General features: G+C 44.1%; 56 protein-coding genes, 1 pseudogene and 1 riboswitch (1 of these 58 running past the window's edge). Of the genes and pseudogenes, 45 read left to right on the top strand and 12 right to left on the bottom strand.

Going from position 1 to position 57671, the window contains the following annotated elements:
- Positions 1-497, top strand: the 3' portion of a protein-coding gene (locus ISALK_RS02120) for a YeeE/YedE thiosulfate transporter family protein (protein ID WP_160718600.1). 61 nt of this gene lie to the left of the window's left edge; the window shows 497 of its 558 coding nt (coding positions 62-558); its start codon lies beyond the left edge, outside the window; the stop codon is at positions 495-497.
- Positions 498-641: 144 nt separating this feature from the next.
- Here ISALK_RS02120 and ISALK_RS02115 read toward each other — a convergent pair whose 3' ends face one another.
- Positions 642-1661 (bottom strand): YihY/virulence factor BrkB family protein, encoded by a 1020-nt coding sequence (locus ISALK_RS02115; RefSeq protein WP_160718599.1) that lies wholly within the window; start codon positions 1659-1661, stop codon positions 642-644.
- A gap of 101 nt (positions 1662-1762) precedes the next feature.
- Positions 1763-2674: a helix-turn-helix domain-containing protein gene (locus ISALK_RS02110; RefSeq protein ID WP_160718598.1), complete on the bottom strand. Its 912-nt coding sequence runs from the start codon at positions 2672-2674 to the stop codon at positions 1763-1765.
- A 228-nt stretch (positions 2675-2902) separates the two neighbouring features.
- Here ISALK_RS02110 and ISALK_RS02105 point away from each other — a divergent pair, with 228 nt between their 5' ends.
- The 5 genes from ISALK_RS02105 (at position 2903) to ISALK_RS02085 (ending at position 5954) form a co-directional block, all read left to right on the top strand.
- Entirely contained in the window at positions 2903-3103 is a 201-nt protein-coding gene (locus ISALK_RS02105) for a hypothetical protein (RefSeq protein WP_160718597.1), read from the top strand.
- 48 nt (positions 3104-3151) lie between these two features.
- Positions 3152-3943, top strand: a complete 792-nt coding sequence (locus ISALK_RS02100; protein WP_160718596.1) for an HD-GYP domain-containing protein — start codon at positions 3152-3154, stop codon at positions 3941-3943.
- 229 nt (positions 3944-4172) lie between these two features.
- Complete coding sequence (locus ISALK_RS02095) at positions 4173-4805, top strand: GNAT family N-acetyltransferase (RefSeq protein ID WP_160718595.1); 633 nt, start codon at positions 4173-4175, stop codon at positions 4803-4805.
- A gap of 82 nt (positions 4806-4887) precedes the next feature.
- Positions 4888-5238, top strand: a complete 351-nt coding sequence (locus tag ISALK_RS02090) for a C-GCAxxG-C-C family protein (protein ID WP_160718594.1) — start codon at positions 4888-4890, stop codon at positions 5236-5238.
- A 68-nt stretch (positions 5239-5306) separates the two neighbouring features.
- On the top strand, positions 5307-5954 hold the full coding sequence (locus tag ISALK_RS02085) for a Pr6Pr family membrane protein (protein WP_160718593.1): 648 nt from the start codon (positions 5307-5309) through the stop codon (positions 5952-5954).
- A gap of 39 nt (positions 5955-5993) precedes the next feature.
- On the opposite strand, the gene ISALK_RS02080 is transcribed toward ISALK_RS02085, so the two are convergent.
- Both ISALK_RS02080 and ISALK_RS02075 read right to left on the bottom strand, forming a co-directional pair.
- On the bottom strand, positions 5994-7310 hold the full coding sequence (locus ISALK_RS02080) for a TldD/PmbA family protein (protein WP_160718592.1): 1317 nt from the start codon (positions 7308-7310) through the stop codon (positions 5994-5996).
- 1 nt (position 7311) lies between these two features.
- A complete protein-coding gene (locus ISALK_RS02075; protein WP_160718591.1) occupies positions 7312-8664 on the bottom strand; it encodes a TldD/PmbA family protein in 1353 nt (450 codons plus the stop codon).
- Positions 8665-8985: 321 nt separating this feature from the next.
- On the opposite strand from ISALK_RS02075, the gene hflX reads away from it, so the two are divergent.
- The 4 genes from hflX (at position 8986) to ISALK_RS02055 (ending at position 14000) form a co-directional block, all read left to right on the top strand.
- Positions 8986-10257 (top strand): GTPase HflX, encoded by a 1272-nt coding sequence (gene hflX, locus ISALK_RS02070; RefSeq protein WP_160718590.1) that lies wholly within the window; start codon positions 8986-8988, stop codon positions 10255-10257.
- Positions 10258-10296: 39 nt separating this feature from the next.
- Positions 10297-10740, top strand: a complete 444-nt coding sequence (locus ISALK_RS15290) for a PadR family transcriptional regulator (RefSeq protein ID WP_160718589.1) — start codon at positions 10297-10299, stop codon at positions 10738-10740.
- Between the two features lie 68 nt (positions 10741-10808).
- Positions 10809-12905, top strand: coding sequence for an LTA synthase family protein (locus ISALK_RS02060; protein WP_160718588.1), 2097 nt, complete (start codon positions 10809-10811; stop codon positions 12903-12905).
- Between the two features lie 96 nt (positions 12906-13001).
- On the top strand, positions 13002-14000 hold the full coding sequence (locus tag ISALK_RS02055) for a YhdH/YhfP family quinone oxidoreductase (RefSeq protein ID WP_160718587.1): 999 nt from the start codon (positions 13002-13004) through the stop codon (positions 13998-14000).
- Between the two features lie 108 nt (positions 14001-14108).
- Here the strand turns inward: ISALK_RS02055 and ISALK_RS02050 are convergent, their stop codons facing one another.
- A complete protein-coding gene (locus ISALK_RS02050) occupies positions 14109-14630 on the bottom strand; it encodes a peptidylprolyl isomerase (RefSeq protein ID WP_160718586.1) in 522 nt (173 codons plus the stop codon).
- A 192-nt stretch (positions 14631-14822) separates the two neighbouring features.
- Here ISALK_RS02050 and ISALK_RS02045 point away from each other — a divergent pair, with 192 nt between their 5' ends.
- The 7 genes from ISALK_RS02045 (at position 14823) to phnE (ending at position 22893) form a co-directional block, all read left to right on the top strand.
- Positions 14823-15773: a DegV family protein gene (locus ISALK_RS02045; protein WP_160718585.1), complete on the top strand. Its 951-nt coding sequence runs from the start codon at positions 14823-14825 to the stop codon at positions 15771-15773.
- A 22-nt stretch (positions 15774-15795) separates the two neighbouring features.
- Positions 15796-16482, top strand: a complete 687-nt coding sequence (locus ISALK_RS02040) for a phosphoribosylaminoimidazolesuccinocarboxamide synthase (protein WP_160718584.1) — start codon at positions 15796-15798, stop codon at positions 16480-16482.
- A 44-nt stretch (positions 16483-16526) separates the two neighbouring features.
- Positions 16527-18719, top strand: a complete 2193-nt coding sequence (locus ISALK_RS02035) for a DNA topoisomerase III (RefSeq protein ID WP_160718583.1) — start codon at positions 16527-16529, stop codon at positions 18717-18719.
- A gap of 205 nt (positions 18720-18924) precedes the next feature.
- A complete protein-coding gene (gene rpsD, locus ISALK_RS02030) occupies positions 18925-19518 on the top strand; it encodes a 30S ribosomal protein S4 (protein ID WP_160718582.1) in 594 nt (197 codons plus the stop codon).
- A gap of 183 nt (positions 19519-19701) precedes the next feature.
- Positions 19702-20574, top strand: a complete 873-nt coding sequence (locus ISALK_RS02025; RefSeq protein WP_160718581.1) for a phosphate/phosphite/phosphonate ABC transporter substrate-binding protein — start codon at positions 19702-19704, stop codon at positions 20572-20574.
- Between the two features lie 38 nt (positions 20575-20612).
- The gene (gene phnC, locus ISALK_RS02020; RefSeq protein ID WP_160718580.1) at positions 20613-21344 is read left to right on the top strand and encodes a phosphonate ABC transporter ATP-binding protein; all 732 of its coding nucleotides are present in this window, start codon (positions 20613-20615) and stop codon (positions 21342-21344) included.
- Positions 21316-22893: a phosphonate ABC transporter, permease protein PhnE gene (gene phnE, locus ISALK_RS02015; RefSeq protein ID WP_160718579.1), complete on the top strand. Its 1578-nt coding sequence runs from the start codon at positions 21316-21318 to the stop codon at positions 22891-22893. The genes phnC and phnE overlap by 29 nt, the downstream gene beginning before the upstream one ends.
- 57 nt (positions 22894-22950) lie before the next feature.
- Here the strand turns inward: phnE and ISALK_RS02010 are convergent, their stop codons facing one another.
- Positions 22951-23637 (bottom strand): TIGR00266 family protein, encoded by a 687-nt coding sequence (locus ISALK_RS02010; protein WP_160718578.1) that lies wholly within the window; start codon positions 23635-23637, stop codon positions 22951-22953.
- Between the two features lie 343 nt (positions 23638-23980).
- Here ISALK_RS02010 and ISALK_RS15000 point away from each other — a divergent pair, with 343 nt between their 5' ends.
- Together ISALK_RS15000 and ISALK_RS02000 are read left to right on the top strand one after the other, a co-directional pair.
- Positions 23981-24391, top strand: a complete 411-nt coding sequence (locus ISALK_RS15000) for a rhodanese-like domain-containing protein (protein WP_160718577.1) — start codon at positions 23981-23983, stop codon at positions 24389-24391.
- An 18-nt stretch (positions 24392-24409) separates the two neighbouring features.
- On the top strand, positions 24410-25342 hold the full coding sequence (locus ISALK_RS02000; RefSeq protein ID WP_160718576.1) for a tyrosine-type recombinase/integrase: 933 nt from the start codon (positions 24410-24412) through the stop codon (positions 25340-25342).
- On the opposite strand, the gene ISALK_RS01995 is transcribed toward ISALK_RS02000, so the two are convergent.
- Positions 25339-26541: a class I SAM-dependent rRNA methyltransferase gene (locus ISALK_RS01995; protein WP_160718575.1), complete on the bottom strand. Its 1203-nt coding sequence runs from the start codon at positions 26539-26541 to the stop codon at positions 25339-25341. The genes ISALK_RS02000 and ISALK_RS01995 overlap by 4 nt on opposite strands.
- Before the next feature lie 189 nt (positions 26542-26730).
- Between ISALK_RS01995 and ISALK_RS01990 the strand changes: the two genes are divergently transcribed.
- The 22 genes from ISALK_RS01990 (at position 26731) to ISALK_RS01885 (ending at position 49630) form a co-directional block, all read left to right on the top strand.
- Complete coding sequence (locus tag ISALK_RS01990) at positions 26731-27975, top strand: BaiN/RdsA family NAD(P)/FAD-dependent oxidoreductase (RefSeq protein WP_160718574.1); 1245 nt, start codon at positions 26731-26733, stop codon at positions 27973-27975.
- Positions 27972-29132: an A/G-specific adenine glycosylase gene (gene mutY, locus ISALK_RS01985; RefSeq protein WP_160718573.1), complete on the top strand. Its 1161-nt coding sequence runs from the start codon at positions 27972-27974 to the stop codon at positions 29130-29132. Before ISALK_RS01990 ends, mutY begins: the two co-directional genes overlap by 4 nt.
- Before the next feature lies 1 nt (position 29133).
- Entirely contained in the window at positions 29134-30120 is a 987-nt protein-coding gene (locus ISALK_RS01980) for an MBL fold metallo-hydrolase (RefSeq protein ID WP_160718572.1), read from the top strand.
- A 146-nt stretch (positions 30121-30266) separates the two neighbouring features.
- A complete protein-coding gene (locus ISALK_RS01975) occupies positions 30267-31448 on the top strand; it encodes a MalY/PatB family protein (protein ID WP_160718571.1) in 1182 nt (393 codons plus the stop codon).
- A 4-nt stretch (positions 31449-31452) separates the two neighbouring features.
- Entirely contained in the window at positions 31453-32253 is an 801-nt protein-coding gene (locus ISALK_RS01970) for an EFR1 family ferrodoxin (RefSeq protein ID WP_160718570.1), read from the top strand.
- Positions 32254-32326: 73 nt separating this feature from the next.
- A riboswitch (TPP riboswitch) is annotated at positions 32327-32430 on the top strand.
- Between the two features lie 106 nt (positions 32431-32536).
- Positions 32537-32728 (top strand): sulfur carrier protein ThiS, encoded by a 192-nt coding sequence (gene thiS / locus ISALK_RS01965; protein ID WP_160718569.1) that lies wholly within the window; start codon positions 32537-32539, stop codon positions 32726-32728.
- An 89-nt stretch (positions 32729-32817) separates the two neighbouring features.
- Positions 32818-33600, top strand: a complete 783-nt coding sequence (locus tag ISALK_RS01960; RefSeq protein ID WP_160718568.1) for a thiazole synthase — start codon at positions 32818-32820, stop codon at positions 33598-33600.
- A gap of 1 nt (position 33601) precedes the next feature.
- Complete coding sequence (thiH, locus tag ISALK_RS01955; protein ID WP_160718567.1) at positions 33602-34705, top strand: 2-iminoacetate synthase ThiH; 1104 nt, start codon at positions 33602-33604, stop codon at positions 34703-34705.
- 70 nt (positions 34706-34775) lie between these two features.
- The gene (locus tag ISALK_RS01950) at positions 34776-35381 is read left to right on the top strand and encodes a thiamine phosphate synthase (RefSeq protein WP_160718566.1); all 606 of its coding nucleotides are present in this window, start codon (positions 34776-34778) and stop codon (positions 35379-35381) included.
- 113 nt (positions 35382-35494) lie between these two features.
- A complete protein-coding gene (locus ISALK_RS01945; protein ID WP_160718565.1) occupies positions 35495-35956 on the top strand; it encodes an acyl-CoA thioesterase in 462 nt (153 codons plus the stop codon).
- A gap of 91 nt (positions 35957-36047) precedes the next feature.
- Positions 36048-36671, top strand: coding sequence for a metallophosphoesterase (locus tag ISALK_RS01940; RefSeq protein WP_160718564.1), 624 nt, complete (start codon positions 36048-36050; stop codon positions 36669-36671).
- A gap of 31 nt (positions 36672-36702) precedes the next feature.
- Entirely contained in the window at positions 36703-37698 is a 996-nt protein-coding gene (locus tag ISALK_RS01935) for a hypothetical protein (protein WP_160718563.1), read from the top strand.
- 11 nt (positions 37699-37709) lie between these two features.
- Positions 37710-38417: a M48 family metallopeptidase gene (locus ISALK_RS01930; RefSeq protein WP_160718562.1), complete on the top strand. Its 708-nt coding sequence runs from the start codon at positions 37710-37712 to the stop codon at positions 38415-38417.
- A 345-nt stretch (positions 38418-38762) separates the two neighbouring features.
- Positions 38763-40019: an argininosuccinate synthase gene (locus tag ISALK_RS01925; RefSeq protein ID WP_160719032.1), complete on the top strand. Its 1257-nt coding sequence runs from the start codon at positions 38763-38765 to the stop codon at positions 40017-40019.
- 111 nt (positions 40020-40130) lie between these two features.
- Entirely contained in the window at positions 40131-41525 is a 1395-nt protein-coding gene (argH, locus tag ISALK_RS01920; RefSeq protein ID WP_236660232.1) for an argininosuccinate lyase, read from the top strand.
- A gap of 261 nt (positions 41526-41786) precedes the next feature.
- Positions 41787-42869 carry a TMEM165/GDT1 family protein gene (locus ISALK_RS01915; protein WP_160718561.1) on the top strand — a complete coding sequence of 361 codons (1083 nt, stop codon included), beginning with the start codon at positions 41787-41789 and terminating at the stop codon, positions 42867-42869.
- A 97-nt stretch (positions 42870-42966) separates the two neighbouring features.
- A complete protein-coding gene (locus ISALK_RS01910; protein WP_160718560.1) occupies positions 42967-43707 on the top strand; it encodes a SagB/ThcOx family dehydrogenase in 741 nt (246 codons plus the stop codon).
- A 122-nt stretch (positions 43708-43829) separates the two neighbouring features.
- The gene (htpG, locus tag ISALK_RS01905; RefSeq protein ID WP_160718559.1) at positions 43830-45734 is read left to right on the top strand and encodes a molecular chaperone HtpG; all 1905 of its coding nucleotides are present in this window, start codon (positions 43830-43832) and stop codon (positions 45732-45734) included.
- A gap of 178 nt (positions 45735-45912) precedes the next feature.
- On the top strand, positions 45913-47289 hold the full coding sequence (locus tag ISALK_RS01900) for a Sapep family Mn(2+)-dependent dipeptidase (protein ID WP_160718558.1): 1377 nt from the start codon (positions 45913-45915) through the stop codon (positions 47287-47289).
- 2 nt (positions 47290-47291) lie between these two features.
- Positions 47292-47930: a tRNA (guanosine(46)-N7)-methyltransferase TrmB gene (gene trmB, locus ISALK_RS01895; RefSeq protein ID WP_160718557.1), complete on the top strand. Its 639-nt coding sequence runs from the start codon at positions 47292-47294 to the stop codon at positions 47928-47930.
- A 180-nt stretch (positions 47931-48110) separates the two neighbouring features.
- Positions 48111-48455, top strand: a complete 345-nt coding sequence (locus ISALK_RS01890; protein WP_160718556.1) for a hypothetical protein — start codon at positions 48111-48113, stop codon at positions 48453-48455.
- Positions 48452-49630, top strand: a complete 1179-nt coding sequence (locus tag ISALK_RS01885; RefSeq protein WP_160718555.1) for a cation:proton antiporter — start codon at positions 48452-48454, stop codon at positions 49628-49630. The genes ISALK_RS01890 and ISALK_RS01885 overlap by 4 nt, the downstream gene beginning before the upstream one ends.
- A gap of 158 nt (positions 49631-49788) precedes the next feature.
- On the opposite strand, the gene ISALK_RS01880 is transcribed toward ISALK_RS01885, so the two are convergent.
- From ISALK_RS01880 to tnpA, 3 genes are all read right to left on the bottom strand, one after another.
- A complete protein-coding gene (locus ISALK_RS01880; protein ID WP_160718554.1) occupies positions 49789-51153 on the bottom strand; it encodes an MFS transporter in 1365 nt (454 codons plus the stop codon).
- Between the two features lie 212 nt (positions 51154-51365).
- Positions 51366-52505 carry an IS200/IS605 family element RNA-guided endonuclease TnpB gene (gene tnpB, locus ISALK_RS01875; RefSeq protein ID WP_160718553.1) on the bottom strand — a complete coding sequence of 380 codons (1140 nt, stop codon included), beginning with the start codon at positions 52503-52505 and terminating at the stop codon, positions 51366-51368.
- Positions 52506-52515: 10 nt separating this feature from the next.
- Complete coding sequence (gene tnpA / locus ISALK_RS01870) at positions 52516-52917, bottom strand: IS200/IS605 family transposase (protein WP_160718552.1); 402 nt, start codon at positions 52915-52917, stop codon at positions 52516-52518.
- Positions 52918-53268: 351 nt separating this feature from the next.
- Here tnpA and ISALK_RS01865 point away from each other — a divergent pair, with 351 nt between their 5' ends.
- Together ISALK_RS01865 and ISALK_RS01860 are read left to right on the top strand one after the other, a co-directional pair.
- Positions 53269-55047, top strand: a complete 1779-nt coding sequence (locus ISALK_RS01865) for a M3 family oligoendopeptidase (protein ID WP_160718551.1) — start codon at positions 53269-53271, stop codon at positions 55045-55047.
- Positions 55048-55310: 263 nt separating this feature from the next.
- Positions 55311-55760, top strand: coding sequence for a ferritin-like domain-containing protein (locus ISALK_RS01860; protein WP_160718550.1), 450 nt, complete (start codon positions 55311-55313; stop codon positions 55758-55760).
- Between the two features lie 62 nt (positions 55761-55822).
- Here the strand turns inward: ISALK_RS01860 and ISALK_RS01855 are convergent, their stop codons facing one another.
- Entirely contained in the window at positions 55823-56362 is a 540-nt protein-coding gene (locus ISALK_RS01855) for a permease (RefSeq protein ID WP_160718549.1), read from the bottom strand.
- Complete coding sequence (locus ISALK_RS01850; protein ID WP_160718548.1) at positions 56359-56838, bottom strand: permease; 480 nt, start codon at positions 56836-56838, stop codon at positions 56359-56361. The genes ISALK_RS01855 and ISALK_RS01850 overlap by 4 nt, the downstream gene beginning before the upstream one ends.
- 269 nt (positions 56839-57107) lie before the next feature.
- Between ISALK_RS01850 and ISALK_RS01845 the strand changes: the two genes are divergently transcribed.
- Together ISALK_RS01845 and ISALK_RS01840 are read left to right on the top strand one after the other, a co-directional pair.
- Positions 57108-57293: a thioredoxin family protein gene (locus ISALK_RS01845; protein ID WP_371723383.1), complete on the top strand. Its 186-nt coding sequence runs from the start codon at positions 57108-57110 to the stop codon at positions 57291-57293.
- A gap of 148 nt (positions 57294-57441) precedes the next feature.
- Positions 57442-57671 (top strand): annotated as a pseudogene (locus tag ISALK_RS01840) (transposase); the annotation flags it as partial.

Below are 57671 nucleotides of genomic sequence, written 5' to 3'. Positions count from 1 at the left end.
TCTTCGGATTTTTATTGCAAAAAGGAGGCGTAACGAAATATGATGTGATTTTAGGTCAGCTGAGATTAATCGATTTTACGGTACTGAAGATTATGCTTTCCGCTGTGATTGTTACCATGTTGGGGATCAGCTATTGGTATCCTAAGGGGAAAATCCAGCTCCATCCGAAACCCGGTTCCATAAAAAACTCTGTGGTAGGAGGATTTATATTCGGTGTGGGATTTGCTATTCTCGGATATTGTCCCGGTACCATCGCGGGAGCTGTGGGAAATGGATATATAGACGGTCTTATTGGTGGGATGCTGGGTATCATTATAGGATCGGGAATCTTTGCCTCGATGTACAGTACCTTAAAGAAAAGAAAATTCATCGAAAATGATAATTTTAGTGAAGTTTCCTTATTTCATCGGATGAAAGGCAGCCCTTTTAAATACACCCTGCCCTTTGCTTTAGTGCTTGCAGGTTTTATGGCGATCTTAGAGGTGGCAGGTTTGTAAAAAAATAAGAATATTCCTATAACACAAGGGAACAAAATTAAAAAGGAAGAAAAGAGATGATTCATTCTCTTTTCTTCCTTTTTTTAGATAGAATAGTAGAGGCTCTTTATGAAATTTTGGATTGTAGCTATTGTAAAAGGAAGGTTACTCTCTTCGAAGTCTGGATAGAACCACATTAACTTCGCCGCCCACAATGATGATAATGCTACTGATATAAAGCCATAACAGAACCACCACGATAGTACCGAGACTTCCGTAAACTGCGGAGTAATTGGAAAAATTATTGACGTAAAAGGAGAAGCCTAAGGAGGCGATGATCCAAAATATCACGGTGAACAGAGCCCCCCAAAAAACATTTCGGAATTTAAGCTTTTGATTGGGAGCGAACTTATAAAATACCATGAAGAACAACACCATAATAAGCATAGGGATGGGAAAACGCATCCAGTTCCATAATTCGATAAAATAATCGGAAAGGCCGAAAAAGTCAAAAACATAGGTGCCCAGTACTTCGCCGAAGACAATGAAGAAAAAGGCTGAAAGAATTACGATGGGAACCCCGATGGTGGTTAAGAGGGCAACGGCCTTTACTTGGAAAAAGTTCCGGGTCTCCTCAACGTTGTAGGCAGTATTCACCCCTTTGATTAAGGCATTGGCTCCTTTAAGAGAACTCCAAAGAGCGGCAAGGGCACCGAAGGACAGAAGGGCCCCGCTGCTGGCGGTAAAAACCTCTTCAATGGTTCCGAAAATCAGTTCATGGGCATCCTCGGGCAGCAGGCCTTCTAAAGTACTGATAATGATTTCGTACTCTAAGGGTGTATACTGTAAAACGCTTAACAGAAAAATAAAGAAAGGGAACAGGGCCAAAACCAGATAATAAGTGGTTTGAGCCCCTAAATCCGGCACTTTATCATCTTTAATATTGTTCAGCAGGGATTTAAAGAAGGTTTTCGAGTCCTCCTTCAGATCCTGGGAAAGTTCTTCAACCTCTGAGGAAGGAGGCGTATCAACTTCAGAAAAGTTCTCGTGAGATGGCCTTGAAAATGTATCCGGCTTTTTCCGTGGAGTCTTTTGAGCGTCAGAGGCTCTTTCCATAGGACCGCGAAGATGTTCAAGGTTAGCTTTAAAGTCTGAAATTCTAAGAATTAATTGAATAAGAGCCACAATCAGTATAAAAACTCCTATCAAAAAGAAAAACCAAAGAATGGAGTCCGGAGAAATAGAAGCAAGCATAGTATCAGTCCTTTCTGTTCATTTCATTGTAATTAAATAGGCATTTCAAATATTTTTCGACAGTTATCCAGCATCTTCCCCGATAGCTTTGGATGGCCATAAGCCTCTGAAAGGGTTCTGGCAAGTTCAATTGATGATAAATAACCTTTATGGTCCAGGCGGAACTGGATGATGCCTTTATTATAATACAACAAGTTCAAACCCTGGTAATTCCGGTTGTTTTGGCAGGAGGCAATTCCTTTGTTGACAATTTCCAGAGCCTTAAGATTTTCTTTTGAACGAATGTAAACCGTGGAAAGATTAAGGCATATTTTCGGGTATAACACATCGTTTTCCTCCGAAGACTCATGACAGAACTCTAAAATTTCGATATAAGCCCGGGGGTTATCCAATTGATTTAAGACAAAGGCCATATTCATTAAAATCCGAATCTCAAGGGCGGAGTAAACAAAATCAGAAAAAGTTTCCACGGAAAAAGAAGGTATGGTTTGTTGAAGTCCCCTTACTAGTTCATCTAATGCCTTTGATGGATCCGCTTCTTTTTTATACAGGATCACCGCCTTGGAAAGATGAAGAAGCTGATGGATTTGTACCTTGAAATAGGATTGGGAGGAATTCTTTAATAAAACATCAAGTTCAAGAATTTCCTTTTCCAAAGAGTCAATTTCATCCTTATCAAACTTCAGCTCTAAGCGATTATACACTTCGTTAAACATTAACGTATGGTCAATTCGAAATTGGGAAAACAACAGCAGTAAATCTTCCCTGTAGAGGGAGGACAGGATTTCCAGGGTTTCAAATTTAGGAATCACTTTTCCCCCTTCTAACCGGCGAAGAGTGGAGGGATTGATCCCGGTTTTATCATATACTTCATTTTGGCTTAAATCAAATTTTAATCGTATATCCTTTAATTTTATACCGAAGCTGGAAAGATTGAAGTCCATAGCAGTCTCCTTAATGTAGAAGTTTATTTATATGATATTTACCTTTTTAAAGGAAGTTAAAACAAAATTTGTTGAAATTTCAGGGACAACTATTATAGCAAGAATCATGCCAAAAAACCACTTATTACCGCGCATCCATGCCTGATGTATTTCAGGAGGGAGTGTTATATCATAGTATTAATAGATATTGTAAGTGAAGGGCAGTAAAAAATAAAGGAGGTTATCCAGATGAAAAGGTTCATCGCTATTAGTCTAATCACTATGAGTCTTGCACTAGCATTTGTTGGAGGAGGGATGGAGATTAACGGCAGAAAAGGAGATGATGGCTTGTTTGAGTGGAACAGTTTACCAGGGGAAGAGGAAGCCATCGGGAAAGAAGACGATGGATTATTTGAATGGAACGATTTTACCGATGAAGAATATTCTTAAGAAATAGCAGAACAATTATTTTAGGGCTGTATGAAGGGAGGAAATTCCATGGGATTTATCATAAATGACCATAACGGGAAAATAGAAGGCGGTTATACTAACTTGGTTGATGTTACTACGGGCAAAATCCTAGGGGATGTTTTTTCTTCCGTTACAAGGGAAAAAAGTAGAGAGCAGGAGACGTTATCGGAATATCGGGGGATTATGAGCGGAGATTCAATTGGAATCTATGGAAAACAAATCGATAGTAAAAAGGGCATTGGAAACATGATTTTAGAACACATATTGGAGAGAATAGGGAATCGGTTTGAGGATCAGGGGAAGCATTTAAAAAATGTACAGCGCTACAGCCTGGCTATTGGGAAAGCTTTGGACTTAAGTGGTTTTGATTTGAAAGACCTGGCCCTTGCGGCGAAACTCCATGATATCGGCAAGACTTTTATTGATCCGGATATTTTAAATAAAAGGGAAAAATTGACAGAAACCGAAAAAGCAGAGATAAAAAAACATCCGGAGATCGCCTATTGGTTGCTTAAAGCCGATAAAAGATATCGGGAGCTGGCAAGGTATGTTTTGCATCACCATGAACGTTGGGATGGCCAGGGCTATCCCGAGGGATTAAAGGAGGAAGAAATACCGCTGTTTTCAAGAATCATTGCCGTGGCCGATGCGTTCGATGCCATGACCACGGAACGGGGGTATCAAAGGACTATAAGTCGGGAGGGAGCACTTCGGGAGCTGATTGAGCACTCCGGAAGCCAGTTCGATCCTGAAATCGTGAAAATATTTGCGGATAAGGTTTTGTTAAAAGTAGGTAATATCAACAATGAATTAGGGTAAAGGGCTAAAGCAAATAATCCTTAGCATAAGCGTTCCATAATCATACAATTAAAACTGCTAAGAAACCATGGGTTTCTCTTAGCGGTTTTTTTATGAAAAAAAGAACTTTTAGTAAGCAGAAAAAATTCCTTTGACACTTTCCCGGTTCAGCGTATAATAGATAGGGTATGTTAGAAGTAAAGAGTCGTATATTGGTATAAAAGTATCAGAATAGATGGAGGATGAATTTATGTTTGGAATAGAATGGATCGAATGGGTGGGTTATTTAGCATCGGTATTGATTCTAATTTCCCTGTTAATGAGCTCAATTGTAAAACTTCGCTGGATCAACTTAGCGGGGGCGGCGATATTCGCTGCCTATGGGTTTATTATAGGAGCCCTGCCCGTAGGGGTAATGAACTTAGGTATCGTGATTATCAATATTTATTATTTAAGGAAAATCTATGCACGGAAAGAGTATTTTCAAATGATTCCCGTGGATAAAAACACCCAGTATTTTAATTACTTTTTGGATTTTTATCGGGAGGATATTGAAAAATATTTTTCCCATAACAATTTCAAAGTGGAGGAGACTACGGTGGGACTGTATATTTTACGGAATCTGGTACCCGCAGGAGTATTTCTTGCAACGGAAGAGGACCCGAAGACGCTTAGGATTCAATTGGATTTTGTAATTCCCGAGTATCGGGATTTTAAGATCGGAAATTATATTTTTGAAGACCGAAAGGATTATTTTTTGAATTTAGGGTATAATACTTTTCACAGTTACGGGGTTAATGAGAAACATGAGAACTACTTGGAAAAAATGGGTTTTAAAAGAATTGATAAAGAGAAGAATTTATTCGAGAAAGTGATTCATTAGTATTCCGACAAGGGGGATGGGGAAAATGTTAAAAGATTATGTGGTTAGTTATTACCAAAAAGGTTTTAACTGAGCCGAAGCCATGTTGCTGGGCGGCAATAAGTACTACGGATTGAATCTTAAAAAGGAAACCATTACAACCATGAGAGGTTTTGGTGGAGGAATGCATACCGAAGAATTGTGTGGCGCCCTTAGCGGTGGGGTAGCGGTCATCGGGGTAATATTTTCTGAGAAAAAAGAATACGATCAAGATAAGATTAAAGAGGCAACCAAGGAATTTGTTGAAAAATTTAGCCAGGAGTTGACTTCCACGAACTGTCAGGAAGTGAAAAATATCTACCGGGAAGAAGTGTATAAGTGTTCCCCCGTTGTGGGTAAAGCCGGAGAAATTCTGGAAAGAACTTTGTGTAAATATCAAAGACTGAATAAATAGTGGCTATAGCCTGGATAAGGTTGTCTACCGGGGAAAGTGGAGAGGATGTCGGTCAAAGGGGTGAAACAGTGGAAGTAAAAAGGGGAAAGAAAAATAACTATATCCGTGGGCTTCGTTGGTTTCTGGTGATTTTGGGATGGACCACGATCCTGCTTAATCATATATTTTTAATGAACGGTCTTCACCATTCCTATAACTTTTTTGAAGCCCTGTTTCACGGCTTTAAACTGTTTACCATTCAAAGCAATATTTTAGTGCTGTTGTCCCTGTCCTTGGCCCTGGCATATAAAAAGAAGGTCGTTTTTTTTACGGATCCTAAGGTTCGCACGGCCTTAGCGGTTTATATAACCGTGACCATGCTAATTTTTTTTATGGTTTTAAGACAGGAGTACAGGACTACCGGTATGCTTCATATCATTCATGTAATTACCCATTATATTATTCCCGGGGGGTATTTGATCGACTGGTTTTTCACGGTGGATCCCAAGGGGTATCACTGGGGAGACAGTCTGAAGTGGATCATTTATCCCGGAATTTATGGGCTTTTTTCTTTGATTTACGGAAGGCTTTTGGGGGAGTATGCCTATCCCTTTTTAAATCTGGAAGCCTTATCCGGGTTCTCGGTGGCCCTTAATTTTCTACTGGGATTACTGGGATTTCTGATTCTCGGATTAATATTTATCGGTATACAAAAAAGCAGGGAGTCCCTAGAGTAGTGGGGCTTCCTGCTCTTATTTTAAAAATTATACTGCATTTTATTTCCCTACAATGGAAGCTTCCTTAAAGAGTACCATGGGAGAATAGCCCATATGGTAGAAGATGCTTCGCATGACTTCATAATGGGTGCCGATGGCCTCCACATTTTGGAATAAATCATAAATGTTTCCTGCGATCATGGCCCCCTTTACCTGGCCTTGAAGCTCACCGTTTTCGATCAGGTAGCCGGAAGAAATGTTTAAGGAGAAATCCCCCCGATTGATATTTCCTGTATGGGCACCCATGACCCCGGTGATCAAAAGACCACGTTTTATGTCCTTTACAATCAGCTCATCCTCCCGGTGGTCCCCTTCAATGATTAAATTCGTATCAAATACGGAAGGGGTGTCTTCGATTTCCTTAGAAAACAGGGTTCGTTTTAAGGCATTCCCCGTTGGCTCCTGATTCAATTTTTTTCCCTGCTCGATATTTACAAGATAATTTTTAAGTACGCCCTTTTCATACAACAGGGTGTTTTTCGAGGGCGTGCCCTCGTCATCAAATAAACAGGTATTGACCCCGAAGGCCATTTTTCCGTCATCTCGAATAGTAATTTTTTCGGAAAAGAGTTTTTCTTCGATTTTATCTTTTAAAGGGGAGGTGCCCTTTAACACATTTCCTCCGTTAACCCCTCCTATAACCCGAAGCATTAAAGCCCCCATCACATTTCCGGAAAAAATCACGGGCATTTTCTCGTTTTCCATGGTGATCTTCTTGTTTCCCAAATGATGTCGATGGATCAGCCGGTCCAGACCCCCGTCGGTAATTTCCGGAACTTTGCCGGAGGAATATTCCTTAGAGACCCCCATAAATCCTTTATCCGTCAAGGTGTTTATAGAAAGGGAGAGATTGGAATAGTCGTAGGTTTCATTGAACCCGGCACTGTTTAATAAGGAGACTCGCTTGATGTTTTTATGAACCCGAACTCCTGTGGGGATCTCCGGGGCTTTTTCTTTTAAGCGGTCTGATAAGTCGAAGGCCATTTTCGTAAGGTCCTCGGTACTTAACTGATCCACTTCGGGAGAAAAGGAAAAAACCATACGGGGGAGTTCATTGGGAAAGTCGACGGCATGGGATTTTTGATTCTCCAAGGCAATCAGCGCCCGGTCCACCAGGGTATCATCTTCCAGGGAAGTGGATACGGAAGTGCCCATCAGCCCATTTTTCGTAAGGCGCAGAGAGACCTCTCTTTTCTTCTCGGATTTAATATCCTTTAGCTTGCCGAGCTTGATATCCACGGAAGTACTTTGGATATCACGCTTGTAAACTTCTCCGCCATCGGCGGAGGATAAGGCTTTGTTAAGTAATTGTCGCATGCTATTGTCCTCCTATTCCCATATTTTTGATCTTAATCGGTGCGGAACCTTTCCCTGACTGAATAAGAATTTGGCCCCCTTTTCCGCAACCACCGGCCTTGGAAAAGGTAACTTCCCTGCCGACCATCTCGATGTTTTTCAGGGTGGTAAAAAGGTGTCCCGTTAAGGCCAGGTCCCGGACCATATGAGTGATTTCCCCGTTTTCAATTCGGTAGCCTCCCTGTACGGCGAAGGTGAAAGTTTCACCGCTGGTTTGTCCTCCGGCGGATCCGAATAAATACAGGCCGTCATCGATGGAGGCGATCATATCCTTAAGGGAGCTCTCTCCTTGATCGATATAGATATTTCCCATTCGAACAATAGGGGTGAATCCGAAATTCTTTGCCCGGGCATGGCCTGTGGGCTCTTCCTCCATAAAGTCGGCACTTTCCAGGGAATGGAGACGACCATCTAATTTCCCCCGCTTTATTAAAGAAACCCGTTGGGCCTTGGTTCCTTCGTGATCATATACATAACTTCCCGGGTGTCCCGGTCGGGTAGGATCGTCTATTACATTGAAGTTTTCCATGGCGAAATCCGTGCCCAGACTCATGGTCTCGCCCAGGGTTTTGTTTCCGATCAAATTATCCGCCTCACTGAGATGACCGAAGGCTTCGTGGATAAAGAGACCTCCGACGTCGCTGTCTAAAATCACATCGTAATTTCCCCCTTTAATCGGCTCCGCATCCAAAAGGGAAAGGGTCTGCTTTACTTTTTCCAAAACCTCCTGTTCTTTGTCCAACAGTTCGCTGAAATCTTCATTGCCTCCGAAGGATAACCGGGTCAGTTGGGTTAAGTCTCCCCGTTTGGCAGTAATCCTAAAGGTCATTCCGCAAATCAATTCCTCCTGCTGTACTTCCGTGCCCAGATTATTAAGAATTAAGGTGTCGGTAAACTGTTCATAGTATTGGGATTCCAGGTCTGCGATCTCATCGTGCTCTAGGATCAGTTCCCTGTATTTTTCCAGTAATCCTTTTTTTTCGGAGATTTCCAGGTTCCGGGGATCCTCTTTGGGAGAAATCCTTACATGGTCTTTATTTACAGGAATTCGTTGGAAGGTCTCCTTCCCCGGATTTAAGTCGCTGGCGGTTTTGGCTTCCTGAAAGGCCAGATTCACGTCCTTCGGATCCGTAAAGGCAAAACTTCCAAAGCCGCCGCCGGAGAGTACACGAACATTTCCGCCGCTCTTTTTCACGATGGACACTTGGTCAATTTCCTTTTTGTCCCCTTTGATGGTGGTATGGGAAAAATCCTGGTAACGAAGATCACAAAAATCCTCCTGGGGTAAAGCTTCTTTAAAGTACTGTTTATCCATCATTTTCCTCCTTTTGCCCGGGAAATACTCCGGGCATCTTTTAATCCTATTTAATTGTATCACGGCTATTTATTTAGGGCCAGGAAATATTTGAATTCATTGAAAAATCATAAACATTCTTAAGAGAGGAAAAAAACATCGAAGCCCGGATTTCCTTTATGTTACAATAGGATTAAGAAATCCATCCGTCCCGGGGCCTAGGAGGAATCCTCCGAAGGACGCTTATATTGAGAATAAATAAGAGGTAAAATGGGTATGGATAACCCTATAGCTTCAAATGTGAAGCAATAGTAATAGAAGTTGTATAAAGGAGAGGATTGTATGAGTACGAAACACAAAGCCCTGATCGTAGGGGTGAATTTAAATTCTCAAGATAGTTTTGAGGAGTCCATGGAGGAGTTGAAAAATTTAACGGAGGCCTGTAACTATGAGGTAGCCGGAAGAATGGAACAAAACCTGAAATCCATTCATCCCGCTTACTATATAGGGACGGGAAAAGTGGAGGAAATGAAGCCCTTTCTAGAGGAATTGGAAATTGACGTGGTGGTATTTAATGATGAGCTGAGTCCCATGCAGCTGAAAAATCTTGAGAAAGCCTTGGATATCATTGTACTGGACCGCACGAACTTGATTTTGGAGATTTTCGCTAAACGGGCAAAAACCAAGGAAGCAAGACTGCAGGTGGATGTGGCTCAACTGCAGTATATTCTTCCAAGACTGAAGGGGGCCTACGAGGCCTTAGGACGCCAAGGAGGCGGCGCGGGACTGAAAAACCGTGGTGCGGGAGAGAAAAAAATCGAGCTGGATCGAAGAAGAATTGAAGACCAGATCACAGAACTTCAAAAGCGGTTAAAGGAGATCAGCAAAAAAAGGGAAGTCCAGCGAAAGCGGAGAGCGAAAAGCGGTTTGCCCATGGTGGCCCTTGTAGGCTATACCAATGCGGGGAAATCCACCATAATGAACGAAGCCGTGGAAAAATACGGTGCCGACGATTCAAAAAAGGTGTGGGTAAAGGATATGCTTTTCGCCACATTGGATACCTCCATTCGAAAAATTGAACTGCCCAATCAAAAGGCCTTTTTACTCTCGGATACCGTAGGGTTTGTCAGTAACCTGCCCCATAATTTAATCAAGGCTTTTCACTCCACCTTAGAGGAGGTTCGGGAAGCGGATCTGCTTCTTCATGTGGTGGATATTTCAAATCCCGATTACCGGGAGCAAATGAAGATCACCGAGGATACCTTAAAGCAAATCGGAGCCCTGGATGTTCCTATGCTTTATGTGTACAATAAAGGAGATTTAGCGGAGGTTGAAATTCCCAAATTAATCGAAGATAAGGTCTATATCTCCGCAAAAGAGCACATCGGCCTGGAAATACTGATGGAGGCCATTGAGCGAAAGGTTTTTAAAGCCTATAAAAAAGCGAAGTTTTTGATTCCCTTTAAGGAAGGGGAGGTGGTGTCCCACTTAAATCAAAATGCCACCGTCCTTAACCAGGAGTATAAGCCCGAGGGCACCCTGTTAGAGGTGGAGTGCAAGGAAAAGGATTATGAAAAATACCAGGAGTATCTTGTGGCGGAAGAAAAAGCATAAGATTTATTCAGTTGAACGGTATATTTTGGAGGTGTTTTAATGAATCGAGATCCCTACTTACCCTTAACGGAAACCACTTATTATACTTTGGTGTCGTTATTAGAACCCTGTCACGGGTATAAGATACTTAACAGAATTAAAGAACTTAGTAACGGGCAAGTGCATGTAGCACCGGGAACCCTGTATGGGGCTTTGGAGAATTTAGAAAAACAGGGACTGATCAGATTAGTAGAAGAAGTGGGTTCCCGTAAAAAGGTTTTCCGGATTGCGGATAAAGGATTGGCGGTATTGGAAAAAGATCGTCAAAGACTGATTCATATGACCCGGATTCTGGAGAACTATCAGGAGTTGCCATTTTCTTCAGAGAACAAATCTTCAGAGGAAAAAGAAGAAGAAAGGGAAGGCAAAAGTAGTGAGGTCGATGAAGGGATGCACAAAACCGAGAAAATAAAGAAAAAGCGGGAAGAAGATTTGTTTTATTAAACCGGAAACTTTCCATGGCCCGTTAGCGTCTTAAAATAAATAGGAACTGGATGATGGGGTGATCCTAAATGGATAGGAATCGAAGAAAAAACCGAAGAGAAGTGTATCGGAAAAGAAATGAAAAAGAAGAAAAAAAGTCCCGGGGGCTTTCTATGTTTTTTTTGCCGGGGTTTTTATGGGCAGGGATCTATTACCTTGAGACCTTGGTTCGCCTGGGCACCTCGGGGAATGTGATCTCCTGGGGACTGTTTTTTTCCCTGATCTTTGGAGGCGTACTGGCGCTGCTCATTTACGGTGGGGCCACCCTTTTAGGGGAAAAATCCCGTAGAATAACCCTGGGAATCATTTTGTTTCTTCTGGGGTTTATTTTTGCTTCTCAGCTGGTATATTATAATATGTTCGGTACCTTTAATACGATCTATTCCGTAAGGCATGCGGGGCAGGCCACGGAATTTTGGAGGGAAGCCCTTTATGAAATCGGGAGGAATTGGTATTTGGTGCTCTTGGCTTTTGTTCCCTTTGGGCTTTATCTGTTTATTGGTAAAAAAATCAACAACACCCCGAAAAGAAGGCCCTATGTCCTGGGATTGATACTGGCGGCAGCTGTTCTTTTTCATCTGATCGGCATCGGGGTGGTTCATACCCAGGACCAAGGGGAGAATTCTCCTTATAATCTTTACTATAACATTCACTTTCCCCGGTTTTCTGTGGACAACTTAGGTCTGATCACCTATACCCGTCTGGATGCTCAAAGACAGATTACCGGCTGGACTCCCGTCTTTGTTGGGGAAATGCCTGAGGAATTGGAAGAAGATCCCGATGAAACTAGTAATGATGAGGACGTAGAGGAGGATCAGGACCGGGAAGAGGAAAACTTTGAAGATAGTGATGAAGACAAGGAAGAGCCGGAGGAAGAGCCCCGGGAGTATAATGTTTTAAATATTGATTTTGATGAACTGATGGAAGAAGAAAACCAGGAGGAAATCCTTGAGCTGCACCGATATTTTAGGAATCAGGCCCCCAGCGAGAAAAATGAATATACGGGGAAATATGAAGGCCATAATTTAATCGTTATCACGGCAGAGGCCTTTTCCCATCTGGCCTTGAACGAAGAAGTCACCCCCACCCTTTATAAACTGGTTCATGAGGGGTATTACTTTGAGGATTTTTATACTCCGATTTGGGGGGTCAGCACCCTGGACGGGGAATACGTTGCCAATACGGGGCTGATTCCGAAAAGCGGGGTATGGAGTTTCCGGGAGTCCAGTGACAATGCGATGCCCTTTGCCTTTGGAAATCAATTAGATCCCCTGGGTTATGAAACAAGGGCTTACCATAATCACACCTACACCTATTACGACCGCCATTTATCCCATCCCAACCTTGGATACAAGTATCAGGGAATCGGAAACGGTCTGGATATTACCCGTACCTGGCCCGCATCGGATTTGGAAATGATGGAGGTGACGATTCCCGAATATATTGAAGAGGAACCCTTTCACACCTATTATTTGACCATGAGCGGACACTTGCAATACAGTTTTGAAGGAAACAACATGGCGATGAAAAATCGGGAGGTGGTCTCCCATCTCCCCTATTCCCAGCAGGCCAGGGCCTATTTAGCCACCCAGGTGGAACTGGACCGGGCCATGGAGCATTTACTGGAACAGCTGGAAGAACAGGGAATTGCCGAGGAGACCTTAATCGTTATGAGTTCTGATCATTACCCCTATGGACTGGACCACGAAACCATTGAAGAACTTCAGGGAGAGCCCGTGGATCAGAACTTTGAGCTTTACCGAAATGCCTTTGTTTTATACCATCCGGATATGGAGGAGAAGGTTTTCACCGAACCGGCCTCGAGTCTAGACATCATGCCGACGGTATCCAATCTGATGGGCTTGGAATTTGACTCCCGGCTGTTTATGGGAAGAGATTTATTTTCCGATACCGACCCCTTGGTTATTTTTGAAAACCGGAGTTTTATTACGGATAAAGGGAAGTACAACGCAGAAACCGAAGAATTCACTCCCCGGGAAGGGGTATCGGTTCCTGAAGACTATCAGGAGGAAATTTCCAACCAGGTCAGCGCAAAATTTTATTTCTCTGCCCGAATTCTGGACCTGGATTATTACCGTATTATCGAAGAGGCCTTGGAAGACTAGAGACTGAAATACAACGGGGATCCCTGACCCCGATGGTATAGAAGAGGAGTTTTGGGTAAATAATAAAAGAGAAAAAAATGAAAGGAGCCAGTGGTTATGGAACAAACATTGTTTAAGACTTTACGAATCATCGAAGAAGAGGATCGGTATATCAGAAGGATTGAAAGTCGAAAAATTGGGGATTTGCCGGAAGGGGACACCATTGTAAAGGTACAGTATTCTTCGCTGAATTATAAAGATGCCCTGTCCAGTGTGGGCAATAAAGGGGTAACCAGGAATTATCCCCACACACCGGGAATCGACGCCGCGGGGACCATTGTAAAAAGCAGTGACCCTGAGTTTTCTGAAGGGGAAGAGGTGATTCTTACCGGTTATGACCTGGGAATGAATACCGAGGGTGGCTTTGGTCAGTACATCCGGGTACCCTCACAGTGGGTCGTTAAAAAGCCCGAGGGTCTGGACCTAAAGGAAAGCATGGTCTACGGAACCGCCGGCTTTACCGCAGCCCTTTCAGTGTATAAGCTGACAAAGGACGTGGATAAGAACGCCGGGGAAGTGCTGGTTACAGGAGGTACCGGAAGCGTGGCAAACATTGCATCGAAAATCCTGGTGAAAATGGGATATGAGGTTGTGGTGGCCACAGGAAAAGTGGACAGCCAAAAAGAGGAGCTTTTGAGTCTTGGGGTGAAATCCGTAATCTCTAGGGAAGAAATTCAGGATGAGAAGAAAAAGGCGATGCTGAAATCCCGATGGGCAGGAGTCATTGACACCGTAGGGGGAAGTATCCTGGGAGATGTTATTAAAAGCATACAGTATGACGGAGCGGTGACCACCTGCGGGAATGTAGGGGGAGATAAATTTGAAAGTTCCGTTTATCCCTTTATATTAAGAGGGGTGACCCTTTATGGCATTGATTCCGTCCAGTGCCCCATGGATCTTCGCTTGAAGATTTGGGAGAAGTTAGCAGGACCCTGGAAAGCCGATAACCTTCAGGCCATGGTGGAAGTGGTGAGCCTGGAGGAAATGGAAGGGAAGATGGATGCTATGCTGGCGGGCAAAAAAGTCGGCCGGATCGTTTTACACCATGAGGAGTAACCCTTCCTGATATTCTTAAATAGCTAGAAAAGCCGTGACCACACTTATTATTGATGGTCACGGCTTTTTTTAAACATCATTGGATTTTTCCCGGGGCCTTAAAAAGGACTAAGAAATTTTCTCCGGTTCTGAATATTCCTCACCGAAGGTTTCCACGGTCAGGGTTTCTATTCGTTGGTCCTCTACAGGGCGGTCCATCCTATCGGTTTTTACCTTTACGATGTCCTCCGCATGTTCAAAGCCTTCGGTGATCTTACCAAAGCCTGCATACTCTCCGTCAAGATGGGGGGACCGTGCCACCATGATAAAAAACTGGGAGCCGGCGGAATCCGGATCCTGGGCCCGGGCCATGGATAGGACCCCGGCTTCGTGCTTTAGGTCATTTTCGAAACCGTTGGATCGGAACTCTCCTGGAATGGAATATCCGGGACCGCCCATGCCGGAGCCTTGGGGATCGCCTCCCTGGATCATAAAACCGGGGATCACCCGGTGAAAGATCAGGCCGTCATAAAAGTTTTTTTCAATTAAAGAAATGAAGTTACGAACTGTATTCGGGGCGACTTCGGGATAAAGCTCGGCTTTCATGGTGTTGCCGTTTTCTAAGGTAAAGGTAACCACTGGGTTTTTCATTAGTATTCATCCTCTCAATGTAATGAACTGAATTTACAAAACAAGTTTATTCCATTATAGTAACGATTCCTTTATTTTACAAGTCCTTTAGGGAAGAAAGAGGGAAATATATTTGTGACTGCGTCAAATTAATGATAAAATAAATCAACTGAAAGAAAGAACAATGTTTTTAAAAGAATAAGGGAGGAAAAAATGATAAAAATTATAGCAGACTCCACTTGTGACTTATCCGAAGAAATTTTAGAAAAGTATGATATTCAGCTGGCATCCTTGAAAATCACCATTGAAGGCAAGGTGTACCGGGACCGGGTGGATATTTCCCCGGATGAGTTTTATGAGCAGATTGAGAATTACAGCGAACCTCCCACCACAGGAATGCCTAGCCCCACGGAATTTACGGATCTGATGGAAAAGGCGGTAACCGACGGGTACAAGGAAATTCTTTGTATTTGCATGTCCAGCGGCACCAGCGGTTCTTACCAATCCGCGGAACTCGGCAAAAAGTATTTCCATGAAAAGGAGGCCTATAAGGATATTCCCGTGCATGTGGTGGACTCCAAGTCCATGAGCCACGGCAGCGGCTGGCTGATTCTAAAGAGTGCCCGGCTAAGAGAACAGGGGGCCACCTATCAGGAACTGATTGATTTTAATGAATCCTATAAGCTAAACCTAAAGCATTTTCTCTCCGTGGATGATTTGAACCATCTAATCCGGAGTGGACGCCTCTCCAATGCCAGTGCTTTTTTCGGTAAGATTTTGCGATTAAAACCGATTATGACCATGAAAGATGCCAAAGGAGCCATTGTGGCCAAGGAAAGAGGACGAAAGCGGGTTCTGGAGCATTACGTCAGTGCCTTTAACAAAAGGGTGGATGAGGAGTTAACGGATTTTATCATCATCGGATACACTTCGGATATTAACTATGCAAAGAACTTACAAGGGAAAATTGAAACGGAAACGGATTTTAACGGAGAGATCTTCATCATGCAAATGGGGGTTGCCGTCGGAACCCATGTGGGTCTTGGAGGACTGGCCCTGTATTTTATTGAAAAAGACCGGATGAAGGATAACCTCCTACGAAACGAATGGGAAAGTATAGTGGAGAAGAAAAATCAATTCCTTAAAAAATACGGAAATGAATAAATCATTATGAGGAGTGAAGACGATGAAACTTACGTATCATGGAAAAACCAAGGATGTTTACCGGTTCCCCGACGGGAACTTTCTTTTGCATTTTAAAGATGACATGACGGGAGCCGACGGGGTTTTTGATCCCGGTTCCAATGAAGTGGGACTGACGGTGGAGGGTGCGGGAAGAGCGGGTCTTGCCCTGACCAAATTCTTTTTTGAAAAACTAAAGGAAAAAGGGATCCGCACCCATTATATCGACGCAGACCTTGAACAGGCCACCATGACCGTAAAACCCGCTGAGGTTTTTGGAAAGGGCTTGGAGGTCATTTGCCGGTACCGGGGGGTGGGAAGCTTTCTTCGACGGTACGGCGCTTATATTGAGGAAGGTGCCCCCCTGGAGGGTTTTGTGGAGGTAACCCTGAAGGATGATCAGCGGGGGGATCCCCCAATTTCCAAGGATGCCCTGGCCATGCTGGGACTGCTGTCCAAGGAAGAATATGAGACACTGAAACAGTTAACCATTGAAATCGGACAGGTGATCAAAGAGGAATTGGAAAAAAAGGACCTGGAACTCTACGACATTAAATTCGAGTTCGGAAGGGATAAGACCACGGGAGAAATTATTTTAATTGATGAAATCTCCGGAGGAAACATGCGGGTTTATCAAGGGGATCAACCGGTGGAGCCCCTGGCCTTGGAAAAAATCATGATAAAGGAATAATTCACAGAATAAAGCATATACGCACTGCGGAAAGGTAGGTTCAGATGAGTAAAACCTTAGTACTGGCGGAAAAGCCATCGGTGGGAAGGGATATTGCCAAAGTCCTTCGGGCAAACAAGAAAAATCATAGCCACATGGAAGGGCCGGAGTATATTGTAACTTGGGCCCTGGGACATTTGGTGACCCTGCAAACCCCGGAAAAATACGATAAACGTTATCAATCCTGGAATATGGAGGATTTGCCCATGCTTCCCGAGCCCATGAAGCTGGAAGTCATCCCCCAGACCTCCAAACAATTTGGACAAGTAAAAAAACTGATGCACCGTAAGGATGTAAAAACCATTGTGATTGCCACCGATGCGGGACGGGAAGGAGAGCTGGTGGCCCGGTGGATTATCCAGGAAGCGGGAGTGAAAAAACCGATTAAGCGGTTATGGATCTCCTCGGTCACCGACGGAGCCATCAAAAAAGGCTTCGCCAATTTAAAGGAGGGCAAAGACTATTACAACCTTTTTCAATCCGCCGTAGCTCGTTCGGAAGCGGACTGGATTGTGGGGATGAATGCCACAAGAGCCCTGACCTGTAAGCACAATGCCCAACTTTCCTGCGGCCGGGTACAAACTCCGACTTTGGCCATGATCGGACAGCGGGAAGAGGAGATTCAAAACTTCACCCCGAAATCCTATTATGGACTGAAGCTTGCAGCAAAAGGGGTGAGCTTTACCTGGTTTGATGAAAAAAGCGGTTCCAACCGGACTTTTAGCAAGGAGAAGGCGGAAAATGTTTTAAAAAAGGTGGAAAAGGAAAAAGCCCTTCTTTCGGATATTCAAAAACAGAAGAAAAAACAAATGCCTCCCGCCCTGTATGATTTGACGGAACTGCAAAGAGAGGCCAATAAACGCTTTGATTTCTCGGCGAAGGAAACCTTAAGAATTATGCAGGGACTCTATGAAAGTCATAAAGTCCTGACCTATCCAAGAACCGATTCTCGGTATCTTTCTTCTGACATCGTGGAAACCTTGGAAGAACGGGTAAAGGCCGTGGCCCTTGGAAACTATCAAAGTGCCGCAAGGAAAATACTGCAAAAACCGATTAAGGGAAATAAAAACGTTGTAAACGATCAGAAGGTTTCGGATCATCACGCCATCATTCCCACGGAGGAGCGGGTACAGATCAGTAAAATGAGTGACTCCGAAAGAAAAATCTATGATCTGGTGGTAAAACGATTTTTAAGCGTCTTAATGCCTCCCTTTGAATATGAAGCAAACACTGTAAAAATCAGTCTAGGGGGAGAAACTTTTCTTGCTAAGGGCAAAAAAGTAATCTCTCCCGGGTGGAGATCTATAGAAAAAGATATGGATAAGAGGGAGGACTCCGAGGACCAGGAGGACCAACAGTTGCCGGAATTTAAAAAGGGTGAGGATTTAGGGATAAAGAGTCTTCAAATTACCGAAGGAAAGACCACCCCTCCGGGATTTTTCAATGAGGGTACGTTGCTCTCCGCCATGGAAAACCCTAAAAAATATCTCACCGGCACCGGGAAAAAGCTGGAAAAGGCCTTGTCGGAAACCGGCGGCCTGGGAACCGTAGCCACCCGGGGAGATATTATCGATAAACTGTTCAACACCTTTTTAATTGAGAAAAAAGGCAAGGATATCCGAATCACCGCCAAGGGAAAACAGCTTCTGAGTCTGGTGCCCAAGGATCTAAAGGCCCCGGACCTGACAGCGAACTGGGAGCAGAAGCTTTCGGATATTGCCGCAGGAAAACTTTCGAAAAAGGATTTTGTATCGGAAATGAAAGCGTATACCAAAATTGTGGTAAAAGATGTTAAAAGCAGCAGTGCCACCTTCAAACACGATAATATTACGGGAAACCGCTGTCCTGAATGTGACAAATACCTTTTGGAAGTCAAGGGGAAACGGGGAAAGATGCTGGTTTGCCGGGACCGGGAATGCGGGTATCGTAAAAATGTGGCAAAGGCTACCAATGCCCGATGTCCCAACTGTCACAAAAAAATGGAACTCCGAGGACAGGGAGAAGGTCAGATTTTCACCTGTCCCTGCGGGCACCGGGAAAAACTGTCGGCCTTTCAAAATCGGAAAAAGGAAAAGGGAGCCCAAGCCTCTAAGGGAGAGGTGCAAAAGTTTTTGAAGAAACAGGAAAAAGAAAAGGAAGAACCGATCAATACCGGTCTTGCGGATCAGTTGGCAAAACTGAAGTTAACCGAGGATTAAGGCTTAGAGATAAAGGATAATTAAGGCTTGAAGATCAAAGATCATTAAATAGCCTGGTGGATATGACCGGAGTATTCTAAATGAAGCTCCGGTTTTTTATTTGTGATTTTCTTTCCCGGGACTTTACAAAGGGGTAAAATTTCGTTATACTGGGAGTACTGAAAATGATATTCGTTATCATATAATATTGAAAGGAGGTTAGAAAATGGCAAGAAATTTAAATCCCAGATTCAAAGAATCCCGACGCTTAGGGGTAAACATATACGGGCATCCTAAAGCAATGGATCGATATAGAAAGGGCATGGGCCGGGGAGATAAAAAACTTTCCACCTACGGAGAGCAACTTCTGCAAAAACAACGGTTAAAAGCCTACTATGGCGTGCTGGAAAAACAAATGCGAAGATACATGGATGAAGCGAAGAAAAGCGCGGATATTACCGGTGATCAATTGGTTCGATTATTAGAGACCCGACTGGATAATATGGTATATCGTATGGGTTTTGCAAGTTCCATCCGTCAAGCAAGACAAATGGTAGTACATCGACACATTCAGCTAAACGGTAAGCGAGTGGACCGGCCCTCCCATCGGGTAAGTATTGGAGACCAGGTTACCCTGAAGGAAAGCTCTAGAGACATTGAAAGTTTTAATAGTAATTTCCGGGAACTTAAGTCCCACCCCTCCTATATTTCCCGGGATGTGGAAAGTTTCACCGCAAGCTTAACAAAAAGTCCCGACCGGGAAGAAATTCCTGTGGAAGTCAATGACCATCTGGTGGTGGAATATTATACCGCTTTATAAAGGGAAAGAGAGCAACAACCGATCAACGTATTATTGATCGGTTGTTTTTTTGAAGCAAACAATATGATTTATAAATAACCATTTATTATACCGATACGATTAGCGAAATAATAAAAACCATATTGCGGGCTGGGGGAAAAGCGATTATGATAATAGCAGCAAACAAAATAGGAGGGATCAGCTATGAAAAAAGCGACGTTAAGAATCATTATAATTGTACTGGCAGCAACGATATTGTTCACCGGGTGTTCTGAGGAGGAAGAAGTGTTGACCATGGGTTTTGTACCCATGAGGGATGGAGAACAACTGATTGAGTCCCTGGAGCCCTTAGAGGAAATGATTTCCCGGGAGATGGGAATAACCGTGGAAGCCTTTACCGCAACAAACTATGTGGGAGTGGTGGAGGGACTGGGTTCCGGACAGGTGGACTTCGGTTTCATTCCACCCTTCGCTTACGCTCTTGCCAATGGGGAAAGTGATGCAAGGGTAGCCCTGACGGTATTAAATGCCAGCGGGGAAAGTAGTTATCAATCCCAATTTTTAGTAAGGGAAGACTCGGACATTGAAAGTTTTGAAGATCTTTACGGAAAAACCGTAGCCTTTGTGGACCCATCCTCCACTTCCGGTTATTTATTTCCCGGAGCCCATCTCTATGATCAGGGAATTGATATGGAAGAGGATATAAGTTATCTTTACAGCGGAGGCCATGATCAATCCCTTCAACTACTCTTAAGCGGTGATGTGGATGCAGCGGTAACCTTTGTGGATGCAAGGGAACGGTATCAAGAGGATTTTCCCAATGCCTTGGTAGAAACCCGGGTTCTTGGTCATACGGAGAAAATCCCGAACATCAGTGTAACCATCAGTGATTCCCTGGATCCGGAAACCGAAGAAAAGCTTCAGGAAGCCTTAATTAAAATCGGGGATACAAAAGAGGGGGCGGAGCTCCTGGCGGAACTCTTTAACATCCACGGTTTTGTAATTGCAGAGGACCGGGATTACGATATTATCCGGGATACGGCGAAGATTATGAACGTGGATCTTTCCAATCAATAACCAAAACAAGTAATTTCAAAGGAATAGCAGGTGAGAAAATGATATCGGTTCAAGATGTATATGTAACCTACGAAAAAAGAACACCGGCCCTTCGGGGAGTGACCCTGGATTTTCATGAAGGGGAGTTTGTAGGGGTTATCGGACTCAGCGGCAGCGGGAAATCCACCCTGCTGAAAACCTTAAATAGGCTGGTCTCCCCTTCTGAGGGAAGGGTGATCGTTGAAGGGAAGGACTTAAGCCGGTTATCCTTTAAAGAACTGCGGGATATCCGCCGGGGCATCGGCTTTGTTTTTCAGGAGTTTAATCTAGTGGACCGATCCTCGGTTTTGGAAAATGTATTGATCGGAAGGCTGGGTTATCAGTCTTCCGTGAAGTCTTTTTTTGGAATCTTTAAAGAGGGGGATTACCGCTTGGCGGAGGAGGCCCTGGAAACTGTGGGACTCGGGGAAAAAATCTTTGAGCGGGGAGACCGGTTAAGCGGTGGACAGAAACAACGGGTGGCCATTGCCAAAACCTTAGCCCAGGAACCCCGGGTGATTCTTGCCGATGAGCCCGTGGCAAGCCTTGACCAGAACTCGGGAAAGGTGGTTATGGATACCTTTAAAAGAATTCAGGAGAAGCACGGGATCAGTATTATTGTGAATCTCCATGATGTGAAGATTGCCAGAGCCTACTGTGACCGATTAGTGGGACTGAAGGATGGAAAGATTCTTTTTGATCAAAGGACAAAGGAGATTTCCGATGAAGACATTACAGGATTATATCGCTAAGAAAAAAAAGAAAAACCGATTGTGGATTTTGGGAATCCTTCTTCTATGGTCCCTGACCGCCTGGGGTGTGAGTTTTGATTTATCCCGTATGATCTCAGGAGTGCCGGATATGTTGAACTTGCTGGGGAGAATGCTCTCACCGGAGTTTTCCTACATAAAGGAAGCCCTGCCCAGGCTTCTGGAAACCATTGAGATGGCCTTGGTCTCCACTACCCTGGGGGTGCTCTTAGGTGTATTCTTTGCCCTTTTTACCGCAAAGAATACCACCCTTCACGGGCTCCTGCCAAAGATATTCGGGCCATTGTTTACGTTTTTTCGTACCATTCCCAATTTAATTTGGGCGGCGATTCTGGTGACGGTATTCAGTGTGGGGAAATTCCCGGGAATGATCGCCCTGACCATCACGGCTGTCCTGATAACGGTAAAGCTCCTTCGGGAGTACATCGAGACCTTAAACAAAAACCTGTTGCAGGGTGTGGAGTCCGTGGGAGGCAGTAAAATACAAGTCCTTCGATTTGCGGTTCTGCCGGAGATATTTGAATACAGCCTGTCGGTTTATTTTATTGTTTTAGAAATCAATATCCGCTCAGCCACGATTCTGGGACTGGTGGGAGCCGGGGGCATCGGTCAGATTCTGTGGCGGGATTTAAATCATCTTCGTTATGATAATCTGGCAACCCTGATTATTTTACTGTTTCTGACGATTCTTATCATCGATATGGTCAGCCTTTTTATACGTAATAACCTGAAAAAATTCTATATCCCCAGGAAATCCATTGCCTCCTTTAAAGTGCAGCAACAAAAAAAATGGGGAGGGATTATGCTTCTCTTTGTTCTGGGAGTACTGTGGCTGTCCTTCAGTTTGGATATTACCCTGGAGCGGCTGATCCTGGGGATCACCTCGGGAAGAGAGATCATTTTACGAATGCTCCAAATTGACCTGTCTTACACACCAAGACTGTTGGAAGGGCTCCTGGAAAGTCTTTATATAGCACTGTTTGCCACCATAACCGGAGGGATTGGCGCTGTGGTGCTTTCCTATTTCACCGCATACAATACGGCACCCCATCCCGGGGTATCCATGGTGCTAAAGGGGCTGGTAAATCTCCTCAGGACCTTTCCACCGATAATAATGGCCATCATTTTCTTTCGGGGGGTGGGACCGGGCCCTCTGGCGGGAGCCATGGCTCTGGGAATTTATACCCTGGGGGTGATGACAAAGCTCTACAGTGAAGTCATCGAAAGTGAAGGCTCCAAAATTCAACAGGGAATTATGGTAACGGGAAGCACCAAGCTGAACAGTTACCGCTATGGGATTCTTCCCCAAACCTTTCCTAATTTCATCACTCTGGTTTTATATCGACTGGAGTCCAATATCCGTACCTCAACGATTTTAGGAATCATCGGAGCCGGAGGGATCGGAACGCTGCTATCCACCAACATCACCTGGCGCAACTGGGAGCGAGTAGGCCTTTTGATTCTAGGCATTGCCCTGTTGATGATTCTGATCGAAAAAAGTAGTGAAAGTCTACGAAAAAAACTTGCTTAATTCTTAATTAAGCAAGTTTTAACTTTGTGCGGTTAACTCTGTACAAAGGATCTATAATTATTTACGGTCGTTTCTCGAGGGGATGAAACTTGCAATTTCTGAAGCCATGTTTTGAGCGGGCATGGTTTGAATCCAAACTTTCCCCGGACCTTCAATGGTGGTTAAAAACAGCCCTTCCCCTCCCAGGAACATGTTCTTAAAGCCCTTTACCAGATTAATACTGAGATCCATCCCCGCTTCATACATGCCAAGAGCTCCGGTTTCCATACGGAGCTTTTCTCCCGGGGCCAGTTCCTTTACCACATACTCCCCGTCCATTTCCACCCAGGCGGTCCCTTTACCGGATAAACGCTGCATGATAAAACCCTCGCCGCCGAAGAAACCGGTGCCGATTTTCTTTTGAAATTCGATGTCATAATCCACTCCCTCCGTGGCACATAAAAAAGCTCTTTTCTGACAGATCATAGTCTTTTTGCCCACATCGATTTCAATAATTTTTCCCGGAAAAGAATGACCGAAGGCAACTCGGGCGCCGCTTTTTTCTGCGGAGAAGTGGGCAAGGAATAAATTTTCCCCGGAAACCCCTCTTTTTATAGCGCCGAAGACCCCGCCCCGCATATTGGTTTGCATGTCAATGTTTTCCGTCATCCACTGCATGGCCCCGGTTTGTGCGTAGATCAGTTCCCCTTGATCCAACTCAATTTCTACCATGGGCATTACCGTACCGATAATTTCGCTTTGCATAATAAGCCTCCTCTTTCTGATTATAAAATAATAATTATTGAGCATATATAAAGACACTAAATATTTACCCAATCATGGGAAAAAGCATCAAAGATATTAAGAAGAATTATCGAAGATTTTTGTAAGAACTGGTAAATAGCACTGAAATAGGCTATAATGATAAAAGGAAATGAATAAACATCCGAAGGTAACGGATAAATATCAGGGTCAGGGGATCAAGATCTGATACTTATGAGGAGGGAAAACTCAAATGAAAAAATACTTATTTGCGGCACTGTTGTTTTTTGTCTTAAGTTTAGGGCTCAATGCCTGTAATAATGAGCAAGTGAATAATGGTGACTGAGTGGCGAAACCGATTCAGGAGAGTTCTTCTGAAGAGTATGTAATAGATCGGGATCAGCCGAATATTGAGAACTACTTTGAGGAGTTACCCGCCAATGACAACCTGATCTCCCCGGAAGAGCTTTGGGGGATTGTAGAGAATGATCATCAGGGGTATTACATTCTGGATATTCGCCGGGAAGAGGATTTTTTGCAGGGACATATAGAAGGATCCGATCATATTTGGTGGTACGATGTGGGAGAATCCTTAGAGGAGCTTCCCGAAGAAAAGAGAATTGTAGTGGTCTGTTATACCGGTCAGAGCTCCGGACAAGTTGTCGGGATTCTTAAGGCCATGGGTTACGATGCCTATTCCTTACTGGATGGAATGGACAGAGGTTGGGAAGCGGAAGGATATCCCTTAGTACAATAGTCAAGGAGGGCTGCTGCGGTGGATAATGATAGCTTGATTGAAGGCTTTGTAAATAGATACCAGGGTAGAGCGAGAAAAGACTATAGACGGGAAATCGTGACTTTCCAGAAGTTTACGGATAAAAACCTACTGGCGGTGGATAAACAGGACATTGAAAAGTATTTAACCGAGCTTAAGAAAAAGAAAGCGGCCACAACGGTGCAGCGAATATATCATCAATTGGGAACCTTTTACCATGAACTGTACAAGGCTGAAAAAATCAGAAGCAATCCCTTTTTCAAGGTGGAAAAGCCCAAGGCCTCAAAGCAGGTGAAAAAAGAGAGGGTACCAAGTTTTCAGGAACTGGAAGAACTGTTAAAGGTACTAGGGGAAGAATTTTCCCTTCGGGACTACGGCATGGTGCTGCTCATCTGTACTACGGGGATTCGACTGAAAGAGGCCCTTTATACAAAATGGAGCGATTTTTTGTTGGACAGGGATAACAACTTAGGTCTGCGGGTAAGAAAAGGCACCTATGACCGCTATGTAAAGATCTATCCGGAAGTGTGGGAGGTTTTGGATCAATATCGAAAAGAAGTACTCAGGGTGCAGGAACATTATTGGAAAGAGGATTATTACATCTTCATCTCCCGAAATGACCGGGAGGATTACCGAAGGTACCCGGATATCATCAAGCCGGTGTCCGAGAGTTGGCTTCGGCCGGTGTTGGTGAGCGCCTGTGAAAAGGCGAAAATTCCCCTGTATACGGCGAAGGATCTTCGCCATGCCAATGCCATGTATGCCTTGAAACTCGGTGCAAGCCCCGAGGAAATTCAGGTGCAGCTGGGATGGAACAATAAAAACTTTGTGAACCGATATAATGGTGTAATTGCAAGTTTGGAAAAAAGCGCTAATGACTACACCCATCGTTATTTTACGGGGATCATCAAGGAAAAAAGAGACAAGCCCTAAGGGTTTGTCTCTTTTTTTATAAAAAGGACTTTTAGATAATCCCCTTCAGGAAAGGAAGGGTGGGTGGGAAAGTCCTTGGGAAGAGTATGCTCTTCCAGAATCTTAAAGGTAAGTTGTTTCTCTTTAAAAGCCTTGGATACAAAGCCTTTAAAGGTTTTCATATCAAAGGTGGCGCAGTTGGTGGAGGCAAGAATGACTCCCTGATCCTCGGTCAGGTCAATGGCGCTTTTCAGTAGGCCGGTATAGTCTTTTTTTGCGCTGAAGGTATGTTTTTTTGACCGGGCAAAACTGGGGGGATCCAACACCACAAGGTCATACTTCAGTCCCTGCTTTAGGCCGTAGTCAAAGAAATTAAAAACATCCTCCACCCGGATCTCCTGGGTTTCAGGATCGATGCCGTTGGCCAGGAACTGGGCCCGGGTCAGTTCTAAGCTTCGCTTGGCAAGGTCTACGCTGGTGGTGTGCTTAGCACCTCCTAAAGCTCCGAATACGGAGAATACCCCGGTGTAGGAAAAGGTGTTCAATAGGGTTTTTCCCTTAGCATACTGATCCCGCAACTTTTTTCGAACCTCCCGCTGATCTAAAAACACCCCCGTCATGGCGCCGTCATTTAAATTGACTTCAATATTCACTCCGTTTTCCTTTACCCGAAGGGGGAAGTCTGCCGGGGTTCCCGAGGCGAAATCTTCATCCTCTACATACTGTCCTTGTTGATCAAATCGTTTTTTCTCATAAACCCCCTGGGGTTGAATTAACAAGTTTAATGCGGAGAGAATCTCTTCTCGAAACCGGTAAATTCCAAGGCTGTACCAGTTAATCAGATAGTACTCTCCGTAGCTGTCGATGGTCAGTCCACCGATGCCGTCTCCTTCCCCGTTAAATATGCGAAAGGCAGTGGTGTCTTCCCTGTGATAAAAGGGGCTTCGCTTATTAATTGCAGCGGCAATTTTCCGTTGAAAAAACAGATGGTCAATGGCGTCCTTTTCCTTATGGGTGAGAACCCATCCCATCCCCTTGTTCTGTAATCCGTAGTAGCCTCGGCCGATAAAGTTTCCTTCGCTGTCCAGCAACTGAAACAGAGAGCCTTCCTTATAAATGGATTCCGGGTTTATTAATGCTTCTTTTGATAAAAGAGGGTAGCCCTTCTTGTACTTTTTCTCGTGATTTTTTTGAACTTGTAATCTGATTTCCTTAGTCATAAAATCCTCCTCGGTTTTTCTTTTGCATTATTATATCATATTCAAAGAGGCCTTACTAAAGGGGATAAAAGGAATAGGGAATCTCCGCCATGGGATTCCGTAGCTTTTTTTGCTATAATAGAGGAAATGCTACAAAAATCAAGCAAGTAAGTAGCAGGAAAAATGCTGAATAAATGAGGAGTTCAAATTATGGATAAAAGTCGAATCATCGTGGTGGGCGGCGGTCCCGCGGGAATGTTTGCAGCCCTGCAGGCAGCTACAGGAAGGCATGAGGTGTTGTTGTTGGAAAAAAACGCAGTACTTGGCCGAAAACTGAAAATCACCGGGGGAGGTCGGTGCAATCTGACCAATATTAAAGACAAGAAAGAGCATCAACGGGCCACGGTTCATAATCCCAAGTTTTTGTATAAAGCCTTTGAAGCCTTGGATCCTAAGTCGTTGATAAAGCACTTTGAGGATCGGGGCTGCGCATTTAAGCTGGAAAAAGAAGGCACAGTTTTTCCGAAGAGTGATGACAGTTCACAAATTATAAATATTTTATTGAAGGATCTTCTGGACCACGGAGTAGATATTTGGTACAACCATAAGGTGGAAAGAATTTCAGTGAAGGATCAAAAAGTCCAAGGGGTAGTGTTAACCGATGATCGGGAAATTTTGGCAGATGCAGTGATCATAACTACCGGAGGAGCCTCCTATCCCCAGACGGGAAGTACCGGAGACGGCTATATAATGGCTAAGGATCTGGGGCACGGTATTAAAAAAATCAAACCGGCCATTACTTCCTTTGAAATTAAAGAGAGATGGGTAAAGACTTTGGCGGGGATCTCCTTTACCGGTACCAGGGTGAGGATTTTAAAAATGAATAAACTGCAGGAATCAGGGGAACTACTTCTCACCCATTACGGAATATCCGGGCCACCGGTATTAAAGCTTAGCAGCTATATTAATGAGATCAACCTGAAGGAAAACCCGGTTACCGTGGAGATTGATTTTTTCCCCGAAAAAGGGGAGGAGGAACTGAAAACCTGGTTTTTAGATCACAGCAGGGGAAAGAAAAATCTGGGCAGTGTACTGACGGAGTTTTGGCCGAAGAAATTTATCGAAGAGATCTTACCCTTCTTAGGGGTTCCCAAGGAACGTAAAATGAATGAGTTAAAAAAGAAGGAGCGGGGGAAAGTCATCGGAGCCTTAAAAGGACTTCAGCTGACGGTGGTGGGTCTTCGCCCGGTAAAAGACGCCATTGTCACCGCCGGCGGGGTGGATGTCAAAGAGGTAAATCCCTCCACCATGGAGTCGAAAAAAATTTCCGGGCTGTATTTTGCCGGCGAGGTGCTGGACTTAGACGCCATTACCGGAGGATACAATCTGCAAATCGCCTTTTCCACCGGGTTTGTGGCGGGAAATGCCGCGAGCGGAAAAGAGGAGCAAGGATGAGAAGAAAGCTGATAGAAAATCAAAAACCAAACCGAAAGAATATCGAAGCCTTTCAACGGAGCCTTTTGCAGTGGTACCAAAAGAATAAACGGACCATGCCCTGGCGGGATATTGAAAATCCCTATTACACCTGGGTTTCGGAAATCATGCTCCAGCAAACCCGGGTGGATACTGTAATTCCATACTTTTTACGCTTTATTGAAAAATATCCAACGGTAAAGGACCTGGCTAAGGGAGAGGATGAGGACCTTCTAAAGCTCTGGGAGGGACTGGGATATTACAGTCGGGTTAAAAATATGAAAATTGCCGCCAGGGAAGTGGTGGAAAAATACGACGGCGTGTTTCCAAAGGAACGTAAGGCGTTAGAGTCCCTTAAGGGGATCGGGGAGTACACCGCCGGAGCCATCGCCTCCATTGCCTATGAACAAAAAGAGCCGGCGGTGGACGGAAACGTCCTTCGGGTAATGACTCGAATTACCGGGAACCACGGGGATATTAAGCTTGGGAAAACGAAAAAAGAAATAACCCACGGGGTTCGAAAGCTGTTACCCGAGGAGAATTTAGGAGACTTTAATCAAGGGTTAATTGAACTTGGGGCGGTGCTTTGCACAACGGCTAAGGCACCGGATTGTGAAATCTGTCCTGTATCCGAATTTTGCCTAGCCTTTGAGAAAAATCTTCAAGGAGCACTGCCGGTCAAAGGAAAGGCGATGAAAAAGCGTTTGGAAAAAAAGACCGTATTGATTTTCACCTATAAAGAGCAGCTATTTTTGCGTAAAAGGGAGGAACGAGGACTTTTGGCAGGGCTCTGGGAGTTTCCCAATATAAAAGGTCATATAAAAGAAGAAGCTCTCAAAGAAATTCTGGAAAAGGAACAGCATTTGGCAGAGGAGAACTTAACTGTTGAAAACATTACACGGCTGGAGGATAGTAAAGCGGTGTTCAGCCATATTCAGTGGAACTTGATGGCCTATCAGGTGAATTTGAAATCCTCGGAGGGCCCACCGGAAGGCTTAAGGATTAAAGAAGATAAAAACTATTTAGAGCTCCCGGTAGAAGAAGTGATGGATAATGGTCGGTGGATACCCAGAGAAGAAGTCCGTAAAGACTACTCCATCGCTTCCGCTTTTAAAGCTTATCGAAAAGAGGTGCTGTAATATGATAAAGGAAATACTGCCGAAAATATATCAAATTGAAATTCCCTTGCCCAAGAATCCCTTAAAAGCGTTAAATAGCTATCTGATCAAAGGGGAGGAGGAATATTTACTGGTGGACACCGGTTTTAACCGAAGGGAGTGTCAGGAAGTCCTTTTTCAGGCCCTGGATTCTTTGGAAGTGGATCTGAAAAAAACCAAGGTCCTGATCACCCATCTCCATGCGGATCACTCGGGACTGGCTGAGGTGTTATACAGTAAAGGGGCAACCCTTCTTATGGAACCGGAAGAGGCTCTTCGGATCAAAGCCTTATCTAAAGAAAAGAACTGGGAAACCATGAAAGGAGACCTGAAAACCTTCGGGCTCGAGGTGGGGAAGAATTTTTTCGACGACCATCCCGGAAGGATTTATGCACCGAAGGGAGATTTCGCCTATGAAAAGATTCATGAGGGAGAGAATATTGTCATCGGTGACTACTCTTTTGAAGTGATTTCGGTTCCCGGACATACCCCGGGAATGATCAATTTATTTGACCGGGAAAATAGAATATATCTATCCGCAGACCATGTGCTGGAGACCATTACTCCGAATATCGGGTTTTGGGGTTATGATCAGGAGAAAATGCTTCAGAAGTACTTAAAGAGTTTACGAAAGGTTCAGGAGTATCCCGTTACGGTGATGCTTCCCTCCCATCGGGGATTGATTAGGAAGCCGAAGGAACGGATTGAGGAGTTAATAGCCCACCACCAGGAGCGGCTAAAGGAAGTGGAAAACATTATTAATGGAAAAGATCGGCCGCTCACCGTGGAAGATGTGGCCAAGGACATGGACTGGAGAATTCCGGCGAAGTCCTGGGGGGATTTTCCACCCCCTCAAAAATCCTTTGCCGCCGGGGAAGCCATGTCCCATTTGGAGTATTTAAAGGATCATGGAAGAATTAAGGCTTACTGGAAAGGAAATGTAATATATTTCGCCCGTAATACACAGTAGTATGAGGGTGTTTAGAGGCACTACGAATTCCATTAGACACACAGGCACATCTAATTACATCTTGCTAAACTCAACTAGATCTAAGGAATTGGAGGTTTTGGGGGGAGACCGGGAAGATGAAGTTCAATTAACAAAGGAGGATAAGGATGAAACCGGACTTTGATAAAATGATCGATCGTAAGGAAAGTAAATCCATTAAATGGGATTCTAAAGTGCTCGGAGAAATGTTTGGAGAAGAGGACCTATTGCCCCTGTGGGTTGCGGATATGGACTTTGAAGCTCCGAAGGAAGTGGTGGATGCCATGCAGGAGGAAGTGTCCCATGGGGTATTTGGATATTCCAAAAGAGGAGAGCAGTACTACGAAAACATCCTTCGCTGGTACAAAAAGCGGTTTGACTGGGAAATAAAAAAGGACTGGCTGGTATTTACCCCCGGGGTGGTTTCTGCTGTAAATTACGTGTTGCAGGCTTTAGTTGAGCAGGGTCAGGGGGTAATCATCCAGGAACCCGTATATTATCCCTTTAAAAAGGCTATCAAAAACAATGGATGCCGGGTGGTTAACAACCCGTTGAAATACCAACAAGGGACTTACGAAATAGATTTTGAGGATTTTGAAAAGAAGGCAAAGGATCCCAGTACCAAACTCTTTATTCTTTGCAGTCCCCATAATCCCGTGGGACGGGTATGGAAAAAAGAGGAACTGAGGCGCCTAGGAGAAATCTGTTTGGAAAATGACGTGCTGATCTTTTCCGATGAGATCCATCACGATCTGGTTTTTGAAAAGGGAGCCCATCACGTTTTGGCAAACCTTGATTCGAAGTTCGACGACCATGTGATCACCGCCACGGCCCCTTCCAAAACTTTTAATTTAGCGGGACTGATGAGCGCTCATCTGATTATTAAAAATGACAGCTTAAAAAGAAGGTATCGGCGTATTTTAGAGATAAACCATATCGGTAAACAAACCCCCATCAGTATGGCGGCGGTGGAAGCGGCCTACGGGAAAGGGGAACCCTGGTTGGAAGCGCTTTTAGACTACCTGCGGGGAAACCTTGATTTGATTGATAGCATGGTAAAAGACCATCTGCCAAGGGCGAAGTTTACCCCGCCGGAGGCCACCTACCTGGCCTGGCTCGACCTTAGGGAGTACGGTTTTTCGGGTAAAGAGCTGGAGGAGAGAATCACGAAAGAAGCCAAGGTGGCTTTAGACGGCGGTACCTGGTTCGGCAGTGGAGGGGACGGGTTTATAAGAATCAACTTTGCCTGCCCCAGAAAGACTCTGCAGAAAGCCTTGGACCGAATCGTCAACGCTCTGGAAGGGAAGTGAGGTCATGATTTATTATTTTACGGGAACGGGGAACTCTTATTATGTGGCCAAGGTACTGGGGATCAATTTACAAGAGAAGATTGAAAACCTGGGGGATTCCCGAAGGGCGGGGCTTCATCAAAAGGCGGTAAGTTTAACAAAGGAGGAGGTCCTAGGCTTTGTATTTCCCGTTTATGCCTGGGGACCGCCGAGATGGGTGCTGGACTTTATCAAAAGTCTCGATTTTGAAGGGAATCCGCCGAGCTATACCTTCGCCATCGCCACTTGTGGGGAGAACATCGGAAATACCATGACCACAATAAAGCAAGCCCTTAAGGAGAAAAACATAGAATTAAACTACGGATATTCGGTGAAAATGCCGAACAACTATTTGATGATGGGCAGCAAGGTGGAGACCGGCCAGAAGGCGGAAGAGAAAATCCGTCGGGCGGACACCTTGCTTTCCATGATCAGCGAAGATATTAAAAATCGGGGAAGGGGCTTTAACGTAAACAAAGGTTTTATGCCCTCGGTTCTTAGCAAAGCAGTGAACCCGCTGTTTTCAAAGTTTGCCATTGACACGAAAAAGTTCCGGGTAAATGATCACTGTATTTCCTGCGGTCTTTGTCGAAGAATCTGCAACACCCAAACCATTGAACTGGTGGACGGGAAACCGGTTTGGGGTTCCCAGTGTGTGCAGTGTGTGGCCTGTATTAACTACTGCCCCGTGAAGGCCATTAATTACGGTCGTGGGACAAAGAAAAAACAGCGGTATAAAAACCCGCGGATTTCTCCCATGGAGTTGGAGATTAAAAAAAGGGAATAAGTCCAATTGCCCTTTGACAAAAGTTGGATTTCTTATATAATGAAAAAAGAGTATAAGGGGACAAGACAATTGAATGAAGTACTGGGGGTGTCGGAATAGGACTGAGAGGATCTGTAGATTCAACCCTTTGAACCTGATGTGGGTAAACCCACCGTAGGGAAGTCTTTTTAATGATTTAGATAGAAAATATCTATATTCTTATATCAAAAGGCAGGCCTTCGGGCCTGTCTTTTTTAGTTGGCTACATTTAATCAATTAATTTTATTATTGGAGGAGGGAAATCATGATTTATGTAAACGGAAAAGAATATCCCTATCAGGGAAAGAGTATTCAGTGGATTTTAGAAACCTTGAAGTTGGAACCTTCCATGGTGATCGTTGAGTATAACCAAGGGATTTTAGAAAAAGATCAATTATCCACCGAGGTGAAAAAAGGGGATCAGTTGGAGTTGATTACTTTTTTGGGCGGAGGCTAAAAGGGATCTTCAGAGCTCAAGCTTAAGGAAGAAGTTCCAAAGGATGAGTGTAAAAAACCATACAAATACGATAATACGGAGGAATACCAATGGGAAACAAGGACCAATTGCAATTAGGAGACCATTTATTTAACAGCCGATTACTGGTGGGAACGGGAAAATACGAAAATCATGATATTATGAAAAAGTCCATAGAGGCCTCGAGTACGGAGATGGTAACCATGGCCCTTCGAAGGGTGGACTTGAAAAATCCCAGGGAAAACGTGTTAAACTTTATTCCGAAAAACATGACTTTGCTGCCCAATACTTCGGGAGCCCGGAATGCGGAGGAAGCCATTCGGATTGCCAAAATCGCCAGAGCCGCCGGCTGCGGAGATTTCGTAAAGATTGAAGTGATTTCCGATCAGAAGTATTTACTGCCGGACAATTATGAAACCCTTAAAGCCACCAAAACCTTAGCGGCGGAGGGCTTTTATGTGCTTCCCTATATGTCCCCGGATTTAATGGCGGCCAAGGAGATGGAAAAAGCGGGAGCGAAAGCGGTGATGCCCTTAGGATCCCCAATCGGTAGCAATCGTGGCATCGAAAACAAAGGACTGATTAAGATTTTAATCAATGAAATCAAGGTACCGATCATTGTGGATGCGGGGATCGGAAAACCCTCCCACGCGGCGGAGGCCATGGAACTGGGAGCGAAGGCGGTGCTGGTTAATACCGCCATAGCCGCCAGCAAAGACCCCATCGAGATGGCAAGGGCCTTTGACTACGCCGTAAAAGCCGGAAGGCTTGCCTATCTCTCGAAGTTCGGAGAGGTAAAAGCCCAAGGAGACGCCTCCTCTCCCTTAACCGGTTTTTTAAGAAAGGAGCAGTAATATGGAGCTCTTGGATGTCCTAGGAAGATACCCTGAAGAATGGGTGGATTCCTTTTTACAGAAGGTAACCGGGGAACGAATCGAAGAAATACTGAAAAAAGAGGATCTGAGTCTTGAGGATTATTTAAGCCTGTTATCCCCGGCGGCAAATAATTATTTAGAGGAGATGGCGGTACGGGCTCACCAAAAAAATCTACAGCATTTCGGGAAAACCATACTGCTGTACACCCCTCTTTATATATCCAATTACTGCGTTAACGAGTGCCTTTACTGCGGTTATAATAAACACTCGGATATCCCGAGGAAAAAACTGTCCTTAGAGGAAATTGACCGGGAGGCCAAAATAATTTCCGATAAAGGGATTCAGCATATTTTACTGCTATCAGGAGAGTCCCCCGTAGATACGTCCTTAGAATACCTAGAATCGGTGGTAACGGTGCTGAAGAAGTATTTTCAGTCCATTGCCCTTGAAATTTACCCCCTGAAGGAAGAGGGGTACCGGCGCCTGGTTCAAAAAGGAGTGGACGGAGTAACCCTATACCAGGAGGTTTACCACCGGGGGATTTATCAAAAACTGCACCCCAAGGGTCCTAAAAGCAATTATAATTTTCGTATCGAAGCCCTGGAGCGAGGGATTAAAGGGGGCGTTGCCTCGGTAAATCTCGGAGCGCTACTGGGTCTTTCGGATTTTCGAAAAGAAGCATTTTATACCGGAGTCCATAGCAAATACTTACTGGATACCTATCCCAGTGTGGCAACCTCCGTATCCTTTCCCCGAATGCAGCCCTTTTTAGGGGGATACGAGGATATCGATCCCGTCCCGGATCAGGATTTTGTCCAAATTCTACTGGCCTATAAAAATTTTCTGCCCATGACGGGAATCACTCTGTCCACGAGGGAAGATCCCGCTCTTCGGGAAAACCTCATTCCCCTGGGGATCACGAAAATGTCCGCCGGGGTATCCACCGCGGTGGGGGGCCATAGCAGGGAAAAGGAAAATACGGAGCAGTTTGAAATCTCCGATAACCGCTCCATTGAAGAGGTAAAAGCGTCGATTCTTAAAAAAGGCTATCAGCCCATCCTTCAGGACTGGGTTCCGCTGTAACCGTGTGAACCCTTAAAAGGTTAATATAAAAGAAGGTCAAAGAAAGTCAGAGATAGCAGGAGGTTGAAGAATGCTGTATTTCGTGACGGACCGAAAAGTTGCGGTAAAGGATTTTTATAGGACTTTACAGGAAGCGGTAGAGGGAGGGGTTGACGGCATCATCCTTCGGGAGAAGGATCTTAAGCAACCGGAGCTTTTCTCTATGGGGAAAAAAGTGAAGGCCATCGTCGAAGGGACGGATACGAAACTGATCATTAACGGGAATTTATCCGTGGCAAGGGACCTTAAGGCCCAGGGTTATCATATGGGTTTTGAGAAATTTATGGAAGAGGACAAAAAAACCCTAAAAGAATTTAGGGGAAGGATCGGGGTATCCGTTCACTCGGTTAAGGAAGCCAAAATAGCGGAAAAAAACGGAGCGGATTATCTTTTGGCAGGACATGTTTTTCAGACCCTCTGCAAAAAAGGGCTGGAGCCCCGGGGGATTTCCTGGCTAAAAGAAATCATGGAAGCAGGAAACCTTCCCGTGATTGCCATCGGCGGGATTGATCCAAATAATCTTGGTAAACTTCAGTCCCTGGGACTTCATGGAATTGCGGTCCGTTCCCTGATCATGGAAAGCCCTGAGGTAAAAAACACGGTAAAGAGCCTTAGGAATAAATGGTTAATCGATTAATTGAATAAACCGTCCTTTAGGGGGTATTTAAAGGTATATAATCCATTATACAGGAAAAATACTGGGTAAATACTTGGGGGAAGGATTTGCCCCCTGAAAAAGGAGCCATAATGATGATGAAAAAATCAATGAAAGAATCCCAAATATGTATCGGAAATTTAATGGAGCCCCAACAGGCCAACGTTTCCGGAAATGTCCACGGTGGGGAGATTATGAAGCTTATGGATAATACGGCGGGGATTGTAGCCCATCGTCATGCCCGAAGCAACACGGTTACCGCTAGGGTGGACGGCCTGGAATTTATTAAACCGATCCATATAGGGAACCTGGTAACCTTTGAAGGCCGCCTGACCTATGTGGGCCGGAGTTCCATGGAAGTCCTGGTCAAGGTTTATGTAGAGGACCTGGAAATTGAGAACTCCAAGAAGCTGGCCCTTACGGGATACTTTACCATGGTGGCCCTGGACGAAAAGGGAGGACCGAAGGAAGTACCTCAGCTGCTACCGGAAACTCCGGAGGAGGAAAGACTTTTCTCGGAGGGAAAAAAGCGGTATTTGTCCCGGAAAAAAAACTAAGAGATGCTTATATGCATCTCTTTTTTGGTATATAATGTTTGTAGGAGTATAAAGTAGATGCCTAGGTATGAAAAGAATTGAGGTTGTAAAAATGAGCGTTCGATCAAAAGTGTTGCAGGGTATTAACTTATTTTTGAACCGGGTGTATATCCCCCGGCGGATTCTTCAAATGGAGCGGCCCCTGGTTATGCATATCAGTGATACCCCGGAGGAAATTTACCCCTATCTTTATAAATTGATCAAAAGGCTGAAGCCCGACTATTTGATTCACACCGGGGACATGGTGGACAATATTAAACTGGAAATTGTTCCGATGTTAGAACCGGATTATCACCGGGCCCTGGAAGGAGTGATCAACCATCTTGAATCTTCGGATATTCAAGAAATCTATTATGTTTCGGGAAATCATGATCAAAGAGCAAAGATAGAATCCTTAACGGAAAAAGGAAAGGTAATGAATGACGGAATCATTGCAATAGAGAATTCTAAGTTTTATATAAATCACTTTTTTGTAGAGGAAAGCCCCAAGGCGGACTATTATCTTTACGGTCACAGCTTTGAGCCTAAAAGTCACAGGGAGGGCGAGGAAATACGGCTCAACGGCTTAGAGGCCATCCATGTGATAGGCCTTAAGGAGAATAACCTTGAAAAACTGCCCTATCCATTGGGGACCAACGGATTTCGTAAAATGGAACGAAATTATAGAGCCTTATAAAAAAAATCACCGGACAAAAGGGGGAGATCAAATGCTGTTTATCCGCATGGCTTCAAGGCTGATGTTCTTAAGAACCGATCAAGGAGAGAAGCTAAGGGATTATTTAGTTAAATTTCAAGGGGGAAAGGAAGTCGGTTTTCATCAGGGGATGGAGGCAAGCTCCGATGAGAGTACCATCGTTTTTATTACCGGGGAAAATCTTCAAAAAACCCGAATCGAAGATGCGAACTACATTCTGCTGATTAACGATCCTGCCTCCATCTGCCTTACGAATCTGATCAACAGTCAGGTATCCGCCCTGGTGAACCGGGTGGATATGGGTCCTTCCACGATTCTGATGCGCATTGCCGGGGATCAGAATCTGGTGAAAAAAGAAATTAAAGAGCTGTACTCAGGAAAGGATCTCCCGATGGAAAAGGCCGTTGATCTGGGGGAGGACAAGGATACCATCCTTTTTTTAACCTACCGTCAGATTTCCACGGTGATCCGAACCGGAGATTTGCTGGAGGGGACCTTATTAATTCAGCAGCCGGGCTGGGAGGTTTTTAAATCTCTGCGTAGCCGAGGGGTCCTGTTAATCACCCGAAGCCTGGAAGATCGGAAATGGTATGAACTGCGAATTAATATCTACGACTCCGAAGAAAGATATGAGGCCCACTATGACCGGCTGAATTTTGTGCTGTCAAAACTGGAGGTGGGAATGGTACTGGAAGAAGGGTGGACGAAGGATCATGCCCTGGTTCTATTCTCGGTGCTGGCCTATCAGATAAAGCTTTTTACCTTTTACAAACCGGAGGAGATTAAACGGATTTTAACCGGACTGGAGTATGATCAGGAAGGGAAGCGTTTGGCGGATTTCGACCTCTATTACCGAAACAAAAAGATCTCCTGGGTGGATATTGATCGTAGCAAGAGCAGAAGAAACAAAGTGGAGGAAGGAATTAAGAATCGAAAAGCCTTGTTGAATCAGCTGACCCAAGAGGAACAAAAAGAGTTAAAGGCGATGGAAGATAAAATTAAGGAGTAGGGAGTAGCCGTATGGAAATCAAACTGAAAAATTATAAAATCCCTTGTGAAATTATTAAAAGAAAACGAAGAACCATGGAAATACAAGTTCAGCCCGATGGAAGCCTTCGGGTGCTGACACCGAAGGGACTGGGAAAAGACCGGGTTCAAAAGGCCCTTAAAGAAAAAGAAAATTGGATTGTTAAAAAAGTGGTGGAAACTAATAGAAGAGACACTCCCCAAGTCCCGGTTTTTCAAGAAGGGGAAGAACACTATGGATTTGGACACCGAAAACCCCTTCACTTTATTACAGTGCCCGGGGCCGGGAAATTACAGGTCCGACTAACGGGGGAGGGATTTACGGTGACGGGGGAGGATTTTTCTCAAGAATCCATTAAGAAGGCGTTAGAGCAGTGGTATCGAAAACAAACGAAAAAACGGGTGGATTTCTATGTGAAAAAGTACCGTAACAGCTTACCGAGACCGACGGAGGTTCAGGTAAAAACCCAGAAAAAACGATGGGGTAGCTGCAATCATAAAGGGAAAGTGATGTTTAACTGGAAGCTAAGTATGGCCCCCGCCTGGGTACTGGAATATTTAGTAGTCCATGAACTGTGCCATAGGGAAGAGTTTAATCACTCGAAAAACTTTTGGGCCCTGGTCAAGGATACCTACGCCCCCTGGGAGGAAGCCAGAAAGTGGCTGAAGGAAAATCAAGGGAAACTCCAAGGGTTTCAGTAGCCCGGGAGGTTTATCAAGTAAAAAAAATAATGGAAAGTTCCATCCACAGAGAGGATAAATCCCGGTAATCACACCCGGGATTTATTTTTTTTATAAAAAAATATTTTAAACCCTTGAATATATATACTAAACTATGTATAATTACACCTATGCTTATGAAAAAGAAAAAGAAAATCAAATTTCAGAAAGTAAGGATGATTAGTGATGATAATTCAAGGGTTTATCGTAAAATGCCATCATCGTTTCAGGCGCCGCCACTGTAGAATGGAAGAATAAAAATCACCGTGGTAAATAAAAGAAGGAGGCGTACAAAGGATGAAAAAGGAAATAAATTATAATATAAAGATGGAGAAAAACCAAAAAAAAGTGGTTCTCGCTTACTCAGGAGGTCTTGATACCTCCGTAATTTTAAAATGGTTGGAAAACACCTATGGATATGAAGTCATAGCCGTATGTGTAAATGTAGGGCAAAAAGAGGATTTTTCCATACTTAAGAAAAAAGCCCTGGAGTCCGGAGCAAGTAAAGTATATGTGGTAAACGTGCAGGATGAATTTGTTAAGGATTATATTTTCCCCACCTTGAAAGCCGGCGGGATCTATGAAAATGATTACTTACTGGGTACCTGCTTCGCACGACCATTGATATCCAAAGTATTGGTAGACATTGCGGAAGAGGAAGGGGCCGTAGCCATAGCCCATGGAGCCACGGGAAAAGGCAATGACCAGGTTCGGTTTGAAACCTCGGTAAAAGCCTTAAACCCCACATTGAAACTGATTGCTCCTTGGCGTATCTGGGATCTGAAGTCCCGGGAAGACTGTATTGAATATGCGGTAGAGCATAAAATTCCCATTGAAGCGACCAAGGAAAAGATCTATTCCCGGGATGAAAATTTATGGCATATCAGTCATGAAGGGGGAGAATTGGAAGATCCATGGAATGAGCATTCCAAAGAGGTTTACCTGTGGTGCAACGCTCCGGAGGAGGCTCCGGATCAAAGTGAAACCGTTGAAATAACCTTTGAGAAAGGGATTCCTGTAAAGATCGGCTCGAAGGACTACGACGGCGTGGAACTGATCAAAACCCTGAACAAAATCGGAGGAAAGCATGGCGTGGGAATTTTGGATATGGTAGAGAATCGATTGGTTGGAATGAAATCCCGAGGGGTCTATGAAACTCCGGGAGGAACGATTTTATACGAAGCCCATAAAGCTTTGGAAAAACTGACTTTGGATAAGGCAATGATTTCTTACAAAAATGATATTGCAAAAAAATATGGAGAGCTGTTATACGACGGTCTTTGGTTTACCCCCTTGAAACAATCCCTGGACAGCTTTGTGGATTGTTCCCAGGAGGCAGTTTCCGGAACGGTAAAGATGAAGCTTTATAAGGGTAGTGTGAAGGCCCTTGGAACGAAATCTAAAAACTCTTTATACCGGGAAGATTTTGCAACCTTCGGCGCCGACGAGGTGTATAATCAAAAGGATGCGGAGGGCTTTATTAATCTTCACGCCCTTCCCTTAACCATACAGGGACTCAAAAATATGGAAAAGAAACAGCCTAAGGGGTCTAAAGAGAAGCAGGGATCATTTGCAGTGCTGTAAGGCCTATCTCTTACGTTGGATGCTTTTTATCTTTTTCTTAAAAACATGGTAGGAAAGAAAAGTTTCGATCAGAAAAGTTTGCGATCATAACAGAAAGGAGTTGAACCTCCGATGACAATGAACACCCCGAAAGCTCTTTGGAGCGGAAGATTTTCCAAAGCCCCCGATGAAATGATGAAAAGGTTCGGCGAATCCATATCCGTGGACTGGTGCTTTTATAAGGAAGATATTGAAGGCAGCAAAGCCCATGGGAAAATGCTTTATAAAATCGGCATCTTAACAAAGGAAGAATTGGAACAGATTCTCCGAGTTTTGGAGGAAATCGAAGAAGAAATTGAATCCGGAGAGTTTGTTCCCGATATCGAGCTGGAAGACGTGCATATGAATATTGAAAGCCGTTTGATCAAAAAACTGGGGGATCTGGGAGCGAAGATTCATACGGGGAGATCCCGGAATGACCAGGTGGTAACGGATTACCGGCTGTATTTAAAAAAAGAGATCACCGCCATTGAGAAACTGCTGAATAATTTTATGGAAGCCTTATTAACCAGAGCAGAGAAGGATGTGGATATTACCCTTCCCGGTTTTACCCATTTGATGCATGCCCAGCCCATCAGTCTCGGGCATTACTGGATGGCTTATTTTTGGAAGTTTGAGCGGGATTTGAAACGTTTAAAGGCAGCGTTGGAATCTTCAGACGTCAGTCCTCTCGGAGCCGGTGCTTTAGCAGGGTCCACTCTTCCTTTGGACCGGGAGTATACCCGGGAGCTGTTAGGTTTTGGAGAAATCAGCAAAAACAGCTTAGACACCGTATCGGACCGGGACTTTATTATGGATCTGCAGTACGCGCTATCCACGCTCTTTATTCATACCAGCGGACTTTCCGAGGATTTAATTATTTGGAATACCCAGGAGTTTAACTATATCAAACTGCCCGATGAATTTTGCACGGGATCCAGTATGATGCCCAATAAGAAAAATCCCGATGCCTTAGAGCTGATTCGGGGAAAAACCGGAGGAGTGGTGACGGGCCTGTTCAATCTGATGATGAATTTAAAAGGGCTGCCCCTAACCTATAACCGGGACCTTCAGGAGGATAAGAAGTTTGTTCTGGAGAACCTTGCTACGGCAAAAGCGGTGCTTGAAATCCTTCCCCTGCTAATTGACAAAATTGAAGTTCAGGAAGCAAACATTCAAAAGCATCTTGAAAAAGGATTTCTGTTGGCCACGGATGTGGCGGAGTACCTGGTACTAAAAGGGGTTCCCTTTCGAAAAACCCATGAAATAGTAGGAGCCATCGTTCAATATGCAGAAGCAAAGGACTTGGATTTTAAAAATCTATCCATGGAGGAATGGAAACAATTTTCCGGTGTCTTTGAGGAGGATATATTAGAAATTTTAACGGTGGAAAAAGCCGTGGAAAGAAGAGAGAGCCAAGGGGGAACGGCAAAAAAGCAAGTGCTTATACAAATTAAAGAAGGACGTGAAATAATCGAGAAGGCCTAAGGGCCTTCTTTGATTTTGAGGTTTGTTAGGGTTTATGATATAATAGAAAAAAGCATAAAAGGGAGTAGCGATAGTGAAAACTATGAATAGAGTCAACATACTGGCATTAATGCCTGGTTCTATTCGCTTTAAAGTGGACCCTAAGGGTCGATTTTAAAGGAGCGAGACTTTTACGCTTAAACAGCCAAGGTTTGGTTGCTTAAGCATAAAAGTCTCTTTTTTTATGAAATCCTAAATATGAAGGACAAAGGAGGCGCTTATATGGGATGGGAGTTTATTCAAGCCTTAGCATTAATCAGTATGGCGGAAATGGGGGATAAAACCCAACTGTTAGCTATGGCTTTTGCTACAAAATATTCGGTTAAAAAAGTGTTGCTGGGGGTTTTCCTGGGATCCCTGTTAAATCATGGGATTGCCGTAGTTCTTGGGGTCTATCTCTCGGACTTTATTCCCCTGGATACCCTTAGTCTGATTGCGGCTACTGCCTTTATTGTCTTCGGTCTATGGTCACTTAAACCGGAAGGGGAGGAAGAAGCTCAAGATACCGGGGTGAAAAAATTCGGGCCGGTACTGACGGTAGCCTTCGCCTTTTTTCTAGGAGAGATCGGAGATAAAACCCAACTAGCGGTGATTACCCTTTCAACCCAAGGTTCCTATCCCTTATTGATTCTTGGGGGAACGGTTTTGGGTATGGTAATTACCAGTGGGGTTGGCGTATTGGTTGGGATGAAACTCGGTAAGAAAATTCCCGAGGTGGGACTTAAAATCGGATCGGGAATTGTTTTTATGATATTTGGATATACCGGTTTGTTAGGTCAAGTCGATGGTATTCCCCTTAGTCAAGGGATAATGATCCTGTTACCTGGGGCCCTTCTTTTCAGTATCCTTATTATGGGAAGAAAACTGGTTATTCAAAGCAGAATCCAAACTTCAAGCTATAGAACCACTGCAGAGGAGCTTCGCCTCAATACCCAACGGATTAGACATTCCTTGGAGGCGGCGAAGGATGAAAATCATAGCTGTGAGTACTGTGAAAACGGATCCACTACCATTGAGGAATTACAAGAATACTTGGAAAAAGCGGAAAAAGAAGAGGCCTACCTATTGAAAAAAGAGTTTAATGGACCCTTATGTTCCTTAGGAGGCGAAGAAAAGGAAAAGTTAAAGGATTCCCTTCGGGAGACCATTTCCGTATGCGAACAGTGCAGTAAGCACCGGGAAAACTGTATTGGAAACCAGACCCGACGGGTACTGGAATCCATGGTTTACGGCGAGGAGTTTAAATTTGATGGTAATCGGGAGAAATACTGTCAAGCGGTGAAAGAACTGGATCCGGATTTTTAAGGAATTCGAGTTTTTAGATCCCCGAAACTTTGTTATAATGATTAATTAAGAAGATATTTAGCAAAATTGAAAATATAATGATACTGGAGGGAAAGTTATGAAAAGATTTGAGCAGGAAAGAAACATGTTAAAGTCCGGATTTAGCGGAGAAATGGAATCCGACCAAATGAAAGGGATGCCTCAACCGCCTTTGGAAAAACCCATGGAATCCGAGGATGAAGTGATCGATTTACCTGAGGTAACGGGAGACCTGGTGACAAAGAAGGATGTTTTTCAGTGTATTATGGATCGTAGGAGTCATCGAAACTTCAAGGAAGATCCCATGAGCTTAGCAGAGGTTTCCTTTTTACTGTACACCACCCAAGGGGTTAAAGAAGTTCGTGGCGGTGGATATGCCTCGATCAGGCCGGTTCCCTCTGCAGGCGCTCGTCATCCCTTTGAAACCTATATCGGTGTTACCAATGTGGAGGGCTTGGAAAAAGGTATTTATCGATATTCCGGCTTAAAACATCAATTAATCAAGGTCAAAACGGAAGAAGAAATCGGAGAAAAAATGACCATCGGTGCCCGGGGGCAAAAATTTGTGGGAGAAGCTCCTGTAACCTTTATCTGGACCGTTATTCCCTACCGGGGAGAATGGCGTTATGACCAACGGTCCCATAAACCCATGCTGTTGGATGCCGGTCACTTATGTCACGGACTGTATCTTTCCGCCGAGGCATTAAACCTTGGAACCTGTGCCATCGCCGCCTATGAACAAAAACTGATGGACGAGATTGTAGGCGTTGACGGGGAAGAGGAGTTTGTGGTGTACATGTCCCCTGTGGGAAAAGTGTAGGATGAAAATTGGCTATTGACAAATTCCATAGATTTGATAAATTATAGTTAGCACTCTGTATCATAGAGTGCTAACTATTTTGTTGAATACCATGGAAATAAATAAAGAAAGGGGAACAAACCATGAGCAAACAGGAATTTAAAGCGGAATCCAAAAGATTGTTGGAGTTGATGATCAACTCTATCTACACCCATAAGGAGATTTTTTTACGGGAGCTGATCTCCAATGCCAGTGACGCCATTGACAAACGGTATTATAAAGCCCTTACCCGGGAAGATTTAAAATTCAATAAAGAGGACTTCTTTATCAAGGTCATCCCCGATAAGGAAAAAAGAACCCTTAGAGTGTTGGATACGGGCATCGGCATGACGAAGGAAGAGTTGGAAGATAACCTTGGAACCATAGCAAAGAGCGGATCTCTAGCCTTCAAAAATGAAAATGAAGTCAAAGAGGGCATCGACATCATCGGTCAATTCGGAATCGGTTTTTACTCCGCTTTTATGGTGGCGGATCACATTACGGTAAAAACCAAGGCTTTAGACAGCGATGAAGCCTATCGGTGGGAGTCTGACGGAGTGGAAGGCTACACCATTGAAACCGCGGAAAAAGCCGATGCAGGTACCGAGGTAATTATTAAAGTCCGGGAGAATACCGAGGAAGAAAACTATGATGAATACTTAGAGGATCACCGACTGCAGGAAATCATCAAAAAGTACTCGGATTTTGTCCGCTACCCCATTAAAATGGATCTTACCACTCAGGAAAAAGTGGAAAAGGAATCCGATGGAGACAGTGAGGACAAAGACCCGGAATACAAAGAAGTGGTTAAGGAAGAAACCGTAAACAGCATGGTGCCCATGTGGCGGAAAAACAAGAGCCAGCTAACCGATGAGGATTACATCAATTTTTATCAGGAAAAGCGTTACGGATTTGATAAACCCTTAAAACACATTCATATGAAAGCCGACGGAACCCTGCGGTACAGCTCGATATTATACATTCCCGAGCAGGCACCCTATGATTTTTACACCAAAGAATATGAAAAGGGACTGGAGCTTTATTCCAGCGGCGTACTGATTATGGAAAAATGCCCGGACCTTCTTCCTGACTACTTCAGCTTTGTAAAAGGCATGGTGGACTCCGAGGATCTTTCCTTAAATATTTCCAGAGAGATGCTACAACATGACCGACAGCTTCAGATCATCGGAAAGAAAATCAAAGAAAAAATCAAAACCGCTCTTACGGCCATGCTGAAAAATGATCGGGAAAAATATGAAAGCTTCTTTAACAATTTTGGAAAGCAGATTAAATACGGAGTCTACAGTGATTTCGGACAGAATAAAGAGACCCTTCAGGATCTGTTGTTGTTTTATTCTTCCAAACGCAAGAAAATGGTCACCCTAAAGGAATACGTGGAAGGAATGAAGGAAGATCAGGAGCATATTTACTACGCTTCCGGGGACTCCGTGGAAAAAATCGATAAAATGCCTCAAACGGAGATGCTGAAAGACAAGGATTATGAAATTTTGTATTTCACTGATGAAGTGGATGAATTTGCCATAAAAATGCTGATGAATTACGAAGGAAAAACCTTTAAATCCGTATCTAGCGGAGACTTAGAGGTGGATAAGGAAGAAGAAAAAGAAAGCAAAGAGGAAAAGGAAGAGTTTCAGGAAATCTTCAATAAATTAAAGGAAATCCTGGGGGATAAGGTTAAGGACGTACGCCCCTCCAAAAGACTGAAAAACCATGCGGTATGCCTTGCCGCCGACGGCGAGCTTTCCATTGAAATGGAAAAAATCCTGCAATCCATGCCCGACGGAGCCGGAATGAAATCGGAAAAAGTGTTGGAGATCAATACGGATCATAAAATGTTTAAAGCCTTGCAAAAACACTTTGCATCCGACGAAGAAAAGGTTCAGGCCTATGCCAATGTATTTTATAATCAGGCGCTGTTGATGGAAGGGATCACCCCGGAGGATCCCGTAGCCTACAGCAACGATGTATTTAAGCTGATAGAAGAATAAACCGAAGGAAAAGAACGGGTCTTCACGGCGCCCGGTGAAGGGACGCCGGTTTAACCTAGGGGCACTTCGGGTATAATAGGGAGTATCTTTTTACTGTTTGCTGTGTTTCAGTGGGGTAAAAAGGTACTCTTTTTTTAAAATCATTCTTTTTTAAAATCATGGAGAGGAGAGAGGGAAAATGCAAACCTTTGACGCGTCAAAGTATAAAGAACCTATGATTCAGGATATGATAAGTCTTGTGAAGATTCCCAGTGTTATTGATGAAAGCCGTGAGGGGGCTCCTTTCGGTATAAAAATTCAAAAAGCCCTGGAAAAGGCCCTGGAAATTTCTAAGGAACTGGGTTTTAGAACCTTTATCGATCCCGAGGGGTACTACGGATATGGAGAAATCGGTGAAGGGGAGAAATTATTCGGGATTTTGGGTCATTTAGACGTGGTCCCCCCCGGGGATCCGGAACAATGGGAAACACCGGCCTTTCAACCGGAAATCCGGGAGGGGAAGGTATACGGCCGGGGTACCCAGGATGATAAAGGTCCGATGATTGCAGCGATGTATGGTGCGAAACAGTTGTTGGATCAAGGGCATGGGTTCTGTAAAAGGCTCCGGTTTATTTTCGGCACCGACGAAGAAACCCTTTGGCGGGGGATTGAAAAATATATGGAAAAAGAAGAAGTGCCGGATTTCGGATTTACTCCCGACTCGATTTTTCCTATGATCCACGCAGAAAAGGGGCTACTTCAGCTCTACCTTCGGGGAGAAGGGTCCAAGGAAATTGCCTTCGGGGGAGGAAATAGTTTTAATGCCTTGGCCGATCGAGCCTGGGTTGAGCTTAAAAAAACCTCAGAAGGAGAGTATGAGTTTCGACTTAGAAGCCTAGAGGGTGTATATGAAAAGCTAAAAAAAGAAAATCACCCAGTGAAAATGGAAGAAAATCGATTAACTCTTTATGGAAAGAGTGCCCACTCCGCAAAGCCGGAAGGAGGGTTGAATGCCATCAATCTGCTGGCAAAGCACCTGAAAGAGGCCGGGATTAATAATCCTGCACTGAACTTTGTAGAAGGAAAACTGGGACTGAGCCAGTATGGAGAAAAGCTATTCGGAAAGTTAGAGGATGTATCGGGTCCCATCACCATCAATGCGGGGCAGCTTACCATCAATGAAGAAAAATCGGAAATCGCCTTGGATCTTCGGATCCCCGTGACCATTGAAAAAAATAGGATGGAGGAAAAAATCAAGGAAGGGGCCAAAGAATACGGTCTTACCCTTACAGAACACGACTACTTGGAAGCCATTTATCTTCCCAAGGATCATCTCTTGATCCGTAGCCTCGGGGAGGTTTACCAAAAGGTTACGGGGGAGGACCCAACCCCCCTGACCTCGGGCGGCGCCACTTATGCCCGGGCAATGCCCAATTGTGTAGCCTTCGGAGCGGTGCTTCCGGGAAGGGAAAAGACGGAGCATCAGCCCAATGAACATATCATTGTAGAAGATTTTATGAAAGTGGCGACCATTTATTTAAATGCCATTGAAAAATTAACGTCGAAAGAGGGCTAATAATGCGAAGGAGAAGACTGAAGGACGGAGTAGAAAGGCTACTGGCCCATAGGGATTGGCTGGTGGAAGCGCCGGAGCAGCTCTCGGGCCAGTGGGATAAACTCACCGGTGGCAAGAGGATTCACCTGGAAATCGGCATGGGAAAGGGGCAGTTCATCACCACTTTGGCGGAGGAAAATCCCGATGTTTTTTATCTGGGACTGGAAATTAAAGAAGAGGTGCTCCTTCGGGGAGTGGAAAAGGCGATAGAAAAAGAGTTGGATAATGTGCGCTTTCTCTGGAAAAATGCGGAGCATTTGGATCAATACTTCGCCAAAGAAGAAGTGGAGCGGATCTACTTGAACTTCTCCGACCCTTGGCCGAAGAGTCGCACGGCGAAAAGAAGGCTAACTCATCAACGCTTTTTAAACAAATACAGAAAAATCCTTGTGAAAGAAGGAGAGATTCATGTAAAAACCGATAACGAAAAACTCTTTGAGTTTTCCTTGAACGCCTTATCCGACGAGGGGTACCGATTGAAAAACATCACCTTCGATTATCATAACAGCGGCCTGTCGGTTCCTGCAACCACGGAGTATGAAGACAAGTTCTCCCGGTCCGGCTTGAGAATTTACCGCCTGGAAGCCATTAAGAGGGACTGATCAATCCTGGATGAGTTTTAAACTCCCGGAGGAAGACCTTCGGGGGTTTTCCTTTGGGCTTACTTGAATAAAAAAGAAAAGAGTGATATATTTTAATATGAAATTAAAATATTTTATAAATTTCGAGTATTGGTTTTTTAAGTATTGACCCGGTAGTTATTAAGGAAAGGAAGTTGTTGAATGAAACTGTTAATTGCAATTATCAATGATCCGGATTATGTAACGGATATCTTAGACGAGTTTTATCAAAGAGGCATTCGTGGGGCCACGGTGATGGACACCACGGGAATGGCTCATATCATGGCCCATCAGGTACCGTTTTTTTCCAGGTTTGCGGAGTTTGGAGAGGCTCCGGGGAAGAATAAAACCATTTTTGCTGTGGTGAAAACCGACGAAGAACGGAACACCGTGGTGGAGGCCATTGAAACCATCATCGGGGACTTGGGGGAGTCAGATACGGGAATTGCTATCACCCTCCCCATCGATTACTGTAAGGGTTTAGGAAAAATAAAGGGGGATGAATGATTACTATGGATATTTCCCTGGCAATTGGAATTATATTCTTAGCGGGAGCCGCGGGAGGGAAACTCGCCCGTTATGTTAAACTTCCCTCGGTTACCGGAAATTTATTGGCGGGTGTGCTGGTGGGCCCCTCGGTGTTAGGATTGGTTGACGCCGGCGCCCTTACTGATCTAGCCCCGATTAACGACCTGGCCCTGGGGGTCATCGCTCTATCCATTGGAGCGGAGCTTCACTGGGGAAAGATGAGAAAGCTTGCAAAGGATGTGGCCAAGGTTTTTGCAGTGGAGGCCCTGATTACCCTTGGGGTAGTATTCGCAGCGCTGTATATCTTCGGTGTGCCCTTTCGCTATGCCCTGATCTTCGGGGTGATCAGCATCGCAACCGCCCCCGGGGCCATTATCGCCTGTATCCGGGAAAACCCGATCAAGGGGAACTTTAGTAAAGTACTGCTCTCCGTGGTGGCCCTGGATAATTTGTTTGCCATCACCTTATTCGGTATTGTGATCAGTTTTATGCAGGTAGCCTATGCTACCGTCGGAGCGGAAAACACCTCGGCTTTTGTAATGGCCAGTCGGGATATCGGTATCGCTCTGGGATGGGGGATACTTGCAGGAGGCTTTCTAATCGGTACATCCCAATGGGCTAAAAAAGATGCCCATATTCTGGTTACGGTATTAGGAGCTTTGTTAATTACCGTAGGGGTTTCCAATGAAATAGGAACGCCCGCCCTGTTAGCGGCGATTACTGCTGGCGCCATTTATACAAACTTTGCACGAAAGCCTCAAAGGATCAGTCGTTCTTTATTAAATGTGGAAGATCCCATACTGTTGGCTTTTCTAACCCTGGCAGGGGCGAAGCTGGACCTCGGAGCCCTGCCCGCCGTAGGACAGATCGGTGCGGTGTATATCGTAGCAAGGTTTGTTGCTAAACTGGCAGGAAGCAGAGCGGGCAGTGCCATGACCGTATTTCCTGCAACCTGGAAAACCAATCTGGGAAGAGCCTTAACCCCCCAGGCGGGGGTAGCTATTGGACTTGCCATTATTGCGGAACAAAAAGAGTTTTTTGAACCCGGAGCCATTATGCCGGTGATTTTAGCGGCAGTGGTGGTATTTGAAATCTTTGGTCCGATTATGGTGAATAAAGCCCTGTGTGATGTGGATAAGGTATCGGATTTATAGTTTTAGCAGATGGGGTGTACACCTTCTGAATAGGGAGGAAGGTGAAGGTTTATTTTAAAACCGTAAAATACTGAAATTAAAGGAGGGAAGCTGCTAAGAAAATACTTCTTAGCAGCTTTCCTCCTTTTTAATTTTCAATGATATATATTTTAGAAAAGTTAAGGTTCCTCCTTTACAAACTCCTCCTTATAGAGGGCATAAAAGATAAAAGAGATGCAAAAGGCGGCGGCGGCGAATAAGGAGGTGGAATAGACGCCGATTCGTTCAACTCCATCAGGGGTGGTGGTCAGACTCTCGAAAAATGATAGGTCGGAACCGAAAACCAAAAGCACGGGAAGCACGGATATGGAAAATAGAAAAGCCATCTTTAAAAAAAGACCCTGAAGTCCGAAAAACAATCCCTCCGTATTTTTTCCGGTTTTTTCACTGAAGACAGAGCTGATTTCGCTGAGCATGGCCGGGGGAAAGATAAAAGCGGCACCGGCTACAGGAATCCCGATCAAAGCAAAAATGACAAATCCGAAGAATTCGGGGAAGATTCTTCCCACGCCGAAAAGGGCCAGGGATAAGATGATCAACAGCACCAAAGAGATTAACATCGGGGTTTTATAACCGATTTTTTTACACAGTTTGTTTATGGGATAAAAACACAGGGCCGAGACTCCGAAGAGCAGGGCGGAAGCCAAGGTGATATAAGCGGTGCTGTAGCCCATAATATCTTCCACATAATAGTTTAAAGAGGCCCGGAGGGTATTAAAACCTAAAAAGAAAAACAAAAAACCGAATAAGTACATAACAAAGGGCCGGCTTGTAAGCACCATTTTCATGGATGCGAAAAAAGGCTCCGTTGAAACCTTTCCTCCGGAATATTTCCGCTCATCAATGGTAAAGGAGGTAATCCAAACCCCGATCAAAGCCAGGGAGGAAAGTAATATTACCATATAACGAATCCCCTGCAGATCATCGCCGCCTCCCAGGACTTCAATAAGGATCCCTGGTAAAATCATGGCAACGGCGGTATAAAGAAGACGAAAAACCGACTGCCAGGTGGACAGGTTTAATCGGTCGCTCCGACTTTGGGAAATTTCCGGGATTAAAGCGTTATAGGGTCCCCCCACTATGGTATAAAAAATAAAAAACAGGGAGCCGATCACCGATAAATAGAGAAAGGTTGAGAGGTTTCCCTCTCCGGTAACGGGATAAAAATAGGCCACGGTACTTAAGGAAAGAGGTAAAATACCCGCGAAAATAAAAGGGATTCTACGGCCCCACTGGGAATCAAAGCGATCGGATAAATAACCCACAACCGGTTCAAAGATCACATCCACAAACCGGGCAATCAGCAGGGCGAAGGATATTAAAATCGGCGGTAATAAGGGCGTCAAACTGGAGGTGGAGGGGGGCAGATAAAAATACAGCACCCACTGGGCAAATATTTGATCAACAATGGCATAGCTGACCCCGAGACCATAAAGAATTTGAATTTTTAAGGGTAAATGGGGGACTTTCTTTTCGGTTTCCAATAGATCACTCCTTTAATGTCGTTGTACTTCTGTAGGATAGTACTTTTGTATGGGGGATATCTTTTATTATATAGCAAGGACTTTGAACCTCTCATGACTGAAGTCATAAGATTCTTGGGAACAGAGCGTACTTGTAAGCCTATTTCTTTACTTACAGCGGTTTCTCTTCTTTACCAAGCTATCCCCGTAGTACCTACGGTTTTGGATACTATTTAAGCTTGCGCTTGTATTCGTAGACCTTCGGTCAAAATATTTTTACTGGCATTGATATCCCGATCATGGCGGGCAGCACAAACAGGACAAGTCCACTCCCGGATATTAAGGGGTTTCTTGCCGTCTTTGTGGCCGCAGGCTGAACAAATTTGACTCGATGGAAACCATGGGTCCACTTTGATGACTTTCCGACCATACCAGTCTGCTTTATACTGTAACCGGTTCACAAAACCGGACCAGGATACGTCGGAAATGCTTTTGGCCAGTTTATGATTACGGAGCATGCCTTTCGTGTGTAAGTCTTCAATACAGATTATATCGTGGTTTTTGATAATTTCTGTACTCAACTTATTCAGAAAGTCCTTCCGTTGATTCATTACTTTTTCGTGTAAACGGGCAACCTTGCGCTTTTGTTTCTGATAATTTTTTGCTTCAAAAATATTGATTCCTTTCTCTTTAGCCAGGTGTCCACGTCTCGACAACTTACGCTGTTCCCGTTGTAATTTCTTTTCCATTTTAGACGTGAATTTATGGTTATCGATCTTTTGCCCGTCAGAAAGAATGGCAAAGTCCGTAATGCCAAGGTCCACTCCAATCGCGGAATTGGTCTTCGGCAAGGGCTGAATCTCTTCTTCCAATAGAAGAGAAACAAAGTATTTACCGCCGGCATTTTTTCGGATGGTTGCATTTAACACCCGGCCCTTAGGATCTTGACTTTTCCGAAACTTCACAAGGCCTAACTTGGGTAATTTAAAGGAGTTATGAACGATTCTGATACTGTTGTTCACATTTTTTGTTGTATAGCTTTGAACCGGGTTCTTTTTACTTTTAAACTGCGGTGGGTTATTTTGTTTCTTGAAAAAACGGGAAAAAGCATCGGAAAGATTTTTTACAGAGGACTGAAGAGAAATGCTATCCACTTCTTGTAACCAAATGGTTTGTTCATCTTTTTTCATTTGAGGAATCATTGCCGAGCAGGCATGATAGGTTAATCCTTTACCGGTTTTAGTATAGGCTTCATTCCACAAACTTAAAAAATGATTGTAGACAAATCGAGAACAGCCGATGGTTTTAGCAATTAAGATCTCCTGCTCCCGATTCGGATAGATTCGAAATTTATAGGCTTTGTGGCGTAGCACAACTTTCCCCTCATTTCTTTTTTTGACTTTTTATGTAACTACGGATCTGTTCTTCCGTATGCTCACTGGCGGTCGCTACAAAGTAGCTGGGATTCCATAAGTGGCCGCCCCAGAGACGTTGTTTAAGTTCAGGATATTTTTTAAACAGTAATCTGGCGGAGACCCCTTTAAATGCTTTAACGATACTGGGAATAACGTGTTGTGGTTTACAGTCGATCAGTAAATGGATGTGATCTTTATCGGATTCCATTTCAATAATTAGAATATCATTATCCACAGCGATTTTCCGTAATAACGCTTTAACATCTACATCAATTTCTCCGTGTAAAATATCATGACGATATTTTACACACCAAACCAAATGGTACTGAATAGAATAGACGTATCCACGCCCGTAATGCATGGTAGCCATGGGAATCACCTCTATTTAATTATAACATATGTAAGTGCTGAATACTATCGTAAAGAGGCTGTTTAATGGTTCGATTAAACAAAATATTACGGTTGTTATCCATCGCTACAGCGATGCCACAACCGAATCCGATTCATCTACACGACTAAAGTCGCGAGTATTCTCGGCTATTTGATAAAAAGTGTATGAAAAATCAGGATTCTTTTTTCAGTCGTCGATTTCCCGGTGTCTCCCTGCAACGAACAAATTAAATTATATGAACAAAAAAAGTAGTTTGCATATCGAAATAATTGTTGAAAAATTTCCAATAGAGAGATATCATAGAATTAACACAATATTAGGAGGTAGAATATGAAAAAAACATGGAATCTGGATGCTTTATATCCGTCCTTTGAATCCGAAGAGTTTCAAGGAGATTTTCAATTACTGCAAAGAAAAATTCAAGAAATGACTCAATGGGCTGAGGAAAACCTGAAAAACCCGGAACAACCGGTGGAAAAGCTTAAAAAAGTGATTGCAGATCAGGAGGAAGTGGGCAGCCTGATGCGTAAACTTATGACCTATGCCAATCTACGGGCCGCTACCAATGCCAAGGATGAAGAAGCAACAAAGTACATGGAAAAAATAAACAAATCTATGACGGATCTAACCAAAGCATCGGTGCTGTTTAATAAATGGTTGAAAGAGCGGAAGGATCTAAAAAGCTTAATCGATTCCTCGGAAAAACTCCGGGAATATGAATTTTACTTAATGGAAAAATATCAAAAGACCCGGTACCTTCTTAGGGAAGAAGAGGAAGTAACCATTGCAAAGATGCAGGAGACGGGATCTAAGGCCTGGTCTAATCTGCAAAACGTCATTTCCTCCACGTTAATGGTGGATATTGAATTAGAGGGAAAAAAACAAAGGCTTCCCCTTCCTGCTGCAAGAAACCTTGCTTTTCATAAGGATCCGGAGGTTCGAAAAAAAGGCTATGAGGCGGAATTAAAAGCCTATGAAAAAATCGAAGAGTCCTCGGCGGCGGCCCTTAACGGTATTAAAGGGGAGGTGCTTACCACCACGAAAATGCGGGGGTATGAAAGTCCTTTGGAAGAAACCGTACTGAAATCCAGAATTGATCAAAAAACCCTGGATGCCATGCTTACGGCCATGAAAGAAAGCCTTCCGAAATTCCGGGAGTACTATAAGCGTAAAGGAGAACTTCTGGGGCATGAGAACGGTCTTCCTCTCTATGACATGTTTGCCCCTATGGGAGAAGCGGATATGGGTTTTAGTTATGAAGAGGCCCGGGACTATATTTTGAAAAATTTCAAAACCTTCAGTTCCGAACTGGAGCAGTTTACAAAGAAGGCCTTTGACAATGAATGGATCGATGCGGAACCCCGGGAGGGAAAACGGGGCGGGGCTTTTTGTGCAAACATCCATCCCATCGGAGAGAGCAGGATCCTTGCGAATTTTAACGGCAGTTTCAGTAACATGACCACCTTGGCCCATGAACTGGGACATGCCTTCCACGGAGATTGTTTGAAGAATGAACACCTGCTCAACAGCGGATATACCATGCCCATTGCAGAAACCGCCTCGATTTTTTGCGAAACCATTGTGGTCAATGCTGCCCTGAAGGAAGCTGATAAAAAAGAAGCCTTCACCATTCTTGAAGCAAACCTTCAAGGAGCCGGTCAGGTAATTGTGGATATTATGGCCCGCTTCCTGTTTGAAAGTAAGGTTTTTGAAATTCGAGAAGACCATGCCCTATCGGTACAGGAGCTGAAAGACACCATGATTTGGGCACAAAAACAGGCCTACGGCGAAGGGCTGGACCACGATGCACTGCATCCCTATATGTGGGTCAATAAGCCTCACTACTACTCCGCCGGGCTTAGTTTCTATAACTTCCCCTATGCCTTTGGACTGTTGTTTGCCAAAGGGGTTTACGCCGAGTATTTAAAACGGGGAGAAGCCTTTGTACCGGAATACACCAAACTATTGAAGGCCACGGGAAAAAATGAAATCAAGGATGTGGCGAAAATGGTGGGTATCGATGTGCAGGATCCCCAGTTCTGGAAAAGTTCCTTGGAGCTTATTGAACAGGATATTGATGAATTTATCAGACTCAGTAAAGAAGTATAACATTGATATAGGAAAGGCCGGGAGATGCTTTACTCCCGGCGTTTTTTGTTTCGAAAGGAGTAGAACATCCGGTGTTAGTTTCTCGGTTTTGATTCGACGAAAAGGGGTATAGTAATAGAATAGCTTATTTACAATCCCCATTAAAATTCAGGGGGAGAGAATCAATGGAGAAGTTGTTAAATTAATATCAATTTTGGATTGACATTTTCAGTAAAAGTAGGCTATGATAATACTGTAGCAATAAAATACGGAGGTGTATAAGGATGAAAAGTTATAAGGACATTTTAGCAATGGCGGTAGAAAATGAAGTGGAGGCCCATGAATTTTACAAAGCGGCGGCAGCGAAGATTCAAGACAAGAACCTAAAGAAAACCTTTGAAGATCTTGCAGAGGAAGAAACAAAGCATAAGGTTCTTCTTCAGGGCTACTTGGAAAATGATATGAAAACCATGAAGTTTAAAGAGAACAAAGACTTTCAATTATCAGAAACCATAGAAGAGCAGACGTTGTCCACGGATATGAGTTTTAAGGACGCCATTGCCCTGGCCATGAAAAAGGAAGAGGAAGCCATGAATATGTACCGTCAGTTTGCAGAGGCCAGCGAAGATGAAAAACAAAAAGAAACCTTTGAAGAACTGGTAAAAATGGAGCAGCAGCATAAAACTAGGCTGGAGGATATCTATACCAACGCAGCTTTTGTTGAGGTTTGGTAGAAGGATATAAAAACAGGAATTAGGGAAAAATCAGAGATTTGCGGAAAAAAAGAGCTGACGCCTTAACTGCTTAAGGCGTCAGCTTTTTTATAGATTTCGGTTTTATCGGCGGCCTTTAGAAGTTTTTCCGTGATGCCTGCGATCAGAAGAATTACGAAGATGTTAACCGTAAATCGAGTCAACATAAAGGTCCAACCCAGGGCGCTGGCTTCAAATAATAGCAGGGGAATTTTGGTTGTGGACCAGGCACCGATGAAAATCAGTACGTTGGAGAATTTACTCCCCTTTTTAAGCAAAAGACCGGCAATGGGAAAGGCCACATATAGAGGTCCCGCTGCCAAGGAGCCCATTAAAAAGGCAATGAGTTTTCCCAGGGATCCCGACTTTTCTCCCATGAGCTTCATCATGGTTTCCCGGGGGACCCAAACATCCAATAATCCCAGAATGATAAAAATCGGGGGGACCACGTAAAGCATTTCCAGGGTATTATCCCTGGTATAGGCTAAAGAAGTGAATCCGATCTCCGGCAGGATAAAAAGCATGGCAATATTAATCAAAATTAGCATCAGTGCAAATTTGTAACGCTGGATAACTTTTTTCATCCTAAAACTCCTCCAATCACCAAAGCCACAACAAAGGAAAAAGAAAAGGCCAGGCTGTTTCGAATTATGGTAGCCCGTTTGCCGAAATACTTAATTTCCACCGGAAGGGTTACGACCCCTACCATCATCAGAGTGGAAATAAAGACGGCGATTTGCATAAAACCGGCCCCGTTATTTAGTAGAGTGGAAGCCAAGGGAAAAGCCACAAAGCCGGGGATCAAAGTGATTCCTCCCACAAGGGCTGCAAGCAGCATTCCTAAAAATCCCGACTCACCGCCGATTAAACGGGAGATGGTTTCCGGGTCCATTATCGCCAGCATTATGCCCACAATAACCAGGATTGAAATAAATTGAGGGAGAATATTTTCAAAAGCTTTCCAGGCTTTTTTGAGAGCTTGTTTTGTCTTTTGTCGATCTTTAACAAAGGACAGCACTAAAAGAGTGGTGGCCATTACATAAAGAATAATAGTAAACATAGGAGTACTCCTTTCTTTTCCATCCCCCGCACTGGGGGGTGGGCATCTGATATCATTATAAGGAGAAAGAATCTTTTTGTCAATGAAAATTCCATCAGGTCGTAATAAAGGAAAAAATGGGTAATAGAATAACAAGGAAGAAAACAGATGAAGCTTCCTTGGAAGAGAGGGAAAGTGGATCTGTTAATTAGCAAGTTGGGAGGGATTAGATGTTGAAAATAATTATTTTAGAGGATATCGGATGAGGCTTCTCAAAACTTAAGCCCATCGTGGATGAGGCACTGAAACGAGGAAATTTGAAAAGTGAAATCATAATGATTTGTAATCCCTTGGAATTCGAAAAATACGGAGTGACCAAGACACCGGCGTTGATTATTAATGATGAAATTGCAGTGGAGGGATGGGTTCCGTCGATTTTTAAAATGCCGGATATTCTTGAAAAATTCCGGCGGTAATTTTTAACCGCAATGCCGAGAAGTCTCCCTCCTCTTAGCCTTCCTTACTCACAAAGTGAGCGCGTAGGTGGGAGATGAATCGGTGGTTTTGACCTTGAAAAGTGGGTATAAATAAATCAGTAGATTCAGCCTAAACGAGGTGAGAATCATGCAGTTGGATAGCAATAAACATTCAGTGTTTCTGATGAATTATCATCTGGTATTGGTCAGCAAATATCGACGCAAAGTCTTTGATGAGAAAGTATCAGAACGAGTATCCTGCCATAGGAAGTAAACTTTGGAAAGACCATTTTTGGTCAAGGAGTTACTGTTTACTTACAACCGGAGGAGCCCCGTTGGAGGTTATAAAAAACTATATTGAAAGCCAGGGGGAAAAGT

Source organism: Isachenkonia alkalipeptolytica (assembly GCF_009910325.1).
Taxonomy (GTDB): Bacteria; Bacillota; Clostridia; order Peptostreptococcales; family T1SED10-28; genus Isachenkonia; species Isachenkonia alkalipeptolytica.
This window is presented reverse-complemented; position numbering and strand designations above follow the sequence as displayed.

Excerpts from the sequence above, each read along its gene's own strand:
- ISALK_RS02110 (WP_160718598.1), bottom strand. The coding sequence starts at position 2,674 with ATGGACTTCAATCTTTCCAGCTTCGGTATAAAATTAAAGGATATACGA.
- ISALK_RS02105 (WP_160718597.1), top strand. The coding sequence starts at position 2,903 with ATGAAAAGGTTCATCGCTATTAGTCTAATCACTATGAGTCTTGCACTA.
- ISALK_RS02100 (WP_160718596.1), top strand. The coding sequence starts at position 3,152 with ATGGGATTTATCATAAATGACCATAACGGGAAAATAGAAGGCGGTTAT.
- ISALK_RS02095 (WP_160718595.1), top strand. The coding sequence starts at position 4,173 with ATGTTTGGAATAGAATGGATCGAATGGGTGGGTTATTTAGCATCGGTA.
- ISALK_RS02090 (WP_160718594.1), top strand. The coding sequence starts at position 4,888 with ATGTTGCTGGGCGGCAATAAGTACTACGGATTGAATCTTAAAAAGGAA.
- ISALK_RS02080 (WP_160718592.1), bottom strand. The coding sequence starts at position 7,310 with ATGCGACAATTACTTAACAAAGCCTTATCCTCCGCCGATGGCGGAGAA.
- ISALK_RS02075 (WP_160718591.1), bottom strand. The coding sequence starts at position 8,664 with ATGGATAAACAGTACTTTAAAGAAGCTTTACCCCAGGAGGATTTTTGT.
- hflX (WP_160718590.1), top strand. The coding sequence starts at position 8,986 with ATGAGTACGAAACACAAAGCCCTGATCGTAGGGGTGAATTTAAATTCT.
- ISALK_RS15290 (WP_160718589.1), top strand. The coding sequence starts at position 10,297 with ATGAATCGAGATCCCTACTTACCCTTAACGGAAACCACTTATTATACT.
- ISALK_RS02060 (WP_160718588.1), top strand. The coding sequence starts at position 10,809 with ATGGATAGGAATCGAAGAAAAAACCGAAGAGAAGTGTATCGGAAAAGA.
- ISALK_RS02055 (WP_160718587.1), top strand. The coding sequence starts at position 13,002 with ATGGAACAAACATTGTTTAAGACTTTACGAATCATCGAAGAAGAGGAT.
- ISALK_RS02050 (WP_160718586.1), bottom strand. The coding sequence starts at position 14,630 with ATGAAAAACCCAGTGGTTACCTTTACCTTAGAAAACGGCAACACCATG.
- ISALK_RS02045 (WP_160718585.1), top strand. The coding sequence starts at position 14,823 with ATGATAAAAATTATAGCAGACTCCACTTGTGACTTATCCGAAGAAATT.
- ISALK_RS02040 (WP_160718584.1), top strand. The coding sequence starts at position 15,796 with ATGAAACTTACGTATCATGGAAAAACCAAGGATGTTTACCGGTTCCCC.
- ISALK_RS02035 (WP_160718583.1), top strand. The coding sequence starts at position 16,527 with ATGAGTAAAACCTTAGTACTGGCGGAAAAGCCATCGGTGGGAAGGGAT.
- rpsD (WP_160718582.1), top strand. The coding sequence starts at position 18,925 with ATGGCAAGAAATTTAAATCCCAGATTCAAAGAATCCCGACGCTTAGGG.
- ISALK_RS02025 (WP_160718581.1), top strand. The coding sequence starts at position 19,702 with ATGAAAAAAGCGACGTTAAGAATCATTATAATTGTACTGGCAGCAACG.
- phnC (WP_160718580.1), top strand. The coding sequence starts at position 20,613 with ATGATATCGGTTCAAGATGTATATGTAACCTACGAAAAAAGAACACCG.
- phnE (WP_160718579.1), top strand. The coding sequence starts at position 21,316 with ATGAAGACATTACAGGATTATATCGCTAAGAAAAAAAAGAAAAACCGA.
- ISALK_RS02010 (WP_160718578.1), bottom strand. The coding sequence starts at position 23,637 with ATGCAAAGCGAAATTATCGGTACGGTAATGCCCATGGTAGAAATTGAG.
- ISALK_RS01995 (WP_160718575.1), bottom strand. The coding sequence starts at position 26,541 with ATGACTAAGGAAATCAGATTACAAGTTCAAAAAAATCACGAGAAAAAG.
- ISALK_RS01990 (WP_160718574.1), top strand. The coding sequence starts at position 26,731 with ATGGATAAAAGTCGAATCATCGTGGTGGGCGGCGGTCCCGCGGGAATG.
- mutY (WP_160718573.1), top strand. The coding sequence starts at position 27,972 with ATGAGAAGAAAGCTGATAGAAAATCAAAAACCAAACCGAAAGAATATC.
- ISALK_RS01980 (WP_160718572.1), top strand. The coding sequence starts at position 29,134 with ATGATAAAGGAAATACTGCCGAAAATATATCAAATTGAAATTCCCTTG.
- ISALK_RS01975 (WP_160718571.1), top strand. The coding sequence starts at position 30,267 with ATGAAACCGGACTTTGATAAAATGATCGATCGTAAGGAAAGTAAATCC.
- ISALK_RS01970 (WP_160718570.1), top strand. The coding sequence starts at position 31,453 with ATGATTTATTATTTTACGGGAACGGGGAACTCTTATTATGTGGCCAAG.
- thiS (WP_160718569.1), top strand. The coding sequence starts at position 32,537 with ATGATTTATGTAAACGGAAAAGAATATCCCTATCAGGGAAAGAGTATT.
- ISALK_RS01960 (WP_160718568.1), top strand. The coding sequence starts at position 32,818 with ATGGGAAACAAGGACCAATTGCAATTAGGAGACCATTTATTTAACAGC.
- thiH (WP_160718567.1), top strand. The coding sequence starts at position 33,602 with ATGGAGCTCTTGGATGTCCTAGGAAGATACCCTGAAGAATGGGTGGAT.
- ISALK_RS01950 (WP_160718566.1), top strand. The coding sequence starts at position 34,776 with ATGCTGTATTTCGTGACGGACCGAAAAGTTGCGGTAAAGGATTTTTAT.
- ISALK_RS01945 (WP_160718565.1), top strand. The coding sequence starts at position 35,495 with ATGATGAAAAAATCAATGAAAGAATCCCAAATATGTATCGGAAATTTA.
- ISALK_RS01940 (WP_160718564.1), top strand. The coding sequence starts at position 36,048 with ATGAGCGTTCGATCAAAAGTGTTGCAGGGTATTAACTTATTTTTGAAC.
- ISALK_RS01935 (WP_160718563.1), top strand. The coding sequence starts at position 36,703 with ATGCTGTTTATCCGCATGGCTTCAAGGCTGATGTTCTTAAGAACCGAT.
- ISALK_RS01930 (WP_160718562.1), top strand. The coding sequence starts at position 37,710 with ATGGAAATCAAACTGAAAAATTATAAAATCCCTTGTGAAATTATTAAA.
- ISALK_RS01925 (WP_160719032.1), top strand. The coding sequence starts at position 38,763 with ATGGAGAAAAACCAAAAAAAAGTGGTTCTCGCTTACTCAGGAGGTCTT.
- argH (WP_236660232.1), top strand. The coding sequence starts at position 40,131 with ATGACAATGAACACCCCGAAAGCTCTTTGGAGCGGAAGATTTTCCAAA.
- ISALK_RS01915 (WP_160718561.1), top strand. The coding sequence starts at position 41,787 with ATGGGATGGGAGTTTATTCAAGCCTTAGCATTAATCAGTATGGCGGAA.
- ISALK_RS01910 (WP_160718560.1), top strand. The coding sequence starts at position 42,967 with ATGAAAAGATTTGAGCAGGAAAGAAACATGTTAAAGTCCGGATTTAGC.
- htpG (WP_160718559.1), top strand. The coding sequence starts at position 43,830 with ATGAGCAAACAGGAATTTAAAGCGGAATCCAAAAGATTGTTGGAGTTG.
- ISALK_RS01900 (WP_160718558.1), top strand. The coding sequence starts at position 45,913 with ATGCAAACCTTTGACGCGTCAAAGTATAAAGAACCTATGATTCAGGAT.
- trmB (WP_160718557.1), top strand. The coding sequence starts at position 47,292 with ATGCGAAGGAGAAGACTGAAGGACGGAGTAGAAAGGCTACTGGCCCAT.
- ISALK_RS01890 (WP_160718556.1), top strand. The coding sequence starts at position 48,111 with ATGAAACTGTTAATTGCAATTATCAATGATCCGGATTATGTAACGGAT.
- ISALK_RS01885 (WP_160718555.1), top strand. The coding sequence starts at position 48,452 with ATGATTACTATGGATATTTCCCTGGCAATTGGAATTATATTCTTAGCG.
- tnpA (WP_160718552.1), bottom strand. The coding sequence starts at position 52,917 with ATGGCTACCATGCATTACGGGCGTGGATACGTCTATTCTATTCAGTAC.
- ISALK_RS01865 (WP_160718551.1), top strand. The coding sequence starts at position 53,269 with ATGAAAAAAACATGGAATCTGGATGCTTTATATCCGTCCTTTGAATCC.
- ISALK_RS01860 (WP_160718550.1), top strand. The coding sequence starts at position 55,311 with ATGAAAAGTTATAAGGACATTTTAGCAATGGCGGTAGAAAATGAAGTG.
- ISALK_RS01855 (WP_160718549.1), bottom strand. The coding sequence starts at position 56,362 with ATGAAAAAAGTTATCCAGCGTTACAAATTTGCACTGATGCTAATTTTG.
- ISALK_RS01850 (WP_160718548.1), bottom strand. The coding sequence starts at position 56,838 with ATGTTTACTATTATTCTTTATGTAATGGCCACCACTCTTTTAGTGCTG.